This window comes from Specibacter sp. NPDC078692, assembly GCF_040686835.1.
In the GTDB taxonomy this organism is placed as follows: Bacteria; Actinomycetota; Actinomycetes; order Actinomycetales; family Micrococcaceae; genus Specibacter.
This window is the reverse complement of record NZ_JBFBLV010000009.1, coordinates 57,672-114,139: the sequence shown is the minus strand read 5'-3', so window position 1 is coordinate 114,139 and position 56,468 is coordinate 57,672. Positions and strand designations below refer to the sequence as shown.

Genomic DNA, 56,468 nt, shown 5'->3' with positions numbered 1-56,468 from the left:
GTCGATGATGATGCCGCTGACGGGCTCGTCGCCGTCACCAGCAGCGGACGGCGTGGCAGACGGGCCTCCGGCAGCCTCAGCCTTACGGGCGGCGTTCTTCTTGAGCATGGCAGCATCCATCTTGGCTTCCTGCTCTTCCCAATCCGGGTTGATCATGCCGCGGCCGTTGGCGGCGGTGATGTCGATGGTGTCCAGTGCGCGGGCCACCATCTCGGGGTCCTTGCCCAGGTACTCGTTGATGACGCCCACCTGGACGTTGATGATTTTGAAGGAGTGGTCCAGCTTCAGATCGCGCGCTTTTTGGGCCGAGCGGGAGCCGGAGTCCTGAGACACCAGGTGAGTGCCGCCGTCGGACGGGGCATTGGCACTGTTCTGCTGCGCCATCTGGGCCTGCGCGAGCGCCACTTGCCGGGCGCCAAATGCCGCGGCCTTGTGCACGCCCATGTAGACGGCGGTGGAGAGCACCAGCCAGCCGAACGCGATGACGGCGATAACCCAGCCCAGCACGGTCATGTTGTTGGCGGCCATCACCACGGCCACGAGGAATACGATCGCCAGCACAATGGTGCCAACACCCGTGAATTTGCTGGGTTTGGACATTTTGCCGGATACAGGAGAAGTCATGGTTCCATTCTCTCAAATCCCCGGCCGCTCCGGGACCGCCTTCCACCAGCGGCGAACGTGGGCTTTGCCTCTCATGAAGTACGACGCCGGCACGCACCCCTGCGCCCACGTCACCAACGCCGTGTCCCCCCTGTTTGCTCCTACGTTTGTCCCTGTGTCTGTCCCCAGTTTTGCCGCTGGCTGGGGCCTGTCACTTGAAGGGATTCCAGGGCGCGTCGGGTGCCAGGACGGAGAGCCCGCCGCGGAGCAGCAGGAACCCGACGATCCCCACGACCCACAGCAGCGTCTCCCCCGCGAATTTTCCGAGCTTGCCGCTGACCCGCTGCAGCAGCGGATCCAGCCGGCGCCCGAGCGCCAGCCGGAGCAGCACCAGCAGTAGTGCCGGAATCAGCATGACCAGGCAGTACACGGCCAGCACCGCGATTTCGCCGGGCAGCGGAAGCGTTGAGTTGGAAAGGAACCCGATCGCCACGAGGTACGGAAACATGGTGGGCAGCTCCAGCAGCCCCGCCAACAGGGCCAAGCCGACAATGCCGCCGGGGCTGCGCAGGGCTTTGGACAACCGCTGCTGCCATTTGACCTCCACGGCCGGGCTGTCCGTTGGCGGCAGCCCGGCAGGCGCCTCGGACGCAGGCAGCCCAGCGGCGGTGCTTGCCACCATTGCCCGCTTCTGGGCCGCAGCCTGTGTCTCCTTCTCGGCCTTTTTTGCCGGGTTCGGCGCCAAAGCAAAGGCCAACATGCCTCCACCGCCGAGCACCATGACCCACTGGATCACCGGGAGCTGCGTCAGGGAATCTTGGCCCAGGCCGCCGACGACCCAATCAACACCGCTGAGCATGGCGATCCCGACCAGCAGGTAAAAGAACTCCAGCACGCCCAGGTACAGCAGAATCCGCGGCACCATCCGGCGGGCATCGGCGCGCAGCAGCAGCCACAGCGGGATGAGCAGGGTGCCGATGCTGGTGCTGTCGATGAGTGCCAGAACGGCTAGTTGGGCATAAATTGCGATCGTCATGGCTCCAGACTGTCAACGAAGGCCCGGCGCAGCATCGGCTATGAGTGGCAGCTATGTGTCATACCTTCGTCGCACTTGTGTCGATTTGCCTTGCCTGCGCCGGTTCCGCCCAGCAATGATGGGCAGATGGAACTCTCCCCAGCCCCCAGCCAATCGGCACCGGTACCTCAGGGCGACCCTGCCTCCCTGTTTCGGCGTCTGGGTCAACGCTTCATGCAACTGAATGTGCGCGATCTTGCGAAGATCAAAGTCGAGGACATGGCCTTGGCTGGCGGCTACTTCCTGCTGTTTGGACTCATCGATTCCGTCAATCTCAATGGAGTCGGCAGCTTCCATCTGGACCCCTTCAAATCGGCGTGGCCGGCTATTGCGGTACTGGGCTGCATGGGCGTGTTGTTCCGCCGTTCCTCTCCCGCAGCCATGGCGTGGATGTCCGGGGCTGCGGTGGTGGGGTTGGTGCTGGCCGGCCATAGCGGGGCATTTGTTTTAGCTTTTGAACTCTTCTTCTCCTTGGTGCTGTTCGGCTCACCCCGGACTTCTCAGATTGCCTCAAAGGTCGCCTGGGTGCTGACTGTCCTGGCCGTGCTTGCTACCTTCGCAACAACCTACAACGGCGCCTTGACCGTCACGGTCGGCATTATTGCCGTTGTCACGCTGCTGACCCCTGTCGAGTGGGCCGGCAATCTGCGCAAGGCCCAAGAGCTGGTAAACAGCGAGCACACACGCGCCAACGCTGTCGAGGAGGCAAGTCAACAGCGACTATTGGCCGAACGTAGCGCCCACGATCTCACCCTTGAGCGCGAGCGCCAGCACATGGCCCGCGAACTCCACGATGTCCTCTCGGCCAGACTCTCCGCCATCGCACTGCAATCGGGTGCGGCGCTGCATGCTCCGTCCGGACCGTCGGCGCACTCCCCATCCATACTCAGAGACGTGTTGACCCAGATCCGCTCTGAGAGTGTGGCGGGCTTGGGCGAGCTCAACGACATGATTCGGCTCCTGCACACCGGCGCAGTCGCCGAGACCACCGGCCAGCTCTCCGACTTGGTGGCGTTGACGGACCGACACCGGAATGCCGGGATGGAACTTTCATACTCCAATGACCTGCACGACGCCGGGACCCTCCTGCCGCTGTCTGTTCAAACCGCGGTGTACCGAGTGGCTTCAGAAGCACTGGTCAATGCGGCCAAGCATGCTGCCTCGTCGCCCGTTCAGATGACCCTGTCCCAACAAGTTGGCACGGGAGAAGTTGGCACGGGAGATCAGCCAGCGCCTGTGCTCGTATTGACCGTCACCACTCCCCTGCCCGCCTTGACTGAGAGCAACACCGCACCGGCTCCGGCCGGGACGGGAACCGGCGTTCCGAGTATGCATTTTCGCGCCGCCCATGCTGGTGGAACCGTCACGGCGGGCCCGGCGGATGGCGTCTGGCGCGTGGAACTGACTCTGCCGTTGACCACGGACACAGACATAGTCAGTCCACGCCAAGGAACTACTCACGTTAATGAAAACGAAAAATGAATAGGATCACCTGCATGAGCACCGTTCCTTTGTCCCGTCCTATCAACGTGTTAGTAGCTGACGACCACGCCGCCATTCGGCTGGGTATGCGCATGGTGGTGGACACAGCCGCCGATATGGAAGTGGTAGGCGAGGCTGGTGACGGCGCACTCGCGGTGAGCATGGCAGGGACGTTGCGGCCCGACGTCGTACTCATGGACTTACGCATGCCGGTCATGGACGGGGTTGAGGCAACTCGGCAGATTTGCGCTGGTGGGTTTGCCAAGGTGCTGGTGCTGACCACTTTTGATCATGATTCGTATCTATTTGGTGCACTGCAGGCTGGGGCCGCTGGTTTTTTGCTCAAAACGGCCGAGCCGGGTGCCATTACAGATGCGATTCGACGTGTCCACAGCGGGGATCAAGTCATTGCTCCGGAGGTAACGGCGCGGATTGTGGCGGCGGCCCTTTCGGCTGGCGGGGCCGATGGTGCTGAAACGGCACTTGCCGAACCGGCCGGGCTGGAGGTGCTCACCGGGCGCGAACGCGAGGTTTTCGAGTGCTTGGGCGAGGGCCTGAGTAACTACACGATCGGGCGGCGCCTGGGCATCTCAGAAGCCACCGTGAAGACCCACGTTTCGCGGGTGTTGGCGAAGTTGGGTCTGCAATCGCGGGTTCAGGCGGCACTACTGCGACGTAGCTAAAACACGCCCCACCTGCCCGTCGAGTCAGACGGAGCGCCGCCGAATCAGACGGAGCGCTGCGTCTGACTCGACGGGCCTCCGTCTGACTCGACGACATGGGCCCTGCGCAGCACCTCCTTGTTCCCCATGTATATCAGGCGCATCATGGTGGAACGGGCTAAGAAGCACCAGCACGTGGCCGCCCAGAACGCTAGTGCGACCGTCGCTGCGAACCTGACCCCATCTTTTCACCCAGAAGCTGCTCCAATCAGGGAAAGAGGCAGGAACATGTCAAGAATCCACGAAGGAACCCACACGCCAACGCTGTGCAGCATCGCGCCACCAGATTTGCTGGCCAGATTAGCTGTTGAGGGAACACCGAAGCAACGCGAGGCCGCAGTCAGAGCTCTGGCCACGTCCGCGGCAATTCGTTCCCAACGTGCTGTCATGGGTCAGCTGGGCCGTCGGCTCAATGTGGATACGGGCGCGCTATTGGATGGTGGACGTGAAACGGGCGAACGCCTTAGTGTGTACGACAACCAGAAACAAGGCCGCCCCTTCCTTCCCGGCGTCTTGGTCCGGGGTTGGGGCAAACCGCCAGTGGAGGATAAAGCTGTCAATGAGGCCTACGACGGCAGCAACACCACGTATGAGTTTTACCGCGACCTCTTCGGCCGGAACTCACTCGACGGCGCGGGGCTGGAACTGGTCTCCACAGTCCACTACGGGGTGGCCTTCGACAACGCCTTCTGGGACGGATCCCAAATGGTCTATGGGGATGGCAGCGGTCGGATATTCCGAGTTGGCGGCCTGACTCAATCTCTGGATGTGATCGCACACGAGTTGACCCACGGCATCACCGAGTACACCGCTGGGCTGGCCTACAGCAAACAATCAGGAGCGCTCAACGAATCTTTTTCCGACGTTTTCGGTTCCTTAGTCAAGCAGTACAGCCTGAAACAATCTGCGGCGGACGCCAACTGGCTCATCGGCGAGGGGATTCTGGTGCCAGGGCTCGGCACGGCACTTCGTTCCATGCTCAATCCCGGCACCGCCTACTCCGGCGATCAGCAACCCGGCCACATGGATCAGTACAAGGATCTGCCTGACAACAACGATCCCCGGAACGACAACGGTGGCGTGCACATTAACTCCGGTATCCCCAACCGCGCCTTCGCCCTTGCCGCGCTTGCCCTGGGCGGCAACGCTTGGGAGAAAGCCGGACGAATCTGGTACCAGGCACTCACAACTCGGCTGCGCCCCACCACACAATTTGACGAAGCCGCACATGCGACAGTTGACGTTGCCGGGACGCTCTTCGGCGCAGCCGAACAGGAAGCGGTCCACGGCGCATGGAAAGACGTTGGAGTACTTTCATGAGGCTCATCATCTTTCGCGGTGGCGGCTTCGCGGGCTTGGTGGCCCGCACCGAACTCGATGCTAATTCCCTGCCACGCGACGACGCTAAAACCTTCGCCAGCGAGATTGCTCGCGCTAATTTGCGCGAGCAGCCCCCTCCCCCGCCGGAAAAATCATGGCCAGACGCGCAGCTCTACGAACTCTGCTTGGAGGAGTCCGGGCCCGCTCTCAGCGTCCGCTATAGCGAAGAAAGCCTCCCGGAAGATGTTCGATTGCTGGTGGCCTGGGTGGATGGGCGCCCCGAACGTGTTGAGTCGATAGAACGGTGATACCTGCCCACAGCAAAAAGGAGGACGACGGCGGAACTTGAGTTCCGCCGTCGTCCTCCCCACCCGCTCCCAACGCTCGCCAGCTCGCGTCGGGGCCCTCAGGCGCGTGGGCCCACCCGGGCCCATCGAAATGCTAGGGGCGCTCGGCGGCCTCAACCACGTTGGCGAGCAACATGGCGCGAGTCATGGGACCCACTCCGCCCGGGTTCGGTGAAATCCAGCTCGTCACAGATGCGGCTGCGGGCTCCACATCGCCGGTGACAACTGCCTTGCCGTTGCCGTCGTCCACGCGGCTGACGCCAACGTCCAGGACAATGGCGCCGGGCTTCAGGTCAGCGGCCTTGATCATGTGCGGCACACCAGCGGCAGCAACCACCACGTCGGCTTTGCGCAGCTCGGCAGCCAAATCGAGAGTTCCGGTGTGTGCCAGAACCACGGTGGCGTTGATGTCGCGGCGGGTCAGCAGCAGGCCCATGGGCCGGCCGATCGTGACGCCGCGGCCAACCACCACAACACGCTTGCCGTTCAATGAAATCCCGTGGCGTTCCAACAGCACGATGCAGCCCTTGGGCGTGCACGGCAGCGGGGAGGTCATGGGACGGTTCACGTTGGCTACCAAGCGCCCCAAGTTCATGGGGTGCAGGCCGTCGGCGTCCTTGGCCGGGTCAATGGCTTCAAGCACCACGTCCTGGTCAATGTGCTTGGGCAGGGGCAGCTGCACAATGTAGCCGGTGCAGCTGGGATCCTCGTTGAGCTGACGGACGGCGGCCAGGACTTCATCCTGGGTTGCGGTGTCCGGCAGGTCGATGCGGATGGACTTGATGCCAACTTCGGCGCAGTCCTTGTGCTTTCCTGCCACGTACCACTGGGAGCCCGGATCCGAGCCAACCAGAATAGTACCCAGGCCCGGGGTGACGCCGCGGGCTGCGAGGGCAGCCACACGCACGGTCAACTCGGTTTTGATGGCAGCGGCGGTAGCCTTGCCGTCAAGGATTTGAGCAGTCATGCTTTTTACCATTCTTCCTGACCGGGGTACAGCGGGAAGTCGGCCGCGAGGGCCTTGACTCGGGCACTCAGAGCGTCAACATCGGCACCACCCTTGAGGGCTTCGGCGATGATCTCGGCAACCTCGGTGAACTCCGGAGCACCGAAGCCACGCGTGGCCAGCGCCGGGGTACCGATGCGCAGACCGGAGGTGACCATCGGCGGGCGAGGATCGAAGGGAACGGCGTTGCGGTTCACGGTGATGCCAACGCTGTGCAGGAGGTCCTCGGCCTGCTGGCCGTCCAGAACAGAGTTACGCAGGTCAACGAGGACCAGGTGAACGTCGGTCCCACCGGTCAGCACGGACACGCCGGCCTCGGTCACGTCGGGAGCGGTCAGGCGCTCGGCGATGATCTTGGCACCTTCGAGCACGCGGGCCTGGCGTTCCTTGAATTCTTCACCGGCGGCAACCTTGAAGGCCACTGCCTTCGCGGCGACAACGTGCATGAGCGGGCCGCCCTGCTGTCCCGGGAACACGGAGGAGTTGATCTTCTTGGCCCATTCCTTCTTGGCCAAGATGACACCCGAACGCGGGCCGGAGAGGGTCTTGTGGACCGTGGAGGTGACGATGTCGGAGTACGGCACCGGGTTCGGGTGCAGCCCTGCGGCAACGAGACCGGCAAAGTGAGCCATATCGGTCCACAGTAGTGCGCCAACCTCGTCGGCGATGGCGCGGAACGCGGCAAAGTCCAGCTGGCGCGGGTAGGCGGACCAGCCGGCGATGATGACCTGAGGCTTCTCGGCGATGGCCTGCAAACGCAGCTTGTCCATGTCGATGCGGAAGGTATCGGGTTCAACTTCGTACGCGGCAACCTCATACAGCTTGCCGGAGAAGTTCAGCTTCATACCGTGGGTCAGGTGTCCACCATGAGCCAGGGACAGGCCCATGATCTTATCGCCGGGCTTGATCATGGCGGCGAGTGCTGCAGCGTTAGCCTGGGCACCGGAGTGCGGCTGAACGTTGGCGTACTCGGCGCCGAACAGGGCCTTGACGCGCTCGATGGCGAGGTTCTCGGCTACGTCAACGGCTTCGCAACCGCCGTAGTAACGACGACCCGGGTAGCCCTCGGCGTACTTGTTGGTCAGGACGGAGCCCTGAGCTTCAAGCACCGCGCGGGGAGCAAAGTTTTCAGAAGCGATCATTTCCAGCGTGTCGCGCTGGCGGGCAAGCTCGTCCTTGAGGACGGCTGCAATTTCCGGATCGAGCTCGGAGAGCGGGGCATTGGTCACGGACTGGGTGGGGGAAAAAGACACTACAGACTCCTGAGTGGACAGCACGAAAAAACTCTTCTAGGAAAGATTATCGCTAATGAGTTATTGGCCGTAGTTACGGATCCATATGGAGGAATGTTGCACAGCATTATTCCTGTGACACATTCTTAGCTACCGGATTCCTTGACTAACACGGCCAAGTAACTGCATTGGCAAACGTGTCCTCGCGTCCCAGGCGTACGATCGTGAGGTCTTAGCTCGTGCTGCTCCCCGGTGGTGTCCCACCTCATCGCCAGTCGCAACGATCTCAAGTGTAGTACAGGGAGGCTTTTGAACGGTAACGTTAAACAGGTGACTGACTTGAATTCCTCCGCCGTGACCACCCCGGCCGCCTCGCACGGATATGTGCTGACGCTTTCCTGCGCTGACCAGCCAGGCATTGTCCATGCCGTATCCGGCGCCCTCCTCGAAGCCAACTGCAACATCACCGACTCGCAGCAGTACGGCAATCCCGTCACGGGCACCTTCTTCATGCGCGTTGCCGTGGAAACCACGACGGCGTATGCCCAGTTGCGTGACCAGCTCGCCGTGATTGCCGAGCAGTTCTCGCTCACCTGGACCCTGAACGCGACCGGCGCCCCGGTTCGCACCTTGATCATGGCCTCCAAGGCCGCCCACTGCCTCAACGATCTGTTGTTCCTGCAGCGTTCGGGCACCTTGCCGGTGGAAATCCCGGCCATCGTCTCCAACCACATGGATCTGAAGCCGCTCGCCGATTTCTACGGCATCCCCTTCCATTACATCCCGGTCACTGCCGACACCAAAGCCGACGCCGAGGCTGCGTTACTGGCGCTGGTCGCCGAGCTCGACGTCGAACTTGTTGTTCTGGCCCGCTACATGCAGGTGCTCTCCGACGATCTCTGCACCGCCTTGGCGGGGCGTGCCATCAACATCCACCACTCGTTCTTGCCCTCGTTCAAGGGTGCCCGGCCGTATCACCAGGCACATGCGCGTGGCGTGAAGATCATTGGCGCCACGGCGCACTACGTCACCGCCGTGCTGGATGAGGGTCCGATCATCGAGCAGGAAGTCATTCGCGTTGATCACGGGCACTCGGCGGAGAAGTTCGTCTCGATGGGCCGCGCCGTTGAGGCTCGCACGCTCGCCCAGGCCGTGCAGTGGCACGCCGAACACCGCGTGCTGCTCGACGGACACCGCACGGTCGTCTTTGCCTAAAGCGGGACGCTCCCCCGCTATCCGTCCTTAAACGCCGAGGTAGCCGGTGACCGCCGAGAATCGTGTTCTCGGCGGTCACCGGCTACCTCGATCGAGACCGGACGCGCTTTCGCCCTTGAGCGAGCCTTATGAGCCGCCTAGGCGCGCTGTTCGGGGACAAAGACCTCATGCTCGATGGGCGCGGCGGACAGGGTCTCGTAGTCATGCTGAGACAGGGCAGCCACCCGCGAGTGCTTGCGACCGTAGCCGAAGTAGGCGCACAGACCCACGATCATCCAGAGCAGGAACACCACCCAGGTCACGCCGCCGAGGTTGACCATGAGGTACACGCACATCAGCGCACCGAGGATCGGCGTCACGGGGTAGAACGCTGCACGGTAGCTGCGCTTGAGTTCCGGGCGCTTGCGGCGCAGGTAGATGACGGAGACATTGACCAGCGCGAAGGCGAACAAGGTGCCAATGCTCGTTGCATCGGCCAGGGCGCCCAGCGGGACCAGCCCGGCCGTCAGCGCAACGGCGATACCCACGATCAAGGTACCTGCCACCGGGGTGCCGCGCTTGGCGGAAATCCGGCCAAAGACCTTGGGCACCAGCCCATCGCGTGACATGGAGACGAGAATTCGCGTCTGCCCGTAGAGCACAGCCAGCACAACACTAGTAATAGCGAGCACGGCACCGATGGCGAACACCGCGGCGATCCACGGCTGGTTGGTGATTTCCTGGAGGATCTGGACCAGGGCGGCTTGCGTGCCGTCGAACCACGTCCAGTCGCGGGCGCCCACGGCAGCAACGGCCACCAGGACATAAACTGAGGTCACAATCGCCATGGACAACAAGATGGCCCGGGGCAGGTCACGCTGAGGGTTCTTGGCTTCTTCACCCGCGGTGGAGGCCGCATCGAAGCCGATGTAGGAAAAGAACACGCGAGAGGCAGCGGCCGAAACACCGGCGGTACCCATGGGCAGCAGCGGCTCAAAGTTGCCGGCATCGAATGCGGTGAAGGCAACAGCGCAGAAGAACAGAAAGATCACGATCTTGATGAACACGATGGTGGTGTTGACCCATGCACTTTCCTTGGCGCCGCGCATCAGCAGCACCATGGACAACAGCACGATGACCATGGCCGGAATGTTCAGAACACCGCTGGCTCCTGGAGGCTGCGACATGAAATCGGGCAACGCCCACCCCACGCCGGCAACAGCTTCGTTGACATATTGCCCGGCGCCCACGGCCACAGCAGCCACGGACACCGCATATTCCAGCACCAGACACCAACCACAGATCCAGGCCATACCTTCACCCAACGTGGCGTAGGTGTAGGAATAACTGGAACCGGAGACCGGCACCATGCCGGCCATTTCCGCGTAGGAAATAGCCGAGAGCAGCGCCGCAACACCGGCGATCAGGAAGGAGATGAAAATGGCAGGGCCAGCCATCGGCACGGAGTCACCCAGGATCACAAAGATGCCCGTTCCCAAGGTTGCGCCGACGCTGATCATGGTCAACTGCAGAACGCCGAAGCTTCGCACAAGCTTGCGACCTTCGGTGCCGCTGCCAGCCTCGTGGACCATCTGCGCCAGGGGTTTGCGCCGGAGCAGCTGGCGACCCAGTCCCAAAGCAGCGCCGGAGCCGCCGCGTGAGCTCACCTTTCCGGTGTTCGGCTCATCAATAGGTGACATCCCAAAGTTTCCATTCTGTGTGGCGTGGCGGGCAGATATGACTGCCAGCCCTGCATTTTCCGGTTCTGTGCCGCAGCGTTTTCCTCGCCGTGGGCGATCAGGTCATGGGGCCAGTCGGGCAGTATAGGCTCGGCGTCCGGCGGTGAATCGCCTGCGGCAAGCGACATCCAAGTTTATCCTGCTACCCCGGCCAACCACCGGTCGTATTGGGGGTAGAGACAGTGGATTGTGTCACGGCCGCGTCAGACGACACGCCCGCAGCACCTCGCGCTAGGACCATTGGCTAGGCTGGGGTCATGCAAACACGTCTCTTGGGAAAAACACACCGCACCGTATCCGCCGTCGGGCTTGGTACCTGGCAGCTGGGCGCCGACTGGGGTGAGGTCAGTGAGGCCGACGCGCATCAGGTCCTGGCCGCTGCCGCGGATTCCGGCGTGACCTTCTTCGACACCGCCGACGTTTACGGTGATGGGCGTAGCGAGCAGGTGATTGGGCGTTTCCTCAAGGAGCGCGGCGCCGATCATGGAATCACAGTGGCCACGAAAATGGGTCGCCGCATGGATCAGTTGCCTGAAAATTACTCACTAGAGAATTTCCGGGCGTGGACCGATCGCTCCCGCAAGAACCTCGGCGTGGACACTCTGGATCTGGTGCAGCTGCATTGTCCGCCCACCGCCGTCGTGAATTCCGATGTGGTTTATGACGCGCTGGATACCCTCGTGGAGGAGGGCGCCATCGCCCATTACGGCCTGAGCGTTGAGACGAGCGAGCAGGCCCTCGCCGCGATTGCCCGCCCCAATGTGGCCACCATCCAGATCATTCTCAACGCCTTCCGCCTCAAGCCGCTCGACGCCGTTCTGCCCGCCGCCCGCGCCGCCAACGTGGGCATCATCGCCCGCGTCCCGCTCGCGAGTGGCTTGTTGACCGGCAAGTACACCGCCGAGACCACCTTCGCGGCGAATGATCACCGCACGTACAACCGCGACGGCAGCCACTTTGACGTGGGCGAGACGTTCTCTGGGGTCGATTATTCGGTGGGGCTCGAGGCCGCCGCCCGTTTTGCGGCTCTGGCTCAAACGGTCGACGGCGTGAGCCCGGAAACCACGACGGCTCAGTTCGCCCTGGCTTGGCTCGCCCAGCTCGACGGCGTCTCCTCCGTCATCCCGGGCGCCCGGTCCGCGGACCAGGCCCGGGCCAACACCGCAGCAGGCTCACTGCCAGCCTTGGGCGATGCCTTCAACGCCGGTGTGCAGGAAATTTACGAGTCCTTACTGCGGGCGGATATCCACCCCCGCTGGTAACCGCACCTTGCTTTATCCCCGCTTGACCCCATGAGAATTCGCCCTATGAGAAACGGAACCGCCATGCAGCAGTTGATCACCTTGGACGGCCACACGCCGACCGTTCATGAAAGTGCCTTCGTGGCGCACACGGCCGTCCTCATTGGTCAAGCCAGCCTCGGCGCCGATTCCAGCGCCTTCTACGGTGTCGTCATGCGCGGCGACACCAGCTCCATCACGGTCGGTAACGGCACTAATCTGCAGGACAATGTGGTGCTGCACGCGGATCCCGGATTCCCCACCACGGTGGGCAACGGGGTCAGCGTGGGCCACGGCGCCATTGTCCACGGCTGCACGGTGGAGGATGACTGTTTGATCGGCATGAGCGCCACCATCATGAATGGTGCCGTCATCGGCGACGGATCCCTCGTGGCCGGAGGCGCCGTCGTCCTGGAAGGAGCCATCATTCCGCCTGGTTCCCTCGTCGCCGGGGTGCCCGCCAAGGTGCGTCGGGAGCTTAGCGCCGAAGAGCTCGAGCACGTCCGCGATAACGCCAGCCACTACGTAGATTTGGCCCGCAAGCACAAGCAGGTTCAGCACTAGCAGTTCCCGGGCCGGCGGGCGTCATCTGCAGTTCATAGAGTGTATTTAGCAATTCATCTTGCGTTCACTTCTTGACGTCAATGTGATCTATAAGGCATTGTCTTTTGTATGCTCGATGACGAACAGCCCACCACCACGCCGGCCCACAGGCCTGCCCGCAATCCGGGCTCACAATCTGCTCTGCGCAGCCGCAATCAACAGCGCATCACGCAGCAGCTACTCAAGGGTGGACCGTCAACTCAAGCCGAGCTCGCCCGCAGTACGGGCCTGTCGACCGCCACCATCTCCAATATCGTCAAGAGCATGGCCGCCGCTGAGCTGGTTACACTCACTCCCGTCACGAGCTCCGGGCGCCGGGCCATGTCCGTTCGCTACAACGGAGACAGCGCCATTGCCGCCGGCATCGACTTTGGCCGGACCCATGTGCGCGTGGTTCTCGCCAACACCGGCTACCACGTTCTCGCGGAGGAAGAGGCTCCGCTCCCCCGCGGCCACGAAGCGGCAGAAGGCATCCAGACCGCCTCCCGCCTGCTGGATAAACTCCTGAGAAAAGCAGGCATTTCCCGCTCCCAACTCATCGGCGCCGGAGCCGGCATCCCCGGGCCTATCGATAGCCGCAGCGGCAAGGTCATCCGGGGCGCCATCCTGCCCGAATGGGTCGGTATCAACCTGCACAGTGAGCTTCAGAAGGCCCTGAAAATCCCTGTCATTGTCGACAATGACGCCAATCTTGGTGCCCTCGCACAGCTCACCTGGGGAGATATGGGCAATGCCTCGAATCTGATGTTTATCAAGATTGGAACTGGCATTGGATCGGGCCTGATTCTCGGTGGTCATCTCTTCCACGGCAGCTTTGGCGTCACCGGCGAAATTGGCCACGTGACCATCGATGAGCACGGCATGATTTGCCGCTGCGGAAACCGCGGCTGTCTGGAAACTGTTGCCTCGACGGCCACCATGGTGGAACTGCTCAGCAGGGGTAGCGAGCACCCCATTTCCACGGCAGATATCCTGCGCCAAGCTGACGCTGGAGACCCCGCTACCCTGCGCGTACTCGACGACGCTGGCATGGCCATTGGGCGTGCATTGGCCAATGTCGCCAACCTGATCAGCCCCGATGTCATTGTCATTGGTGGCCCGCTGACGGAACTCGGCGAGCTCTTCTTAGCCCCCATCCGACGTGGACTTCTGCGCCATGCCGTCCCGATTATTGGGGAAAGCATCGGGCTGAAAATGTCGCAGCTCACCTCCCGTGCGGAGGCTCTCGGAGCGGCCGCACTGGTGTTCCAAAACGAGCCCAGTTCCATCATTTCTTAAACCGTTACCATCCCGTAGCGTTAAAGACTTGACCGCAAGCGTGTGATCTAGTTTACTTTTCGAGTACCGGTTAGAACTGGTACTCCGCGTAACAATTGAATTCCGCGGGCAAAGAAGCCCAAATCGCCAGTGCGAATCTGGTAGGGCACAGACAAAGAAGTCAGTTGTGGAAGGCGTAAGCATTATGGTGTCCGCGAACCCCGTCATTCTCGAGATGCGATCCATCACCAAGGAATTCCCTGGTGTGAAGGCACTTTCGGAAGTATCTATCACCGTCCATGCCAGCGAGATCCACTCCATCTGTGGCGAAAATGGTGCAGGCAAATCAACCCTCATGAAGGTTCTCTCCGGTGTCTACCCCTTCGGTAGCTACCAGGGAGACATTGTCTTCCAGAACTCCGTCTGCGAGTTCAAAGACATCCGGGCCAGTGAAAACGCCGGAATTGTTATCATCCATCAGGAATTAGCCCTGATCCCCGAACTCTCCATCACCGAGAACATCTTCCTCGGTAATGAACCCACCCGCTTTGGTGTCATCAACTGGGCCGAGGCCCGGATGCGGACCATGGAGCTGATGGCCCGTGTTGGCCTCAACGAGGATCCCGACACTCCTGTCAAGGAAATCGGTGTTGGCAAGCAGCAGCTCGTGGAAATCGCGAAGGCCTTGAACAAGTCGGTCAAGCTTCTCATCCTCGATGAGCCCACGGCCGCCCTGAACGAGTCCGATTCCCAGCACCTCTTGGATTTGATCCGCGGACTCAAGTCCAAGGGCATCAGCTGCATCATGATCTCGCACAAGCTCAACGAGATCGAGCAGGTTTCCGACTCCATCACGATTATCCGTGACGGCAAGTCCATCGAGACCCTCGATGTGAAGGCCGACGGCGTCGATGAGGATCGGATCATCCGCGGCATGGTGGGACGCACCTTGGAATCACGCTTCCCGGATCACACACCCAAGATCGGCGAGATCTTCTTCGAGGTTAAGGACTGGACTGTGGGCCACCCGCAGATCTCGGACCGCCTTGTCTGCAAGGGGTCTAACTTCAACGTCCGCCGCGGCGAGATCGTCGGTATTGCCGGGCTCATGGGCGCCGGTCGTACCGAATTGGCTCGCTCCATCTTCGGCCGCTCTTACGGTAACTACATTTCCGGGCAGATCTTCAAGGACGGCAAGGAGATCACCATGCGCAACGTCCCTGCGGCCATCAAGCATGGACTGGGATACGTGACCGAAGACCGTAAGACGCTGGGTCTGAATCTGCTCGATGACATCAAGACCACCACGGTCTCGGCAAATCTCGGTGCCATCTCCAATAACACCGTCGTTGACCGCGACAAGGAGTACTCGGTGGCAGAAGGCTACCGCAAGCAACTTCGCACCAAGGCCCCCACGGTGGATGAGGGTGTTGGAAAACTCTCCGGCGGAAACCAGCAGAAGGTGGTGCTCGCCAAGTGGATGTTCACCGACCCCGATCTCCTCATTCTCGATGAACCCACGCGAGGCATCGATGTGGGCGCCAAGTACGAGATTTACGGAATCATTCAGGAGCTGGCGAACCAGGGCAAGGGCGTCATCGTCATTTCCTCGGAACTGCCGGAGCTCCTCGGCATCTCTGACCGCATTTACACCATTTTTGAGGGCGCCATCACCGGCGTACTCGATAAGAATCAGGCCAGCCAGGAATCGTTGATGAAACGCATGACCGCTGCCACTAAGTCTGCCTAGCTCTAGGGAAGAAAAAGGACACCCCATGAACATCATCAAACAACTCTTTGGCGGTAACTCACGCCAGTTCGGCATGATTTTTGCCCTCGTCGCCCTGATCGCTTTCTTCCAGGTCAAGACAGACGGTCTGATCCTCACCCCGGATAACGTCATCAACTTGATGAACGGTTACTCCTACATCTTGATCCTGGCCATCGGCATGGTGCTGGTCATCATCGCGGGCCACATTGACCTCTCGGTCGGTTCCGTTGCCGCGTTTGTGGGCATCGTCGTCGCCCTGTCCATGCGTGACTGGGGCCTACCCTGGTACCTAGGCATCGTCGTCGGCCTTCTCCTGGGAGCCGCGATCGGAGCGTGGCAAGGCTTCTTCGTGGCCTATGTGGGCATTCCCGCCTTCATCGTGACCTTGGCAGGCATGTTGCTGTTCCGTGGCGCCAACCAGCTCTTCGGTAAGTCCCTGACCATCCCGGTCCCCAAGGAATTCCAGTCCATCGGCGCCGGTTACCTTCCCGAGATCGGCCCGAACACCGGCTACAACAACCTCACCCTGCTCATCGGCTTCATCGGTGTCGCCGCTCTCGTTTGGGGCGAACTGCGTAGCCGCAAGCGCGCCGTAGCCCTCGGTTCGGACGTCAAGCCGTTCTGGGTCACTGTTGTGAAGGTCGTTGTCTTCGCCGCCGTCATCCTGTACGTCACCTACCTCTTCGCCACCGGCCGCCCCGGCACGTCCTTCCCCATCCCGGGCATCATCCTCGGTGTCCTGGTTCTGGTCTACGGCTTCATCTCCTCCCGCACCACTATTGGCCGCCATGTGTACGCAGTGGGTGGCAACCGCCACGCCGCCGCACTCTCCGGCGTCAAGAGCAAGCGCACCGACTTCCTGGTCATGCTGAACATGTCCATGCTCGCCGGTCTGGCCGGCATGATCTTCGTTGCCCGCGCCAACGCTTCCGGCCCGTCCGACGGCGTTGGCTGGGAACTGGACGCCATCGCCGCCGTCTTCATCGGTGGCGCCGCCGTCACCGGTGGTGTGGGAACCGTGATGGGCTCCATGATCGGTGGTTTGGTCATGGCCGTGCTCAATAATGGTCTGCAGTTGCTCGGCGTGGGTTCCGACTGGACCCAGATCATCAAGGGCCTGGTCCTGTTGGCCGCCGTCGTCTTCGATGTTTACAACAAGTCCCAAGGCAAGCCCTCCTTCATCGGCTTCATGATGAAAAAGCTTGGCGGTAACAACAGCAACCCGGATCTTGAAGTTGCTGAGCCGCTCAAGGGCACCATCAAGACCGACGCCTAAATTCTTCCTCTCCTTCAAATTACGAAAACCAATAGAAAGCGAAGCACCATGTTGAAACTCAACAAGACGGTCAAAACTCTGGCCGTCCTCCTGGCCGCATCATCGCTGGCACTGACCGGCTGTGGCCGGGCAGAAACCCCCGCAGCTTCCGACAGCGCCGCCGCTGCTGGCTTTGCTGCTGACTCCTTGATCGGTGTAGCTCTGCCCCAGAAGACCAGTGAAAACTGGGTTCTCGCAGAAAGCCTGTTCAATGACGGCCTGACCGGTGCCGGTTACAAGGCTGATGTTCAGTTCGCCAACGGTGGCGTATCCGAACAGCAGAACCAGATCAGCGCCATGGTCACCAAGGGTGCCAAGGTCATCATCGTCGGTGCTATTGACGGCGGCCAGCTCGGCACACAGCTCAAGCAGGCTAAGGATGCCGGCGCGACCGTCATTGCTTACGACCGTTTGCTGCTCAATACCTCTGACGTTGACTACTACGTTGCCTACGATAACTTCAAGGTTGGCCAGCTTCAGGGTCAGGCCCTGCTGGACGGTATGAAGGCTAAGAAGCCCGAAGGCCCGTATAACATCGAACTCTTCGCCGGATCCCCGGATGACGCCAACGCGAAGGTCTTCTTCGACGGCGCCATGGATGTCCTCCAGCCGAAGATCGATGACGGAACCGTCAAGGTTGTTTCCGGTCAGAAGTCCTTCGAGCAGGCAGTTACCCAGGGCTGGAAGGCAGAAAACGCTCAGAAGCGTATGGACTCCCTCCTCGTTGGAAGCTACAGCTCCGCAACGGTTGACGGCGTACTCTCCCCCAACGACACCCTGGCCCGCGCCATCTTGACCTCCGTCAAGGCTGCCGGCAAGGCCAACCCCACGGTGACCGGACAGGATGCTGAAGTTGAGTCCGTCAAGTCCATCATGGCTGGCGAGCAGTACTCCACCATCAACAAGGACACCACCGCCCTCGTTGAGCACTCCATCCAGATGGTCAAGGATCTGCAGGGCGGCAAGACTCCCGAGATCAACGACCCCAAGTCCTACGACAACGGTGTCAAGGTTGTTCCGGCCTTCTTGCTGACGCCCCAGATCGTGACGAAGGCTAACGCTGCAGAGCAGTTCGCCAACGACAAGATCCTTGGCCCGCTGACCAAGTAGTCACCAGCCAAGGCGAGTTAATCGCGTAAGGCCCTGGTTCGCCGTCGTTCTTGATTGACGACGGCGGACCAGGGCCTTTCGCATGCCCGGTACCATGGCGGGTGGTTGGCTAGGAGGTTTCCTTCCGGCGGACCAGCTCGGCGATCCAGAGGGGCGCGAAGGGCGAGGTGCAATTGGGCGGCGTGGGGTAATCCTTCAGGACCTCGAGCCGCTCGCCGATGTCGATGGCTCGAGCGCGCAGCTGAGCATTCTCGATCCCGATCTGGGCCAGGGTGTGGTTCATGGCCCACTGGAGGCGTTCCGGGGCGTCCTTCATCTGGGCCTCGATCGTGTCCAGCAAGGCCGGGAGCAGAAGGCCGTCGGGCGATTTCACGACGCGTTCACTCGTCAACGCCCACCCTGCGCTGGCCACCACGGGATCGGGATCCGTGAACCATCCCTGGCGCAGCTGTTCTACGTGCCGGCTCTTCTTCACCACATAGTTCACGAGCCAGTCCTGCACCTTCGGGACGCGGGACTCGCGCAGCATGGCGTCCAGCTCCTCGAGGCTAAAGTCCTTGGGACGGCACATGAGAAGCGCCAGGAGTCGGGCAGCCGTATTGCCGCTGCTCCACAGCCCCGGAACCAGCTCTTGTTGGGGCTTGAGGCGCTTGGCGAGGGCCCGCAACTTGCCCAGATTCACGCCGTGATCATCGCCGTGACGTTCATTGATGGCGCGGGCCTTTGGATCCTCGAGGGCGGCCAATTCCGCTAAAACCTCGGCCACCGAAGTGGTTGTTTGAGTCGGCGTCGTCATGTCATTCTCCAATTCCCGAGCAGGTGCTCTTCATCTTACTGGGCAGGTGAGACACCGCATTCGATGACATGTGTCGAAGCGCTTGTCATGTTCCCCCGCGGATGCTGTGATGCTGGCACAATATCCCAATGACCATTCCCCGTTTTGTCGGCCGACCCGACTGGTATACCACCTTCAATCCCGAAACTCTCGCCGCCACCGGCACTCCCCTGCGCTGGGGTGTCATCGCCACAGGAAATATTGCTACCACGGTCACCACCGACCTGGCCCTGCTGGAAGACGCCGTCTTGCAGGCTGTGAGCTCACGAAGCGAGACGAGCGCCGCCGCGTTCGCTGACAAGTTTGGTTTTACCACCCACTATTTCGACGGCGGACCCTCCGGTGCCGCTGCCGCCGGACACCTCCAGCTCCTCGCCGATCCCGAGGTGGACGTGGTGTATGTCGCCACCCCGCACGGCCAGCACTTTGATATTGTGCGAGCCGCCCTGGAGAACGGCAAGCATGTCCTGTGCGAAAAGGCCCTGACCATCACCTCGGCCGAGACCCGTGCCTTGATCGAGCTGGCCCGCGCCAAGGGTCTGTTCCTCATGGAAGCCGTCTGGGCCCGCTTTGTGCCGGGCTTCCAACGCGCTTTGGAGATCATCACATCCGGTGAGATCGGTGAGATCAAGTGGGTCCGCGGAGATCTGGGCTTTGTGGCCCCCAACGACCCGTCCCTGCGCATCTGGGCACCTAACGACGGCGGCGGAGCGCTCCTGGACCTCACGGTGTACCCCTTGCTGTGGGCGTGGGGAACACTGGGTCAGCCGGAGAAGGTTGCCGCGACCGGCTCCTTGACGTCCTTTGGCGTGGATGGGCTGAACACCATTACGCTCAGCTACGCCAACGGCAGCCAGGCCCAGCTCATCAGCGGGCTCGTCTCACAGGGCCCCGGCCGTGCCACGATCTCCGGCACGCTGGGTTACATCGAGACCGTGAATTCCTTGAACAACCCGAAGGAACTCTTCATCTCCGGGCCCGGCGGCGCGACCCGCACCGAAACCTTCGAGGAGCCCGGCAGCGGCTACACCTACCAGCTGCGCGAGGTCACCCGTTGCATTCAGGCCGGGCTCACCGAGAGCTCCACCATGCCGTTGGATGATTCCTTAGCCATCATGGAGCTGTTCGACGAGGTCCGCAGCCAGCTGGGCCTGAGCTACGCCAACGACACTCGCACGGACATCTAGCGGCGCTCCCCGTATATACATCGAGGACGCAGTTTATTGGACGGCGAACACCTGAAACGGGTGCTTTCCGTCCAACACCTGCGTCCTCGTTGGGGTTTAAGGGGTAGGAGTCAGCGAGGCTCACCGGGCAACGGCCAACGGCCGTGCTGGTGGTGGAACTCGATGGCTGCCATGAGGGGTGGCAGGTTGTACTGGGAAATACTCAGGTCGAGCTTTTCTCCCTTGGGTCCACGGAAAGTCAAGAACTTCTGAAGGCCTTGGTCACGGAAGGAGTAGCTCACGATCTCGTGATAGGCGAGCTGGTGTTCCTTACCGAGGGTTGTCCTGAATTCCATCTCGTTATCGCCCACGTCAACATACCAATTGCGGTAGATGAACAAGAGGTATGCGCCCGCCAGCGTCACAACACCAAAGGCGATCGGCATCGCAACGGCGTCTTCGGATGAGGCCGCGAATGAGGCTAGGAGTCCCAGCAGCCCCACGACGAGGACAGGCCAGGCGAGAAACGGAATTACTTTCGGCATGCGGATCCGCCGCTTGTTCCCTTTTGAACGGTTGGGATGCTTCTTGAACCACACCGCGAGCAGGGATACCAAGAATGCGATGACAGCGACCACGCCGAAAATGAGAATATAACGCAGCACGGGGTTATCCATCGCCAACGTCCTTCCATGCAGGTTTTGGTGGTGGGTGTTCGCCAGACGATCTGAGCTCCATCATCGACGGCCCACACATACTTTTCGCCTACTATTTAACAGCCTTTGAACCGAAAACCGGGGACGTGTGGATAAATGTTGCTGCGGCCCCCGCTTGGAGAGACGAGCAACGGGAGCTGTGGTGGATTAAATGACACTGGTCGGGCTTGTCAGAAACCTGACAAGCCCGACCAGTGTCATTTTGCTGTCTGGGCTAGCCCACGCCTAGGTAGGCCTCCTTGATGGCCGGATTAGCCAGCAGCTCCTTGCCCGTGCCGCTGTGGGTGATGGCGCCGGTTTCCAACACAAAGGCCCGGTGTGCACGCGCCAGGGCCTGGTTGGCGTTCTGCTCTACGAGCAGCACCGTGGTGCCCTGGCCGTTGATCTCCGTGATGATCTTGAAGATCTGCCGGATGAACTGCGGCGCCAAGCCCATGGATGGCTCGTCCAACAGCAGCAGCTTGGGCCGTGACATCAGTGCCCGGCCAATCGCCAGCATCTGCTGTTCGCCACCACTCATGGTGCCCCCAAACTGCTTCTCGCGCTCCTTCAACCGCGGAAACAGCGTGAATACGCGGTCCAGGTCTTCGGATACACCGGTGCGGTCCTTGCGACCAAAAGTGCCCATGTCCAGGTTTTCCAGCACCGTCATGGCCGGGAAAATTCCGCGACCTTCCGGTGCCTGCGAGATGCCTTGAACCACCCGGATGTGCGCCTTCATCTTGGTGATGTCTTCACCCATGAACTTAATGGAGCCACTAGACGGGTTGAGCAGACCGGAGATGGTCTTCATGGTGGTAGTTTTGCCGGCACCATTGGCACCGATAAGGGAGACGATCTCCCCCTCCTCCACTTTGAAGGTCATGCCGTGGATCGCCTGGATCCTCCCGTAATGGACAGAGATATCGTCCAGCTCAAGCAAAGTCATCTTCAGGCTCCCCTAGGTAGGCGGAAATCACGCGCGGATCTTCACGAATGTCGTGCGGCTTGCCATCGGCGATCTTCTTGCCGAATTCCAACACCACAATTCTGTCCGTGACGCCCATGACGAGTTTCATGTCGTGCTCAATCAGCAGCACCGTGTAGCCGTCGTCCCGGATCGTCCGGATGAGCTGCATGAGCTCCTCCTTCTCCGCCGGGTTGAAGCCGGCCGCCGGCTCATCCAGACACAGCACCTTTGGATCGGTGGCCAGTGCCCGCGCAATTTCAAGACGGCGCTGGCTGCCATAGGAGAGGTGCCTGGAAAGGGTCGCAGCATCGTCGGCAATGCCCACGAATTCCAACAACGCCATGCCTCGCTCAATGGCGCTTTTCTCCTCACGGATGTGCCGGGGCAGACGCAACAACGCTCCCACAACACTTGTCTTATGTCTGGCGTCCAAGCCAACAACAACGTTCTCTAGGGCTGTCATTTCCCCGAAGAGGCGGATGTTCTGGAACGTTCGGGCAAGTCCGGCACGGGTGATCTTGTGTTGCTTCATGCCGTTGAGCAGTCGCCCCTCCAGCAGCACTTGGCCACTGGTGGGTTTATACACGCCAGTCATGGCATTGAAACACGTGGTCTTCCCTGCACCGTTGGGACCGATCAATCCCAGAATTTCACCGCGCTTGATGTTGAAGCTGACGTCATCCATGGCCACGAGTCCACCGAACTTCATGGTCAGATTCTTCACTTCCACGAGGTTGTCACCAACCTCAACAGAGAATGAACGTTCAGGGGCCACAGTTTCGGCAACTCCAAGGTCAAGGCCGCCAGCTGCCAGCGCCTCAGTATTCACTGAGGCTTGGGGGTCAAGTGATTCACTCATCATGCCCCCTCAGCGCTGTGCTTGGGCGTTGGCAGTGTTGCTGTTGCCGTTGCCGCTGGTGAGCCGGGGTCGGATGGACCGCCGGGCTCCTTTGCAGACTTGGCAATCCTGCGCCGGACATCGGCGTAAGCCTTAGTGCCGTAGGCCAGCAACCTCTGCTTGGCCGGAACCAGGCCCTGGGCGCGGTAAATCATGATCAACACCAGGGCGATGCCGAAGATCAAGAACTTGTACTCCGCGATGGCCGTGAAGCGCAGCGGAATGTAAGCCACCAAAGCACCACCTAGGATGGCACCCACCTTGTTGCCTGAGCCGCCCAGAACAACTGCCGCGACAAACAAAATGGAAGTCACGACGTCGAACTTCTGGTTGTTGACGAAGCCAACCTGACCGCCCATGAGAGCTCCGGCCAGACCGCCAACACCGGCGCCGAGCGCGAACGCCCAGACCTTGTACTTGAACGTTGGCACGCCCATGGTCTCGGCGGCGTCCTCGTCCTCGCGGATGGCAATCCAGGCGCGGCCAACGCGGCTGCGCTCCATATTGCCCACCAGGAAGAGCATGACGATCAGGATGGACAGTGTCAGCCAATACCATGGGGTGCCGTTGGAGTTGGCGAAGATGGGGATTCCGTCGGCGCCCACGCCCGGCGGGTGACCCACGTTCTGGAAGCCGGGCTGGCCCTTCATGGCCGGGATGATGGTGGCGAGAATGCGGACAATTTCGCCGAAGCCCAGGGTCACGATGGCCAGGTAGTCACCGCGCAGGCGCAGCGTGGGCAGGCCCAGGAGCACGCCCACAAACATTGAGACGGCGATGGCGACAGGCAGGGTCCACAGGTACGGGATCTTGATGAATGCGGAGTCCGGGCTGGTCAGCATGGCCGCCGTGTAGGAGCCCACCGCGAAGAAGGCAATGTAGCCCAGGTCGAGGAGGCCAGCGTAACCAATTACGATGTTCAGGCCGACGGCGACGAGTGCGTAAATCGCCATGAGCTGGCAGGCGAGTGGCCAGTCGTTGCCGGGTTCGGTGGTGAGGAACGGGATGTTCAGGACCGGCAGGAAGAATGCGAGCACCACGATGGGGAAAAGGAACAGCCACTGTTTTTGGCGAGTCATTTCCCGCCAGCGGTCGCTCCAGCCGGCAAACACACTGTGCGGACGCGCAACGGCTGCACTGGCTCCGAGCGGTGTCCCGGTGGCGTCGGTTTTGGCTGTGACCTGATCGGATTTGGCGGTCTGCAGGGGTTTGGGTCCGTCTGACATGCTCATGCCTTGCTCCTTCCCAGCGAGGTGCCGAGGATTCCTTCGGGGCGGAACAGCAGTACCAGCACCAGCACCATGAAGGCCACTACGTCGGTCCACTGGGAGTTGCCCAGCAGAATCTGTCCATAGTTACCAATCAAGCCAAGCAGCAGGCCACCGAGGAGGGCGCCGCGGACGTTACCGATGCCGCCCAGGACGGCGGCCGCAAAGGCCTTGATGCCGAGGATGAAGCCGCCGTTGTAAACCACTCCGGAGGGGATTTTCATGGTGTAGAACAGGGCCGCCGCACCGGCGAGGATGCCGCCGATCACGAAGGTGGTGATGATGATCTTTTCCTTGTTCACACCCATCAAGGTGGCGGTGTCAGGATCCTGCGCCACGGCGCGAATGCCGCGGCCGGTGCGGGACTTGCTGATGAAGCGTTCGGTGATCACCATCATGATGACGGCGGCCGTGACGATCAGCAGCTGGTCGTTGTAGATGTAGGTGCCGAACAGTTCAAATACTGGTTTGGTTTGGAACATGGTCAGGGCCTGTTCTGGAACGGGGCCACGCCACAAGAAGATCAGGTACTGGATGGTGAAGGAGGCGCCGATAGCGGTGATCAAGAAGACCAGGCGCGGGGCGTTGCGTTTGCGCAGCGGTTTATAGGCCAGCCGTTCCAGCAAAAAGGCTGCCAACGCCGCGGCTATGATACCCACGATCAGTGCCAGCAGTAAGTTCAAAACGATCGCGCCGACGTCGAGGTTCGGGGCGGAGGGGCCAAATCCGAGGAAAGACAGGGTGAACCAGACGCCGAAACAGCCAATGATGAACACTTCGGAGTGGGCAAAGTTAATGAGGTTCAAAACACCGTAAACAAGGGTGTAGCCGAGGGCCACAAGTGCGTAGATGGAGCCGAAGGTCAGGCCGTCAAAGGTTGCCGACCAAAAGTTTTGTGCCAGCGCTACAAAGTCCAGCGTAATCCAGTCGCTGGTCGGTGCCGCCACAAGTATGGATGGGATCATGGGAAGTGTCCGTTTCCTTCCGGGGCGTCCGGCAGATTATGCCAGCGGCCCCGCAAAGTAGAGGGGTGGCTAAAGGTGCTTGCACGGCAATGCTGTGGGGCGGATAATCCACCCCACAGCATTGGCCGTCAGGTGGGAATTACTCCCCGATGGCACCAATGGGAACAATCTTGCCGTTCTCCACCTTGTAGCCGTAGACGGTCGGGGCCTGCAGCTCGCCCTTGTCATTCCACTTGTAGTGCTTGCTCAGCCCATCCTTGTCGTAGGTCTTGACCCATTCCAGGAGTGAAGCGCGGTCCTGGTTGCCGGCGTCAATGCCAGAGAGCAGCACGGTTGCGGCGTCGTAACCTTCAATGGAGTACGTTCCGGGATCGATGCCGGCCAGTGCCTTGTAGTCCTTGGCGAAGGTCGGGATCAACTCGCCCGGGATGCAGGGGCAGGTGAAGTAGGCGTTCTTGGAAGCATCGCCTGCCTGCTTGATGAACTGATCATCCTTGAGACCATCCGGGCCAATGAAGGTTCCGGTGTAGCCCTTGTTGACCAGCTGCTGATCAAACGGTGCACCTTCTGCGTAGTAGCCGGAGTAGAAGACGGCGTCAGCCTTGGAGTTCATGATCTTGGAGATCGTGGCCGAGAAGTCCTTCTGTCCCTGTGTGACCTTGTCGATGCCGGCCAGTGCGTCGCCGAGACCCTCCTCAGTGGTCTTGCCTAGGCCGATGCCGTATTCGGAGTCATCCTGAACAATGTAGACCTTCTTGGCCTTCAGCTGCTCGGTCATGAACTTGGCAGCTGCCGGGCCCTGAACTGCGTCGTTGCCTAGTCCGCGGAAGAACGTGGTCCAGCCGTTTTCGGTCAGACCCGGGTTGGTGGCGGCCGGGGTCACGTGGACCAGCTTAACCTGCTCGAAGATGTTGCCGGTGGCCTTGGACTCACCGGAGAACGGCAAACCGACCACACCGATGATGCCTTCTTCTTTGGTGGCCTGGGTGACCGGGCCGGTGGCCTTGTTCGGGTCACCTTCGGTATCAAACTTCTTGAACTGCACCTGGCAGTCCGGGTTCGCTGCGTTGTGCTCGTTGATGGCCAACTGCACACCGTTGAAAATATTGATACCGAGCTGCGCGTTAGCACCCGTCTGAGCGCCGACGTACGCCAGCGTGGTGGTGTCCGCACACTTGGCTTTCCCATCGCCGGCGGGCAGGACCGCGTCCTTGGGCGTATCAATGGAGGTCAGTGCCGGAATGTTGATAGCGCTACCGCTGCCGCCCGCTTCCGAACTGCTTCCACCCTCCGGGGCCGCCGTGTTTGCACAGCCACCGAGTAGCATCCCAAAAGTGGCGGCGGCCGCCAGTGTGGTCATAACTCTCTTGCGCATCATTAATTAGCCTTTCAAAGTAATCGCCACTGCCCTCGGAACGCCGTCGTCCCGGGTAACACTGGCTTCACATGCTCTCGACCCTACCCCCCGGTATGTGATACTCAGCACACTATTTGCGTAAAGATCTGGTAACAGATGCCCTACCGCGTATTTATCTTGCGCTCCAAGACGTACGACGGCGTGTCCCGCGCAAGATTCTTAGCCTCACCACTTATCGGCACTCACCTCGTGCGGGCCCGTTTACGGCGTTTCTGCTGCCGTTATTGACATAACCTCCCGGCGCTCGATCCTTGGATTCCAAATCGCAGATAATGCGACGATTCCGCCCAATTCTTCGCGTTAGCTGCTGTCTGGAATCCGCCGTTCGCGTTAGCTGCTGTCTGGAATCCACGGCGTCGCATCATCTGCTGTCTGGATTCCACCATGTCGCCTTCCGGGCAGCAAAAACCCGCCTCCGGATTCCAAATCGCAGATAATGCGACGATTCCGCCCAATTCTTTGCGTTAGCTGCTGTCTGGAATCCACGGCGTCGCATCATCTGCTGTCTGGAATCCGCCGTTCGCGTCATCCGCTGTTTGGATTCCGCAAGCGATTCCGGGCAGCGATTCCGGGCAGCAAAAAACCCGCCTCCACTAAGGAAACGGGTTTTTTCGCTGCGTACTGTACGGCTCAGCGGCTTAGGCAGACGCTATCCAGACGCTGCTAGGACTAAGCAGTCCAGCAAGACTAGGCAGTCAGTGCCGCAATGGTCTTGTTCAGCAGAGCCGACGGGCGCATGATGGCTGCGACCTTGGCTGCGTCGGGGTGGTAGTAGCCACCCAGATCGACGGGCGAACCCTGAACCTCGGCGAGTTCAGCGATGATCGCATCCTCGTTGCTGGTCAGCTCGGCTGCTACTGCTGCGAAAGCTGCGGCAAGTTCAGCGTCCACGGTCTGGGCTGCCAGTTCCTGGGCCCAGAACTTGGCCAGGTGGAAGTGGCTGCCGCGGTTGTCGATCTCGCCAACCTTGCGCTTCGGGGACTTGTTCTCGAGCAAGAAGGTTCCGGTTGCGCGGTCCAAGGTATCAGCCAGAATCTGCGCGCGGGCGTTACCTTCGGTCACGGCGAGGTGCTCGAAGCTGACGGCCAGTGCCAGGAATTCACCGAGTGAATCCCAACGCAAGTGGTTTTCCTTCAGAAGCTGCTGGACGTGCTTGGGAGCGGATCCACCGGCACCGGTCTCGAAGAGGCCACCGCCTGCAATCAGCGGAACTACGGAGAGCATCTTTGCGCTGGTACCCAGTTCCAGAATCGGGAACAGGTCCGTCAGGTAGTCACGGAGTACGTTACCGGTGACGGAGATGGTGTCTTCGCCGCGGCGGATGCGCTCAAGGGTGAAGGTAGTTGCCTTCTCCGGTGACAAGATCTGGATGTCCAGTCCGTCGGTGTCGTGGTCCTTGAGGTATTCGTTGACCTTGACGATGAGGTTGGCATCGTGGGCGCGAGTCTCATCGAGCCAGAATACGGCCGGGGTGGCTGAGGCACGGGCGCGGGTGACGGCCAGCTTGACCCAGTCCTGAACCGGGATGTCCTTGACCTGGCAGGCGCGCCAGATGTCTCCAGCTTCGACGTCGTGCTGGATCAACACGGTGCCAGCAGCGTTGACGATCTGCACGGCGCCGGCTTCGCTGAGCTCGAAGGTCTTGTCGTGGCTGCCGTATTCCTCGGCGGCCTGAGCCATGAGACCAACGTTGGGAACGGTGCCCATGGTGGTGGGGTCGAAGGCGCCGTGTGCACGGCAATCATCGATCGTGGCCTGGTAGACACCGGCGTAGCTGCTGTCGGGCAGAACTGCCAAGGTGTCATGTTCTTGACCGTCAGCACCCCACATGTGACCGGAGGTGCGGATCATGGCGGGCATGGAGGCGTCAACAATCACGTCAGAAGGGACATGGAGGTTGGTGATGCCCTTATCGGAATCGACCATGGCCAGAGCCGGGCCGTTCTCGTAACCGCTCTTGATGGCGGCTTCAACACCGGCACGCACGTCCTCGGGCAGTTCGCCCAATCCGTTGAGGATGGAAGCCAAGCCGTTGGCCGGGCTCAGGCCGGCAGCTGCCAACGCTTCGCCGTAGTTGGCAAACAGTTCCGGGAAGTAAGCCTTGACCACGTGGCCGAAGATGATGGGGTCAGAAACCTTCATCATGGTGGCCTTCAGGTGCGCCGAGAGCAAGATGCCCTCTTCCTTGGCGCGGGCCACCTGTGCTGCCAGGAACTCATCCAGCGCTGCGGCGCGCATGACGGTGCCGTCAACAATTTCGTTGGCCAAAACCGGGAAAGAATCCTTCAACACGGTGGTGGTGCCATCGGCGGCAACGAACTGAATCTTGATCTTGTCATCGGCTTCGATGACAACGGACTTCTCGTTGTGGCGGAAATCGCCGGAATCCATGGTTGCGACGTTGGTCTTGGAATCAGCGGACCAGGCACCCATGCTGTGCGGGTTGGCCTTGGCGTAGTTCTTCACAGACAACGGTGCGCGGCGATCCGAGTTACCTTCGCGCAGGACCGGGTTCACGGCGCTGCCCTTGATCTTGTCGTAGCGGGCGCGAACGTCTTTTTCCTCATCGGTGGAGGGATCGTCCGGGTAGTCCGGAAGCGCGAAGCCCTGGCCCTGCAGTTCGGCAATGGCTGCCTTCAGCTGCGGGATGGAGGCGCTGATGTTCGGCAACTTGATGATGTTGGCATCCGGGCTCTTGGCCAGGGCGCCCAATTCGGCCAGTGCGTCGCCAACGCGCTGCTCATCGTTGAGGTATTCGCCGAAAACGGAAATGATACGACCGGACAAGGAGATGTCACGGGTCTCTACGTCTACGCCAGCGGTGGAGGCGAAGGCCTCAACAATCGGCAGAAGTGAGTACGTGGCCAACATGGGCGCTTCGTCTGTCAGGGTGTAAATAATTTTGGCCATGGGTGAAGCCTCTTTCCTGCGAAAATTCAATGGATTACTTAAGAATCTGGTGATCTTCTTTCCCTCCTAACTTACCCGAGAGAGCGGTTTTGGCCGCTATCGGAGAGTTTGGTGACGCACAGAGCGACACTCGCTAGAAGTGAACTTAGCCTTGCTTACTGTGCGAAGTAGAGGATTTCGCCGTAGCTTAGAAGTTATGGAACTTAAAGGAAAACTCGCAGACGCCATCAACGACCAAATCACTCTCGAAATCCAGGCTTCGGTGGTTTACCGCCAGCTGGCTATCGAAATGGAAGTCCTGGACTTGCCCGGGATCTCCGGCTGGTTCTTGGCCCAGTCGGCCGAGGAACTGGTACATGCTCAGAAATTCACCAGCCATATGACGGACCGGAACGCCACTCCCAAGATCGGCACCATCACGGCCCCGAACGTCACCATTGACTCGGTACTCGAAGCATTCGAGGCCTCCTTGGCGCACGAGCAGAAGGTCTCCGAATCTATTCGTAACCTGTACCGTCTGGCCATGGCGGAGGGCGATATTGACTCGATCCCGCTGTTGAACTGGTTCGTTCAGGAGCAGTTGGAAGAGGAAGCATCCGTGGGTGAAATCATTGGCCGCGTAAAGCTGATCAGCGAGGACGGCAACGGCCTGTTGCGTTTGGATGCCGAGCTCGGCTCCCGCCAGGCCCCGCCCGTAGCCTAGCCCGCCCCGCTCCCCCACCTTTCGGGGTGTTTCCCGACGCCCCCGACGTTCGTTTTTAAGGACGACGGCGGGAGGTCACCTTTTCACAAAAGGTGACCTCCCGCCGTCGTCCTTCAGAGGAAAACTAGCGGCGACGCATCGCTACCACGATGCCCACCAGCAGGGCGAGGAACGCCAGCGTGGCCACACCGATGATCAGCGTGGCGAGCACGCCGGGTTGCCACAGCAGCCAATCCAGCATGTTAGTGGAAGAAGTGGCGCGCACCGGTGAAGTACATGGTGATGCCTGCTGCGTTGGCCGCGGCGATGACTTCCTCATCGCGCACGGAACCGCCCGGCTGGACCACGGCGCGGACACCGGCGTCGAGCAGGATCTGCAGGCCGTCGGCGAACGGGAAGAACGCGTCCGAGGAGGCCACGGCGCCCTTAGAGCGCTGCGCCGAGACACCGGTTGTACCTGAGGCACCGCCGGCTGCGTCAACATCGGATTCCACCGTGACCCCGAGCGTGTTGGCCCGCTCAACGGCCAGCTTGCAGGAGTCCACGCGGTTGACCTGGCCCATGCCGATGCCCACTGCGGCGCCGTTATTGGCGAGCAGAATGGCGTTGGACTTGGCTGCACGGACAGCGGTCCAGGCGAACTTCAGGTCCGCGAGGGTCGCCTCATCGGCGGGGGCGCCGGCTGCGAGGGTCCAGTTGGCGGTGTCGTCGCCGTCGGCGTCAACCTTGTCGGACATCTGGACCAGCATGCCGCCGGAAACCTGACGAACCTCGGCCGGGTAACGGCCGTAGCCCTCAGGCAGGGCGAGCAGGCGAATGTTCTTCTTCGCCGAGAGGATCTCCACGGCTTCGGGCTCGAAGTCCGGTGCGATGACAACCTCAGTGAAGATGCCGGCAACCGTGCGGGCCATGGCGGCCGTGACGGTGCGGTTAGCTGCGATGACGCCGCCGAATGCGGAGAGCGGATCGCAAGCGTGAGCCTTGGCGTGTGCGTCGGCGATGGGGTCTGCGGCATCCGGGGAGGCCACGGCCACGCCGCACGGGTTGGCGTGCTTGATGACGGCAACGGCCGGCTCATCGAAGTCGAAGGCTGCGCGGAGTGCGGCATCGGCGTCAACAAAGTTGTTGTAGCTCATGGCCTTGCCGTGGAGCTGATCTGCCTGAGCAATGCCCGACGGCGCACCCTTGTCCACGTACAGCGCTGCCTGCTGGTGGGGGTTTTCTCCGTAACGGAGCACCTCGGAGCGTTCCAGCGAGTAGCCGGCGTAGGCGGGCCAGTCGATGACACCGTCGCCGTCTTCATCGAGGAACTGAGCGGATGTCCAGGCTGCCACGGCGTTGTCGTAGGCGGCCGTGTGAGCGAAGGCTGCCGCCGCCAGACGCTGGCGGGCGCCGAGCGTGAAGCCGCCTTCATTAGCTGCGGCAATGACGGAGCCGTACTTGGCCGGGTCAACAACCACGGCAACGGAGGGGTGGTTCTTGGCTGCGGCGCGGACCATGGAGGGTCCGCCAATGTCGATCTGCTCAACAACAGCGTCCTGGCCAGCACCAGAGTTAACAGTGTCAACGAACGGGTACAGGTTGACCACGACGAGGTCGAAGGGCTCAATGTGCATCTCTTCGAGCTGGTGCACGTGGTCCGGCAGGCGGCGGTCGGCCAAGATGCCTGCGTGGATCAGCGGGTGCAGTGTCTTCACGCGGCCGTCGAGGCACTCCTGAAAACCAGTGACCTGGGAAACTTCGGTCACGGGAACGCCAGCGGCGGCGATTCGCGCGGCGGTGGAACCGGTGGAAACAATGGCAACACCGGCGGCGTGCAGGCCAGCGGCCAACTCCTCCAAACCGGTCTTGTCGTAGACCGAGATCAAAGCTCGGCGTAGGGGAACACGGTTAAGAGGAACACTGGTCACAGAAAATCTCCAAGGGTGGCTTGATGGTGGCGACACATAAAGTTTAGGCCACATCCGCGCCGGTAAGATCTCCCTTATGACTTCCAGTGATCTACACCACGCGCCGTTGCCAGTAAATGGCAGCTCCCCCGCCTTTGAAAGTGAGCTCCCGGCAGATCTCCCCCGTCTGATCAACTCGGTTATCCTTCCAGGATTTGTTGGCGCGACTGTGCCACAGTGGCTGGAAACGGCCCTCGGGAACGGGCTGGCCGGCGTCGTGTATTTCAGCCACAACATTGACCCTGACGCGCCGGAGCAGGTGTCAGCACTCTCGGCAGCCATCCGCGCCGCCAACCCCAGCGCCGTGATTGGGGTCGATGAAGAGGGCGGGAACGTCACCCGTTTGCAGGCCCGCGACGGCTCCACCATCCCCGGCGCCGCAGCTCTGGGAGCGCTGAACGAGCTGGCCACCACCGAGGCCGCCGGCCGCGCCATTGGCCGGCTGTGCCGCGAGGCGGGCATCAACTTGACCATCGCCCCGGTGGCCGACGTCAACACCAATCCGCTGAACCCGGTGATCGGCGTGCGTGCGTTTGGCGCCGACACCGCGCTGGTGAGCGTGCACACCGCCGCAGCAGTCACAGGCATCCAAACCCTGGGTGTGGCCGCCTGTGCCAAGCACTTCCCCGGGCACGGCGACACGGTGGCCGATTCGCATATGGACACCGCCCGCGTGGAGCTTTCCATGGCCCAAATGAGCGCGTTGCATCTCCCGCCGTTCCAGGCCGCGGTGGACGCCGGGGTGGCCGCCATGATGAGCGCGCACATCATCATCCCCGAGCTCGGCGAAGCCCCCGCAACCCTCAACCCGGCTGCGAGCGCGCTACTGCGAGACATGGGGTACGACGGCGTGCTCATCACCGATGCGCTGGACATGGCTGCCGTGCGCGCCACTGTTGGCCCGGGTGAGGGCGGCGTGCTGGCGCTGCTGGCCGGCAACGATCTGCTCTGCGTGGGCAACCCCCTGAACGCGTACACCACAGGCCGCGATGACGAGTCCTGCTACACCGAGGTTTACGACGCACTCTTCGCCGCCGCCATCTCCGGGCGCCTGCCTGTCGAGGTGTTGCGCCGCGCCGCCGCCCGGGTGCAGGCCTTGGCGCAGTGGTCCGCTGGGGAGGTCACCACTTCCTTGGCCGTCAAGGAAGCGGACGACGACGTCGATTGGGTTTCGGTAGCTGCCCGCGCCTGCCGCTTCGACTCACCAAGTGCAAAGCCCTCTCTCGCCGGAGCTGGCTCCGTCACCTTGGTGGATGCCCGCACCGGGCACAACATGGCAGCCGGACCCACCGAGAACTTCCTGGCCACCGCATTGAACGGCTACGGCGTCACCACCTTGGAAGCAGCCGAACTCTCCGGCGCCGAGGTGGAGGTGGCCCTCATGCAGGCCCAGGCCGACCCCGCTGGCAGCAGCACGGTGTTGGTGCTGATCGATTCCTTGGCTTCGGCCGATCAGCTGGAAATCTTGGAATTGGCTTTCGCCACGGCGCCGCAGGCAGTGTGCATCAATGCTGGTCTAGCGCCGGAATCCCCCACAGGATTTGCCGCCATCCACGCTCACGGTTTCAGCCGCGTCACCGCCCAGGCTGTGGTCCGCGTGCTGGAATCTGCTTAGGTCCTCCCACCAAGCCCACGTTCTTCCAGAAAGTAACCATGAGCTCCCCTGAAACCACCGAACCCACCGAAAACACCGAAACAACCGAAAACACCGTCGACTCCGTCCGCGCTGAGATCGGCACCCTCGTCACCGAGGCCGCCAACCCGAAGTACCCCGACCTCGGGGCCCTATCCACACAGGAACTTGTCGCCGGGATGAACAGCGAGGACGCCCTGGTCCCCGCCGCGATCGAAAAACAGCAGGAAACTATCGCCGCCATCATCGACGAGATCGCAGCCCGCATGTCCCGCGGTGGCCGCCTCATCTACGTGGGTGCAGGAACCCCCGGCCGAATGGGCATCTTGGACGCCAGCGAATGCCCTCCCACGTTCGGCACTGACCCGTCCTTGGTGGTCGGCGTGATCGCTGGCGGCCAAGCTGCCGTCAAGCAGGCCGTGGAAAACGCCGAGGACTCCGAGGAAGCAGGCGCCGCAGACATGGCCGCTCTCACCCTGACCGCGAACGATTCCGTGGTGGGCATGGCCGCCTCCGGCCGCACCCCCTACGTAATCGCCGCCGTCAAGGCCGCCCGCGCACAGGGCGCCTACACCGTGGGCTTCTCCTGCAATACGAACTCGCTCCTGGGCGCCGCGGCTGACACTGCGCTGGAGATCGAGGTGGGCCCCGAATTCCTCTCCGGCTCCACCCGTCTGAAGTCCGGCACCTGCCAAAAGCTGGTCCTGAACATGATCAGCACCATCACCATGGTCCGCCTCGGCAAGACCTACAAAAACGTCATGGTCGATCTCCGTGCCACCAACGCCAAACTCCACGCGCGCAGCGAACGTACCCTCATGCGCGTCACCGGCTGCGACGCCGCCACCGCCACCGTAGCTCTCAGCGCGGCCGGCGGACACGTCAAGGCCGCTATTCTGGCCATTATGACAGGCCTTCCCGCCGGGCAGGCCGCCACCCTGCTGGCCGAGAACGCAGGCTTCCTCCCGGCGGCCATTGACGCCGGCACCGAATAGTACTACGACGGAGATCACCTCATGAGCGCTCCTCACCTCTCACCCATGCAGGCTCCTGCTTTCTCCTCGCGGACGCAGTTACGCGGTGCTCTTCAGCGGCTGCTCAATGAGGCCGTAGCTGATGGCATTGCACCTGCCGTGAGCTGCGCCGTGGTGCTTGGCGGTAGTGAACTGCCCGTCCTCACAGCTGGCAAGGCCGGGCCGGATACCTTCTTTGACTTGGCCTCGATCACCAAGCTGTTCACCACTATCACGACGTTGGCGTTAGTAGACCGCGGGGTATTGGAACTGGATGCACCGATTGGGCGGCACTTGCGTGCCTACTCCCGCGGGAAGAAATCCACGGTGACGCTGCGGCACTTACTCACGCACACCTCTGGGCTGCCATCGGAGTGGAAAGGCTGGCATACCAGCTTGTCCGAAGGCCGCGGCTTCCACCGTACAGAATTGATCGCCGATCTGCTGACTCTGGATTTGGCCGCCGCGCCGGGGACTCGCTTTGAGTATTCTTGCGCGGGCTTCAACACGATCATGGCGCTGGCCGAGCAGGTCACGGGCACACCCTGGGCGGAATTGGTGGAGTACTGGGTGTTGGAACGGCTGGCCACCCACGACATCACGGGGACTCCGCGCCTTGAGCACTGCGCTCCCACCGAATATCAACCGGGACTGGGCCGTGGGATGGTGCGTGGGATTGTCCACGACGAGGCGGCGTGGTCGTTGGGCGGTCTGAGTGGAAATGCCGGAATGTTCGCCACGGCCGATGGGCTGCGTGTTTTCGGTACGTCCTTACTCGAGGGTTTGCCGGGCATTCTCTCCCCCACCTTGGCCGCAGACATGTGGCGACGGCAGTTGCCTGAGATGTTGGGGGCGCACTTCACCGCCGACGAACCGGGCTTTGGCCAGGGGCTTGGGCTGCGCATCAATCAGCAGCCGTGGATGGGCGACGGCGGCGCCCGGGCCCGCGGGCACGGCGGCTTTACGGGCACCTCACTCTTGGTGGACAAGAGCAAGGGCGTAGTGATTGCCTTACTGACTAACCGGGTGAACCCCAGCCGGGACGGGGATGACGCGACGGGCCTGCGCAAGTCTGTCTCCGACGTCGTCTATTCTTTTGCCTAGTGAAGCTGTGCTAGATGTGAAGCTGTGCCTGATGAGAAGCTGCGGCCAATCAGAAGGCCAATGAGAAGGAAGGCGCCATGAGTGCCCCACAAATCGCCCTGACCGGTGACCGTGTTGTCCAAGAGCTGCCCTGGAAGTGGCGTGTGCAGGGCAGCATTTTCCTCATTGGCGGGCTCGGTTTCATGTTCGACGCCTGGGATGTGACGCTCAATGGTTTCCTGATTCCGCTGCTGTCCAAGGAATGGGGGCTCTCACCCGGGCAGGCGGCGTGGATAGGCACCGCGAACCTGATCGGCATGGCCGTTGGCGCCTTTGCGTGGGGGTCTATTGCGGACATTATTGGGCGTAAAAAGGCGTTCACGCTGACGCTGCTGATCTTCTCGCTGTTCACTGTGCTCGGTGCTTTCTCAAACGAGATTGTGCTGTTTTGCGTGTTCCGCTTCATGGCCGGTTTTGGGCTGGGCGGCTGCATTCCGGTGGATTATGCGCTGGTGGGCGAGTTCACCCCGCGCAAGCACCGCGGCCGCGTGCTGACTGCCATGGATGCTTGGTGGCCCATCGGGGCGTCGCTGTGCGGTGTGGTCTCGGCGCTGCTGATGGCTTGGTTTGGTGACTGGCGTTTCCTGATGCTGGTCATGGTTTTGCCAGCGCTGCTGGTGTTTTGGGTCCGCGTGGGTGTTCCGGAATCGCCGCTATACCTGGTGCGGGCGGGGCGTCCGGCCGAGGCCAAGGCCGTGATTGACTCTTTGATCCAACGGACCGGCGCGGATGTTGGGGAATGGGTGCTGCCGGATCCCGCCACTGCTCCGAAGCTCTCGCTGGGCAAGGTCACCGACCAGTTGGCGGGACTGTGGCGCTTCAACTGGCGTATCACCGGCGTTGCCTGGTCGCTGTTCCTAACCATCTTGTTGGTCTACTACGGCGCACTGACCTGGATGCCGTCCATTCTGGTGTCCACTGGCTACGCCGAAAATAAGGCTTTTATGGCCACGGCGGCCATGACCGGGATCGGGCTGCTCGGCGTGATTGCCGCTGCCCTGCTGGTGGAGAGAGTCGGCCGGAAATGGATTCTAGCCATCACGGGTCCGTTGGCAGCCCTCTCCTTGGTGATCTTCGCGCTGGTGCTGGATGCTCCCCTAGCCTCACAAATCTGGCTGCTGGTGTTTGGCTTCGTCATCCAGGTGGCCATCCCGGTCCTCTACACCTATGTGTCTGAGCTGTACCCCACGCATCTGCGGGCCACCGGCTTTGGCTGGGCCTCCACCATCTCGCGGGTGGGCGCCGGCTTGGTGCCGCTGATCTTCGGCTCCATCCTGTGGCCGGTACTGGGCCTGCCGCTGACATTTGCGCTGACCGGCGGCCTAGTGCTGCTGGCCGTGATCTGGATGGCGTTCTCGGCCCCCGAAACCAAGGGCGCAGCACTGGACTAAGTGCCAGTGTGGATCGCAGCAACACCTCGCATTCATCCATCTTGAGCAGGTAGTCTATTGCCGACCATAAATCCCCTGTGTAAGGACTATCAATGAGTGCCCTGCTTCCCACTGCCTTCGCCACCGCCGGACTCCTCGGCGGATATCAGACCGCACGTGCCACCAAGAACCGTCAGTTGGGCGGCGCCGTGCTGGCTGCCGCGGGTGCCGCAGCGTTTATGGGCTGGAAGAAGAACTCCGGGACCGGGACCGCAGTTGCCCTGACCCTCGGCTACGTGGCAGCTTTTGGCGGTTCGCACCCACTCGCCAAGAAGATGGGCGCCTGGCCAGCCGTCTACACCGTCACCGCCGCAACCGCTGTTGCTTCGTTGGCGTTTGGCCGTGCCAAAAAGTAGCTCCTGAAGGATTGGGATGCGGGCACCCAGCGCGGCTGCCCGCATCCCGTCCACCAGAGGGGCCGTAGACTATGACTCTTAGCAATTCACGCACCATCGCTGCGAGAGAAAGGTAGCCATGGACCTCGCCGCCGATACCACCGGCTTCCTCTCGAGCTTCTGGATTTACCTGATGGGCGGGGGTTTTGTCATGGCCTCGGCCATCATCCCGCCCATTCCCAGCACCACAGTCTTCGTGGCCTTGGGTGCCATTGCCGGGCTCGACGGCGGACCCGCTGCGGTCCCGCTGGTGCTCGCCATGATGGCTGGTGCCATGGCCGGAGACCTGCTCACTTATTGGGGAACCAAGTTATTGGGCCACACACGTTGGGGCGCGAACCGTGGTCCCCGGCGTCAGCGAGCCGTTGATGCGGCCACCCGCAGACTGCGTCAGCGCCCGTTCATTTTCATGCTGACCTCGCGGTTCATTCCGCTGGGGCGCTTGTCTTCCAACATTGCCGCCACCATAGCTGGCTACCCACTGCAGGCCTTCACCGTGTTTTCGCTGGTGTCGGCAGCGATTTGGTCAGTGTATTCGGTGGGTATCGGCATTCTGACCCAGTTCTGGCCTGGGATCTCCATCCAAGTGGCCGTTGTCATTGCGATTGCTGTGTCGCTAGCCCTGGGCTGGCTCTTGGGAAAAGTCTCCGCCTGGTTCCTGGACAGAAAAAACCCACAGCAAGTACCCGCCGTCGTTCCTTAAGGGCATGGCGCAGAGCAAAGCATGGCGCAGAGCGAAGTCATGCCGCACAGCGAGAGAAGAGATCAGGCGCGGGCTAGATCGCCCAGAACCTTGATGAGCAGTTCGCGTTCGGCCACTTTGATGCGTTCGTGGAGTGAGTCCTCTGTGTCGTCGGGGAGGATGGCCACGGGTGTTTGGGCGATGATGGGTCCGGTGTCCACACCGGCGTCGGCGAAGTGCACGGTGCAGCCGGTGACTTTCACGCCGTAGGCCATGGCGTCGCGGACGCCGTGAGCGCCCGGGAAGGCCGGGAGTAGGGCCGGGTGCGTGTTGACGTAGCGGCCCTCGAAAGCGTTGATGAAGCTGGGGGCCACAATGCGCATGAATCCGCTGGAGACCACGTAGTCCGGCTTGTAAGAAGCTACCTTTTCCAGCAGCGCCGCGTCCCATTCGGTGCGGGTGGAGTAGTCCTTGAAGTTCACGACAAAAGTTTCCAGGCCGGCGTCGGCCGAGCGCTGAACACCAAAAGTGTCGGGCCGGTCAGCGCCCACCGCAACGATCTCCAGGGGCAGACTGCCGTCGGCGACGGCGTCGATCACGGCTTGAAGATTTGAACCAGTTCCGGAAACTAAAACAACTATGCGCATGCCCTCAATTTTAGGGGCAAGAGGTGGGCAAGCCCTATTCGGGGTGCTCTTCAGGGCGTCGGGGCAAAGCCATCGACGGGCGCTCTCCTTCTAGCCATGGTCCGGCTAGGGCACCGATCATGACACCGACAGCGACTTCAATTCCTAGCCACATCGCCGCGCTTAGCGGATCCGGGCCCACCTGGGTCAGCCGGCCAATGCCGACCGAGCCTTGCGATATCCAGAACAGGATCCCGCTAAGGAAAGCTGTCACAGCACCAATGACTGCGCCGAGGAAAAGCGTGGAGACCGGCAGGGAGATCCAACGCTGGCGCACCTTGAGGGAGAACCATTCGTCGAAATGGTTCTCGCCAGCACGAATAAACCACCATCCGGCGAGGACACCGGCGGCTACGGGAACGATCAGAGCGGCGAACCCCCAAGACAATTCACCAACTGGCAGCGCCGCCAACAGTGGAATGGGCGGCACGGGAGCCACGCTGGTGGCCAGCGGGGACACGGTGGAGCCAACGCCTAAAGCGAAGCCATCCCCGCCTGTCCATGCCAAGGTCCAGATGGCTAGGTTGGGCATGAACCCCAGTTGGGCCAAGGTCAGCGCGGCACCCCCCACGGCTCCGGGACGTAAGGCTTGGTAGACACCGACGATGTCGTTCCAGCGTGCCATGACGGTGATGGTCAGCAGCAGGGCTGAAAGGGCGAGTGCGGCCATGGTCGCCACGAAACTGGCCCGCACCGCAGAGACTGCATAGGATCCAGCCCAGCGTTGGTCCTGACTGGTTCGAGAGATCCAATCTGCGGCATTGACGCCAATGAGTCTGCCCCAGGAACCTGCCTCTAGACGGGAGCCGATGATCAGGCCGGCCCCGGCCGGGATGAGCGGGATCAACGTGCTGGCAATCAGTGGTGCACTAACCTCGGGTGAACTGCAGACAAAAGCAGTGGCGAGTCCGGCGCCGGCGTATACGGCCAGGGCACCGAACAAAGGCTGCCACAGCTGGTCCGTGTAGGAGGCGCGAGCCAGGCGGCGACCGGAGCGCCACGAGAGTAAGAAGGGAATCAGGACCAGTCCCAGTGGTAAAAGACTGAAGAAGCCTGTTTCCAGTGATGCAGAACTGGGCCCGCTGGTCTGAGTCAGTTCCAGTGGAACACCGTGGCCAAGCAGCCAGATATGGCCCGCCAAGCGGGCTGCTACCGATACGTCCTGCTGAGCAAAGCCTCCCGTAAACCAGGTGGCTGCCAACGGAATGGCCACAATGAGCGCCGAGATCACGAACATCTGGGTGGCTTCAAAGGCCCCTTGCAGCCACAGCGGCATAGGTATTCCGTTGCGCTGGGGCAGGTCCGCTTTGCTGTTCATCGTCTTCAATGGTGCCACATGGCAGGCCATGGGCTTGTCAACGGCGCTAGTTTAGTTGGCCACAGGGCTTCAGGGTGGGTCCGGGACCGGACTGCAGACCCCGCCATGTGGTGACGGGTTGGATTTGAAAACGTAGATGATGCGATGAAAATCGTGAATCTGTCGCGTCTTCTGCAGTCTCGAACAGGTCCAGCGCAGCATCTGCTGTTTCGAAGCAGAACCGGTAGCAGAGACTAAAACGGCGCCTAAAAGTAGAGGCTAATACGGGGATTACACGAGAGCTTAAACGTCGCTTTAAAACACATAAGGCCCGGGATATCCCGGACCTTATGTGTTCAAGCCGCTAGGCCTAAAGAATATGCGGTTGCCCGCAAGTTTTCTTTAGAATTAGATAGCCTGGATGTTGACTGCCTGAGGACCCTTGGGACCCTGCTCAACATCAAAGGAAACCTTCTGGTTTTCTTCGAGGGAGCGGTAGCCCGAGGAGTTGATCGCGGAGTAGTGCGCGAAAACGTCCTGTGACTGGTCATCGGGAGAGATGAAGCCGAAGCCCTTTTCAGCGTTGAACCACTTGACGGTACCTGTTGCCATTATTTCTATTTCCTTCTGAAGTTGGAGATTCCGCCCGACCTTCGGGCCTCCGTGTACGGTGTAAGTCCGCTTCTCCAGAAAAGCGACGTCTTCCCCGAAAGGATGGCGTCGCTTCAACTACAAAAAACGCAACACTACAACTGCCTCTAAGTATACATGTCTGTAGCGGTCGTGCCACTTATTACTGAGAGGTGCGTCACCCAAGGGCTCAACTGGTAGAAATGTCGCGGCCAGATCGTTGATTTTCCGCGGTTCTTGAATTGGGAATTGCGATATGTCACTCAGTGTTTCCCAAAAGTTTACCGGGCATGTCGCGTAATAGAGGGCGAAACATTGCAACGTGCCCGCGATTCAGTGCCCACCCAACCCTGATGGTGCCCACCCAACCCTGATGTAGAGCGGAGGTATGGCTGACGTATAGTTGTGCCCAATGTGCTGGATCCGCGAACGGGCACCACTATGACCAGGAACAGCTAGGAACAAGGGCGAGGGGACGATCATGCAACGCACTAGCATGTCACTGCGCCTCGTCACTCAGGCACTGGTTCTAGCTTTTATTGCCTTAGTACTGGTGGTGGCTGGCTGCACAGGAGCCCAGGCATCCTCGAAGCAACTGGCTGCAGCAACTCCGGTGTCTACTGTTCTTATAGAGACCACTCTTGTAGCGAGCACCGCAGTGGATCGGCCTCCGGTCTGTATACCGGGCCGCGACAAGACCCGGGTGGAGACCAACGCAGCCTCCCCGTCATCTGCTGCGCTGCACTACTGCCCCACGGGTATCTCGGTGCGAACCGCAGCCCACCTTGGCAATGACAGCCGGGCGTCGCAACTCTCAGGGCGAATCCCTGCAGCTTTGACGCATCTGGATCTTGGGATCGTACGGACGTAGACGTAGCTGCGCCGCACCCAACTTGGCGATTAGTGCCAAGGGTGAGTGTCCGGCGTCGAACGTGTCCTTATATACATGGAGCGCTGCCGAGCGTCCGCACTCTTGAGCGGTCGCGGTCCGGGTGCGCCCGCACATTCCAAGAGAGTTTCCCATGACCATGAAAAGCACCAGGAATTTGATCCTGGCATTGGTGATTGCTGCCGTCGTTGTTCTGAGCATTATTTTTGTAGGCGCCGCCGCGCAAGAGGACCGGCTAAAGGCTGCCACCCCAACCCTTACACCTACTACGACGGCGTCCGCCGCGGGGCAGCCGGCCCCAGAATTTACGCTGGAGCGGAGGGTCGACGGCGATCCGATGTCCTTGGGTGCCGTGGACGCTCCTGTGGTGATGATTGAGTATTCGGATTACCGGTGCCCGTTCTGCGGTGTTTATGCGCGGAAAACGCAGCCGGAAATCATCAAGAAGTATGTGGATACCGGGAAGTTGCGCATTGAGTGGCGTGATCTGCCCGTGTTGGGTGAGGCCTCGGCGACGGCGGCTGTGGCGGCTCGTGCGGCTGGCGAGCAGGGACTGTTTTGGGAATTCAACGAGGCCGTTTATGCCGCGGCACCTGAACGCAGCAAGGCTGAGCTTTCTGAGCCGGAGCTGCTGGCGTTTGCGAAAACGGTGGGCGTGCCGGACATGGCCAAGTTCGCCTCGGATTTGAAGAGCCCGGCGTTGATGGCCTTGGTGCAGGCAGATTTGCAGGAGGGTACCTCGTTGGGATTGAACAGCACGCCCACGTTTGTCATCAACAATCAGGCGATTCCGGGTGCCCAGCCCCTGGAGATCTTCACCCAAGTGATTGACGAAGCGCTGGCACAGGTTCCGTAGCCGTGGATATCGGATACACGGGGGCGTTGCTGGGCGGGATCCTGACGCTGCTCAGTCCGTGTTCGGTCATGTTGCTGCCGGCATTTTTTGCGTACGCCTTCGCTAGTCCCACTCAACTGCTGGGCCGCACGGCTTTGTTTTATGCTGGACTGCTTACAACGCTGGTGCCGTTGGGGCTGCTAGCGGGCTTACTTGGTTCGCTCGTCATGCAAAACCGGGGCGTGCTGGTCACTGTTGCGGCGGGGATTGTCATGGTAATTGGTGTCTTGCAGATCATCGGCGTGGAGTTTCCGGGCCTGAGCCGCCGCGCCGGAGGGACGTCCGCTGTCTCTGTCTTTGTGCTCGGTTCCGTGTACGGCGTGGCCGGCGTTTGTGCTGGGCCCATCCTCGGGTCGGTGCTGGCGGTGGCTGCTGCTGGCGGAAATCCTGTGTACGGCGGGATCATGCTGGCCATTTTTGCTTTGGGCATGGCGCTGCCGCTGAGTGTCCTCTCGCTGTTCTGGACCAAGCTGCGTCTAGGTCAGCGCGGTTGGCTGAAACCGCGCCGCATCCGGATCGGACCGTGGGAAAACTCCCTGTGGATGCTGGTATCAGGGGCACTCTCGGTGGCGATCGGCGTGCTGCTACTGACAACCCAAGGGACCTCATCGCTGGGCAGCATGCTCAGCATCGATGCCCAGTACGAGGCGGAATCGTGGGTGGTGGCGTTTTCCGCAGGGATCCCCAACGTGTGGTTCGGCGTGGCTGCGTTGGCCGTGCTGGCGGTGGCCGGCGGGCTGTATATGTGGCGGGCGCGGAGGGCTGAAAAGGCTGCTGCAGCACGTCAGGTAGAGGCATCATGATCGCCACCGTGGTGCAGAATCTGCGCTACTGGCCATTGCGGCGCTGGCTATCCGGCGCCGCGGCAGCCGTGCTCATTTACGTGGTGGTGGCCATCCCCACGGTGCTGATCCCCAACAATTTCTTCAGCCGCGAGATCCCGCCAACGTGGTGGTCCTACACGGCATTGGGCCTCAGCTCGCTGATCACCGGGCTGCTCGTGGCGACTTACGTCGCCTCCCCCATTGCCCGCACGGGGGCCACCAACAAGTCGGGCGTTTTCGCCTCATTGCTCACATTCTTCGCCGTGGGCTGCCCCGTGTGCAACAAGCTGGTGCTGCTGGCGCTGGGCACCACCGGCGCCATGAAGTTCTTCGAGCCGTTCCAGCCCATTCTGGCTGTGCTCTCCATCGGCCTGCTGGTGTGGGCCCTGCTGCGCCGGATTTCCCAGGAGAATGCTTGCCCGGTTCCTTCCTCTTTATAAGGGAAGTACGACGGCGTCACCCGCCTCCCTTCCCTGCCCCACCATCCCGCGCGGATGTGTGGGCAGACCGGCGTTCGCGAAGGTGGCGCCCACGCTGTCATGAAAGTCGGAGGCAAGTGAACGGTGGCTCCGCATCACTACGAAATCGACGAGATCACAGCCAAGTGGACCAGCCAGCAGATTGACTGGACATAGGGACGTGCGAGTCATCGCCTCAGCGGAACGCAGCGGCGAGCACTGGAGCATTGAGGTTCCTGAGCTGGACGGGGCGTTCACCTCGGCCAAGCGCCTTGGCCAGGTGCAGCCCGATTGGGGATGGGCGCTGCAATGAGTGGCGCTGTTGTGCGTGCAAAATAGATTAGTTCTGCTGGCCGTCTGACAGCTTCCCTTCAAGCCACGACGCAACCTGCGGCCACAGGCCGTCCCGCAATCCTCGGCGGAAGAATCCCATGTGGCCAATGGCCGGGACCCCGAAATCGGCAGGGGAATACGTGCGCCGCTCAACCTCGGCCACCACAAGGCGGTCCGTGATGGCTTCGATTTGCTGCGGCGTGGCCCATGGATCGTCGCTGAAGCCGATGGACAGCAGCGGGGCGGTGATCATTGCCGCCCGCTCGGCTGCACGCATGCTGGGATCGTCAAAGAAATAGCCGGGCAGCTTCGACCACCGGCTCCATTCGAGCATGGCCGCCGCCGGAAAATCCTCACCAAGGCCCAGCTTGCTACCCGGCATATAGCCGAGCACCCTGCTGGCCAGCGGTCCGGCCGCGCTGAGAATCAGCCACACCTTCGCCCGCTCCGCCAGCCCGCGAACTGTCGCCGTCACCCCGGCATGCGAGGCAATCCCCACAACACCGCTGAGCCCCTCAACACCTGATCCTAGGGCCAACGCATGGGCGCCCACACTGTGCCCGATCGCAAAGCGGGGCAGATCCGGGAACTTGTCGGCGGCCCACCCGGCAACGTCCGGAACATCCTGGTCCATCCAATCGCGTACGCGCACTTCCGGATGGGCTTGCGGAGCTCCGGAGCGGCCCGTGCCGCGGTAATCGTAGGTCACCACGGCGTATCCCAGCTCCGCGAGGTAGCCCGAGAATCCTGAATACAGCCGCTCGGGAACGGCGGTCGCCGGGTGGATGACCACTAGGGCACGCGGTTCCCGGCCGGTTGGCTCTCGCAACGTGCCGCGAAGCTGCCCGCCACCCCGCGAAGCAATGGACAGATCGGTGGATGCCACAAGATTGCTCACATTGTTACCCATGGGTAACATGATAGCCGCCCAGCACAGATTTGCCTGCTCGTTATGCCCGCGCCAAAATCCCTGTGAGATCGGATGACGGCGGGAGGTTGCCATAGTTGAAAGAGCGGTCAGGCCCCAGCCGGGATACAACAAACGCATCAGATACGGCCGGCGGGGCAGCCCGCAGCAGAAGCGAGGCCTGAAGCGCCAGCGCCATACGCTCCACCACAGTCCGTGCCTGGCCGGCAAAGTCCTGCGGGGACTGCCGTACGGGGGCCAGTTGTTCCATCAGCCGAGCGATGAAATCGTCGAAGATCCGGTGGTTTCCCGAGGCCAGGCGAACCTCAGCAAGGAAGGCCTCCACCGATTCAGGATCCGTGGCCATGGCTCGCAGGACATCCAGGGCGATGACGTTTCCGGTTCCTTCCCAGATCGCCATGACCGGTTGCTCCCGATACCGCATGGCGAGCGGGAAGTCCTCTATATATCCATTGCCACCCAGACATTCCATGGCCTCATAGGCGTGGTTGGGGCCACGCTTGCAGACCCAGTATTTGGTGACCGCAGTGGCAAGGCGCCGGAAGGCACGCTCGGAGGGACCGGCGTCGTCATCAAAAGCGCGGGACAGGCGCATGCTGACGGCTGTGGCGGCCTCGGATTCTAGGGCAAGGTCGGCGAGAACATTGCTCATAGCCGGTTGGTCAACGAGCCGGGCGCCGAACGCGCGCCGATACCGGGCATGCCAGGTGGCTTCAGCGACAGATTGGCGCATTCCGGCGGCGCTGCCCAAAATGCAGTCGAGGCGAGTTCGCCCCACCATGCCCATGATGGCGCGCACTCCGCGGCCGGGATCACCGATCCGCCACCCCACGGTGTTGGCAAATTCCACCTCGGAGGAAGCATTGGACCGGTTGCCGAGCTTGTCCTTGAGCCGTTGAATCAAGAACGGGTTCCGTTCGCCGCCAGACAAAACGCGCGGGACTAGGAAACAGCCCAGTCCGGAATCGTCTTGCGCCAGCACCAAGAACGCGTCCGACATCGGGGCGGAGCAGAACCACTTGTGCCCTGTCAAGAGAAAGTGGTCTGCGGCGGGCACGGCACGAGTGGTGTTGGCGCGGACATCTGAGCCGCCCTGTTTTTCCGTCATGGCCATGCCAAAAAGTGCGCCCGGTTTATCCGCCGACAACCCAGGTGAGTAGTTGCGCGAATACAGCCGCGGCAGCCACTCCCCCGCCAGCTCCGGAGCGAGACCAATGGATTCCACCGCAGCATGACTCATGGAAATCGGACAGGCATGTCCGGGCTCCACTTGCGCAAAGAGCATGAATTGGGCCGCACGCAGGGCGCTGGCACCCTTGCCCGGCTGCTCCCACGCGGAGGTGTGCGCGCCCGCCGCGATGGCCTGGCCAAGAACGCGGTGATACGAGGGATGATATTCCACCTCGTCAATCCGCTGCCCATACTTGCTGTGGGTGTGCAGGATGGGCGGATTCTTGTGGGCTAGGCGCGCGTCATCTTGGACCTTCGCTGAACCTACGACGGCGCCCGTTGCCTCGAGCGCGGCGGTGGCACCGGCGCTGACCCCACCAAAGTTCATGAGGTGCTCTTGGAGCGGAATGTTCAGCAAGTACTCGTTAATATCCACACGAGGTGGCGGCTGATTGCTGACGTAGTGCGTGGGGTAGTTAGCTGAGTGGGGGTCTGCCGTGATGCCGGCGTCGTTGGCGGTCATGGGTACAGGCTACGCCGCGAGTCAAGACTGCACGTGGGGTGAACCAGAACTAGCTACTTCGACGGCTTGGATGTCTTGAACCCTGATGCGTCGCCCTCAAAATAGTCAGACACGTGGAGCAGGTGACCACTTTGGGCGTAGCTATCAGCCGCTGCGCCGAGAGTTTCAAACAGGAAGTTACTTCCACGTCGTGGCACGCTCCACCCAGTGGCGGTCACGGCATGGTTTCCGTAGGGGTCGATTCCGGCGGTGACGCGAACATCGACCGTCAGTTCCCAGCGCTGGAGCTTTTTGGGGAGCAAAAAACCGGGGAAATACTCACTGTCAGCAAGCATGTCCTTCCACAGCGTCCCGTACCGGAGTTTGACGGGACTTTGGCCAGGCTCTGAAACAACCCGGAACTTTTCCTTGATGAGTGCCTGCACAAAGGGAAGGACGGGGTGGGCAACCGAAGAATCGACGATGTAGGTGCGGGCAGGAAAGAGCAATTTCCCCCGGGACTTCGGCTCTGTCATGCCTCAAGGGTAGCCGGCAGCATGACTGCCTGAGGAATTCAGGACTGCGAGCGCCAGCGGGCCAAGATGCTTTCGGTTTTCGGGTCCAGATCGCCTGAGTAGAACTGGTCCAGTATTTCGCCGAACAGCGGTTCTTCAGGCACAGTTGCTTGGAAGAGCGTCATGGACGACTGGAACTTTCTGGCATCAACTGCACCAAAGATCTCTTCAGCGTTGCGATCGTGAGTGCCTAGTGTCAGCCCGGCACACTCTCGAAGCCGGGCGCCTAAAACGGGATGAGCGGCATAGGCCGCAGCTTCTGCCTCCGATTCTATGGCATACAGCTTTGCCCAGGGGCTGGATCCAAGTCCGCTAACTTGAGGAAATACAAACCACATCCAGTGGCTGGCTTTGAGCCCGGAGGCCAGCTCCCTAGTGACGTCGTCATAGATAGGGTCCTGCGCTTCAACGAAACGATCGAGCTGATGGCTCATTCAGTTTCCTCCTGTGGGTTGGCGGTCAGCATGTCACGGCAGGCCCTGTCAAGAAATTCGGCCACCTCGCGCGGACGGGACAACAACGGGGCGTGGCTAGATGAAAGCTCCGTGATGACTGCTCCCATGCGCGCAGCCATCTCGCGCTGCAACTCCGGGGGCACGCACCGATCGGCGGTTGCCACCAGGTAGACAGTGGGTAGGTCCAACCAGGCTGGCGGGCCGACTTTCACGCGGTCGAGCCCAATCCGCACCATGCGTTGAGTCGCTGCAGCGACGGCAACATCCTCGGCGGGCGCGTCGGCCGCAAGTAGCTCGCCAAACGTTGACCGGTTGATGTAGGTGTAATCGCCAGCCACAACAACATGGTTCGGGATCTCGTTCCCCGAGTATTTACGCGAGAGCCCACTGACGGACTCCCCCTCGGCCGGCGCAAAGGCAGCAATGTATGCCAGCGCGGTCACGGCCGCAACTCCTCGGGCAGCCTCACCGATCACCGCTCCCCCATAGGACCAGCCCACCAACAGCACAGGCCCCGAAACTGTCGCGATGGTGCGGCGAACTGAGGCAACGTCGTCGTCAAATGATTCGAGGGAAAGCTGGGCGGCGACGGGCTCATGACCTAGGGCACGCAGCTCTGTGATGGCCTTGGCCCAGCTCGAGCCTTCGGACCACAAACCATGCACCAAAACAATCGTCGCCATGCGAGCTCCCCCGTCGTTTTGCCTCAACGTACCAAATATTGTCCGCATTGCACCAGGCCACAAGACCAACACGCCGACCACACAAATCGTTGCCAAGTATGGTTCACAAGAGCCCTCCCCCAGATTTGCACTTACTGCACTTAGGTGCAATTATTAACATATCTGAAAGGAGTCGCAATGGCGACCATACGTGCCGCGCGTGAACTGAACACCATCGACCTCACGCCCACCGAAATTCAAGAAGCCAAGACGGTGATCCTGAGATTTAAAGACGTCCGACCGCAGGACCTCCGCATCAAGATCGAGACCAGCGACGGGCTTGAAGTGGGGCTGCCTGCTGGCTTGGTTCGGCTGCTCCACATGGTCCTCAATCTGGCGTCGTCGGGTCAACCTCTATCGTTGAGCCAGCCACCGGCGGTGTTGACGAGCGTCGAAGCCGCAAAAGCCTTGGGTATGTCTCGACCAACGCTGCTCAAGCTGGCGGATGAGGGAAAAATCGCCTCAACAAAAGTTGGAACACACACTCGCTTTGCCCACGAAGACATCCGCAAGTTTGCTGATCAAGTCCAGAATCAGCGCAGGGCCTCATTCGACGAGTTCCGCGACTTTGAGGACACGCTCGGCATTGTGGACTGAGTTGCGGAAATTCAGGCCTCTGGCTGCATAGCATCACGTATGCAGCCAGGGGCCACAAGAGTTTTTCTCGATGCCAACATCCTCTATTCGCGAACTCTTCGTGATTGGTTTTGCCTCCTATCACAAGAAAGCGGCCTCGATGGTATCGCCCTATTTTGGAGCGAAGACGTCTGGGCAGAGGTGATCTATCACCTGCGGAAAGCGAATCCACATCATTCCGATGCACAAGTTGGCGGCTGGAGGCGGCGACTACTCGAGGGATTTCCGGATGCCATGGTCACCAACTACGTCATCGATCCACAGTTCTTGGCTGGTGACCCCTGCGATGCCCATGTCATTGCCGCCGCTCAAAAGGGCGCAGTGGACTACATGGTCACCAGCAACATCAAGGACTTCGCAACCCACGCAGACATCTTGGATTTCGAAATTTACGACCCTGACTCGTTCCTTTGTCTTATCGCCGAACGTCGTCCTGCCGCGACATATGCAACAACGAAGCGGCAACTTAAATACTGGAAAATGAAGGCTGGCGCCAAGGAGCTGCCAAAAGCCCTGAGCGATGCCCGAGCTCCACAGTTTGCGGGCAAGGTCAAGACGATTCTCCAACAAATAGCATTGAGAGCCGACTACTAATCCACGCCAGGCCCCCCTACCTCGCCGGCGCAGCCCGGACATGCATCCGTTCACCCTGCGGGCCAAAGAGCGTCAGAAATTCAACGCTCTCCGTAGTGGCGCGGCCAAACCAATGCGGAGTGCGGGTGTCGAACTCGGCGGCTTCACCCTGTTTCAGCACAAAGTCCCGCTCCCCCAAGACAACGTGCAACTTACCCCGCAGAACATACAGCCACTCATACCCTTCATGGACTTGCGGGGTGGGCTGGGGCAAGGAGGCACCGCCCGGCAGCACCAACTTGAACGCTTGGACTCCGCCGGTCCCGCTACTCAACGGCAGGTACGTCTGCCCGTTGCGTTTGAACGGGCGCAGGTGAATCCGAGGATCCCCCGTTGCTGGCGCGCCGACTAACTCATCCAATGGCACCGCATGCGCCCGCGCCAGCGGCAACAACAATTCAAGATTTGGTCGACGCTGACCGGACTCCAGACGCGACAGCGTACTGACAGATATCCCAGTTGTTTCAGCCAGGTCCGCCAAGGTCAGGCTCCTTTGCAGACGTAGCGCCTTCAACCGCGGCCCAACACCTGATAGCACTTCTTCGGTCTCGTTAGTCATAGCCCCAGTTTGCCATTCCAGCAACAAACATTGCCAGTACTACACCCCTAGGCGCACGCTTGAAAGACCAAACAAACTGAACAAAAGGTGGACCTCATGCAAGACGTAATCATCATTGGCGGCGGCGCAGCCGGACTCAGCGCCGCTCTGCAACTGGGCCGTTCACGCCGCACCGTTACCGTGATCGACGCCGGCCATCCCCGCAACGAAACCGCAGCGGGCGTGCACGGATTTCTCACGCGCGACGGCGTTTCTCCCCTTGAGCTGATCCGGCTGGGCCGCGCGGATCTAGAGCCCTACGACGTCCGTCTTGTGGAGGGAACTGTGGTCGGCGCCGTAAAAGAGGATGACGGCTTCCAGATCACACTCGAAGACGGCAGCACCTTGGCCGCCAAACGAATCCTCGTCACCACCGGCGTAGTGGATATACTCCCAGAGATCCCCGGACTGGCAGAACGCTGGGGCAAGGATTTGGCCCACTGCCCCTACTGCCACGGCTGGGAAATCCAGGATCAAGCGATCGGCGTCATCGGCAGCGGAACACTAGCCGTGCACCAAGCACTCCTCTTCCGCCAATGGTCACCCAACATCACACTGTTCCTGCACAGCGCACCTGAACCCACCGCCGTCGAACGCCAACAGCTTGCCGCGCGCGGAATTCGCCTCGTTGCGGGCACCGTGGCCCGGATTCACAGCGAGGACGACGCCGTCACATCAGTGGAGTTGGCAGACGGCACCATTCATCCGGTCCAGGCCCTGACGGCGCAATCGCGGGTTGTTGCGCAGGCTCCGTTCCTCACCATGCTGGGCTTGGTCCCTGTGCCCAGCGAATTTAGTGAGCTGGTTGAGTCTGATGAAAACGGCGCCACCGCGGTGCCCGGCGTGTGGGTGGCTGGCAATGTCACAGATATGCGCATCACGGTTCCGGCGGCAGCACTTGCCGGATCGTTTGCCGGGATGACCATCAACATGGACATGATGGCGGAGGAACTCTCAGAGGTAGTCGCTGCCCACGAAGCAGCTGATAGCAACACTGAACTCGAAATCGACCCGGAACTCGAGCCCGAACCGGCCAGCTCAGCAGCATCTAGCTAGGTGCACAGGAACACCCCTGCGCGGTAACCGTATTCGCTCTCCAGCTTCTCGATCCCCAAACCGTCGTGGCCGGTGAGTGCTTCCTGAATGGCTTCTGGTGGCGCCGGGAACTCGGCGTTGAGATGCTTCAGCGCCCAACCGTTGCTGGTGAACGCCCACTCAAACACGAGTAGCGCTCCGATGACCGCGGCCCACGTCAGCATGTGTGCCGCGGTCCACGGAATTTCTTGGTGCAAGGGCGCCATGACCAGGCTGTGGGTGGTGAGCATGGCAAAACCGGCAGCGAAGAAGCCCGCAAAAACGGCCGTCTCCGTTGCCCCGAAGGTTACTCCCGAGCGGAGGAACCAGCGGCTGCGCACCATGAACTGCCAATAGACTGCGGCATTGATCAGGGTCAACAGCGTGTAGAACCACAGCGCAGCCATGGTCCACCACGGAACATCCTCCACCATGACCGGCACCAGCATGGTCCCGGCTAGAGCCGCCACGGCAATAAGAGTCGGCGGGATACCGATCAGGATGCGCGTTCGGCGGGCACCCTTCGGCGTGGACGGCCCTTGGGGATCGGCCTCGTCGACCATCCACTGCGGCAGGAGCTGGACGCTTGGCGAAGTTCCGCCACCCAGATCCTCTCCAGCAGAGTCACCCCCGCCCAAAAAACCCCCGTCCAAGACACCGTGGTCCGCATCCCAGTCATCCGCGTTGCTGCTGTGATCCCCGGACACCGGAACATCTTCGAACTTGGCGAACTTCTGTCCAACGTAGCGGCGTTCCAGCACGATTCGGTCTTCGATAAAAGGCCGTTCAGGATCGGTCCAGACATCGAATTCATTGCCCAGAGCTGGCGCCCACACTGGGTAATCGAAGAACTGAATCCGCGTGGTTTCCAACCGTCCTCCAGTCTCGTATTCCAGATCCACGTGAAACATGGCCCGGTTATCCACGGTGAACGCCTCGTTCGTCACGGCCACCACGGTCCCCACCGAATGATGGCCGCTGGCCACAATGTCGCGATGAATACGCTGCTCGGTCTTTGTTTGCTGCCACACGGTCCTGGCCAGTCTCCCCACCTTGAGTGCGGGAAGCAACAGCACCAGAGCAAGTGCGGCCAACACCAAGAACCCCAACCAATGCCCGGTCGATACACGGATCACGGCCGCGATGAGGCAGCCGGCAAAGAGACCGGCAAGCACGGCGGCATACACAATCCGCCGCCCGCGCACCGAAACCACCGTGCGTCCTTTGGAGTCGGAGGTGCGCTTGATGGTTCCGTAACCCTGCACGTATTTGAAGTCGTTGCCGATCCCCTTGCCCAGTGCCAACGCACCTACCAGTGCGGCCACAAACAGCAGTCCCGGGACAAAGTGGACAACGTCGTCGAGCAAGTGGGTGATACCTAAGGGAAAGAAGAAGCCCAGCATCGTGATGGCCATGGCCCAGAGAAACGCGAGCAGCAGGCACGAGCAATACGTTCGGCGCGCATAGCCGGCCCACACCACCGGCGATGTTGGCAGGGGCACTGAATGCGCCTCCGGCATGGCCCGCGACAGCGGATACGCCATGACCGCTCCTCCCTTTTAGCTGAGCTTTCATTCTGCCCATGGCGTGCGGCGATGTCGAGGCCCGCCACGCCGTTCCCGCGTGCATCACACGCGCATCACACAGATATGAGCCGGTACGTCCCGTCCTCGCCCTTCTCACAAACACCCAGCCGCTGGCAGCGGTACAGCGACTTCTTGACCGCGGCCTGCACATCGGCCCCGCTGCGCGCCCAGCCGAACACGGTTTTGACGGCGGCCAGCACCTGCTCCTCCGTGGCACCCATGGAATCGCGCAGCACCAGCCGCACGGCTTCGTCGAACTCCTCGGGCGGAATAGCCGAGGCCTTGCGCCCCTGCCCACTATCGCCGCCATGGCGCACCGTGACTACTCCTGGCGGGCCGAGCCGAATGAATCCGTCGTTATCCAGACGCGCCGCGACCCCATCAACGCGTGAACGTCCGACGGCGGCCACCAAGTTTTCCTTGATCCGCGGCCCCACCCTGCCAATCGCCCAGGTATCGCGTAGCCGCCCCTGCAGCGTGTCGAGGTGCAGCGGTGCTTCCTGGGCGATCACCTTGGTGCAGAACTCAATGAGTTCCGGCATCGCTTCCGGCGAGCCGGGCTCCACCAGATGGCTGGCCCGTGAACGTGAATAGCGCGTCTGCGTGTATTCCACGGTCCAATCGGGTGCCGCGTTGAGGTCCACAGCCACATAGTCCAGGCCCGGTTCCTCTAGCTCCGAAGAGGCAACAGAAGCGTGGAGCGCCGCAATCGGGGCGCCGTTCGCAGCTTCCTCGAGGGCACGCTGCAGCCTGGCGATCTGACCAGCAGGATCCCGATACCAGCTCAGGCTCCATACCCGGAACATCCGCCAACCCAAGTTGGCTAGGACGGACCCACGCAGCCGGTCCCGGTCGCGTGCCGTTTTCGCGGAACTGTAGGCCACGCCGTCGCACTCCACACCGAGCATGAAGGTACCGGGCTTGCTCGGGTGTTTGACGCCGATGTCCACGCGGTAGCCAGCAGATCCCACCTGCGTCACGGTCTCGTAGCCCAGTGATTCAATGGCGTTGCGGACCTCATCCTCTAAGAGGAAGTCGCCGTCACTGGATCCGGCCGGGATCCTGTGCGCCAAGGCCGCTTGCCCGCGCGCGGCGAAGTCCAGGTAATTGCGCAGGTGCTGATTACCTTCGGAGCTTCCCGCCCGCATTTGGGAAGCATAGAAGGAGCTGACAATTTCCACCCGGCGGCGGGCTCGGGTGATGGCCACATTGAGTCGGCGCTGTCCGCCCTTGCGCGTCAGGGGACCGAAATTCATGGCGAGGTTTCCGGATTCGTCGGGTCCGTAGCCCACGCTGAAGATGATGATGTCGCGCTCATCGCCTTGCACCGATTCAAGGTTCTTGACGAAGAACCCGCGCAGCCGGTCACGGTCCTCGAGCAGCCCAGAGAGTACCGGCTCGTGGACAGCGCGCCGGTCAATGGCGTCAAAGATGGCGTCGGCCTGAGCGGTGGAGAAGGTCACGACCCCCAAGGACAAGGTGGGGTTGTGGGTGCGGTGCGCCATGATCCGGTCCACAACGCGCTCGGCCTCGATGGGGTTCTTGGCCCCGGTGCCGCGCTGGTAGATGCCGTTCACGAACTCGTGATGCACGCCCAGATCCGGTGAATGCTGCACGGCGCCGGGGAAGGTATTGAGCTGTCCGTTGTAGAAACCGTAGTTGGAATACGTGATCAGATCTTCGTGCAGGCTGCGATAGTGCCAGGTCAGCGGCAGTGAAGTGATGGCGCCGGAGGCCTTGCAGAGATCCAGCACGGAATCGAAGTTATCGGGAGCATCCGGTTCGTCGCTGTCATCCGCCACGGTGGTGAAGAACGCGGTGGGCGGAAGCTGCTTTTGGTCGCCGGCAACAATGAGCTGACTGCCGCGATAAATGCAGTTCACGGCGTCGGCCGGCATCACCTGGGACGCCTCATCGAAGATGACCACGTCAAAGCGCATATTCCCGGGCAGATATTGCGAGACCGAGAGTGGGCTCATCATGAAGCAGGGCTTGAGTGCCTGCGCCACGGTGCCGGCTTCTTCCAGCAGCGTGCGGATCGGTTTGTGCCGGGACTTTTTCTCGGCCTCGCGCACAATGATGCGGGCGTCGCCAAAGATCGATCGCGGGCGCCGGGCGGTGCAGGCCGCAACCACCGAGCTGTAGGCAAACTTGATCAGCTTTTCATCGAGTCGTCGGAACTCCGCCACCATGGCTTGGCGATTATCGGAGCGGTACTGCTCCAATCGAGGATCGGTGGTGATGATGTTTTCAACCCACGGCTCCAGCGCCGCGCGTTCGAAGGCGGCCGGCAGTTGCGCGGCCGCAGCTCCAGCACGTTCTAGTCCGGCAACGGTCGCGCCCATCCCGTGTTGCGTGGCCCATACCCGAATCCGCTGGTACTCAAACCAGAGGTCAATGTCCGTGGTTGCCGTGGCTTGCATCGAGCCAGCCAGCTCAACAGTCCCGGCTAGATCCTTGCCCAACTCGGCCCGGATCCCCGGCATCCGCTCTGCATCAAAATAATCGGCAAGAGTTTCCACAGCGGCATCCCACTGCGAGAGCAAACTGCCCAGACCAAGCCCGGAACTAGTGAACTCCTTCAGATACTTCATGGCCTCAGCATCGAGCGGAGCATTCAGGTTTTGCCGCACCTCCTTGCACCACGCCAGATCCGCGTCCAGTGCGCTAAACGAGGTGTTCAGCCCGGCGAAGTGGCGGCCCAGAAGGGCTGAGTCGGCGGCAGCTTCGGCGTCGTTCTTGGCATCGAGGTCAACCAGGCGCCCAATCAGGGCCAAGCCATCGGCGCAAGCGGCGAGCGTCAGCGGCCCGGCATCCATGGCGGTGAGCCGGGCCAGGGCCACATCGGCGGTGGCAAGATTCGCGGCGAAGACCTCGGTATAGTCCAACACCTCGCTGAGCGGGGCGTCGGCAGCCCACGCTTGGAAGTCGGAGGTGAGCGTCTCCGCCATGAGCGCAGTGAGCTTGGTAGTGCGCGCGGTGATGGCGTTAGCGATGGGCATGAGCAGGCGGTCGGGCTCGGTGTTGGTGGACAGCTGGGCGGCGAGTCCGTGCAGGCTCACATCGTTCCCGGCCAGCTCGGTGGCCCGCCTGGCCAGGTCGATGGCTTGGTGCACGCGCCCAAAATCGGTCTGCATGCCCTGGTAGTAGCTCTTCAGCCGCGGCCCGTACGCGCGCTCGGTGGCGTATAGCTGCTGCTGGGCCTGCTGCCATGCGATGGCCCCGGGCAGCGCGGCGATCACACTCTTGTTGACCACGCCAGTGACGGTGACCGACCGCAGTGTCTTGCGGTCCGCGCGCGATTGTTTCGACCACCGTTTGAAGCCCGTGTGCTCGTGTTCAAAGCGCCGATGCAGTTCGCTCAGATCCAGTTGCAGCGCGGACTCGGCAAAGATTCCCTGCAGCTCTTGCTGCTTCTGGCGCACACTCTGTATTGCGCCGGACAGGAC

53 protein-coding genes (2 of these 53 cut by a window edge) are annotated in these 56,468 nt (G+C 61.3%); 27 read left to right on the top strand and 26 right to left on the bottom strand.

Features of this window, described 5'->3' with window-relative positions:
- Both AB0O97_RS08865 and AB0O97_RS08860 read right to left on the bottom strand, forming a co-directional pair.
- Positions 1-624: the 5' portion of a hypothetical protein gene (locus tag AB0O97_RS08865; RefSeq protein WP_363837086.1), read on the bottom strand. Its footprint begins 3 nt before the window's first position; only the first 624 of its 627 coding nucleotides appear in the window; the start codon lies at positions 622-624; its stop codon lies beyond the left edge, outside the window.
- 190 nt (positions 625-814) lie between these two features.
- Positions 815-1,639, bottom strand: coding sequence for a GAP family protein (locus AB0O97_RS08860; protein ID WP_363881824.1), 825 nt, complete (start codon positions 1,637-1,639; stop codon positions 815-817).
- Between the two features lie 126 nt (positions 1,640-1,765).
- On the opposite strand from AB0O97_RS08860, the gene AB0O97_RS08855 reads away from it, so the two are divergent.
- The 4 genes from AB0O97_RS08855 to AB0O97_RS08840 all read left to right on the top strand — a co-directional run bounded on the left by AB0O97_RS08855 (position 1,766) and on the right by AB0O97_RS08840 (position 5,510).
- Positions 1,766-3,160: a histidine kinase gene (locus AB0O97_RS08855; protein ID WP_363881822.1), complete on the top strand. Its 1,395-nt coding sequence runs from the start codon at positions 1,766-1,768 to the stop codon at positions 3,158-3,160.
- Between the two features lie 14 nt (positions 3,161-3,174).
- Positions 3,175-3,843, top strand: a complete 669-nt coding sequence (locus AB0O97_RS08850) for a response regulator transcription factor (protein ID WP_363881820.1) — start codon at positions 3,175-3,177, stop codon at positions 3,841-3,843.
- A 267-nt stretch (positions 3,844-4,110) separates the two neighbouring features.
- Positions 4,111-5,202 (top strand): M4 family metallopeptidase, encoded by a 1,092-nt coding sequence (locus AB0O97_RS08845; RefSeq protein ID WP_363881818.1) that lies wholly within the window; start codon positions 4,111-4,113, stop codon positions 5,200-5,202.
- A complete protein-coding gene (locus AB0O97_RS08840) occupies positions 5,199-5,510 on the top strand; it encodes a protealysin inhibitor emfourin (RefSeq protein ID WP_363881816.1) in 312 nt (103 codons plus the stop codon). Before AB0O97_RS08845 ends, AB0O97_RS08840 begins: the two co-directional genes overlap by 4 nt.
- Positions 5,511-5,643: 133 nt before the next feature.
- On the opposite strand, the gene AB0O97_RS08835 is transcribed toward AB0O97_RS08840, so the two are convergent.
- Both AB0O97_RS08835 and glyA read right to left on the bottom strand, forming a co-directional pair.
- On the bottom strand, positions 5,644-6,528 hold the full coding sequence (locus tag AB0O97_RS08835) for a bifunctional methylenetetrahydrofolate dehydrogenase/methenyltetrahydrofolate cyclohydrolase (protein ID WP_363881814.1): 885 nt from the start codon (positions 6,526-6,528) through the stop codon (positions 5,644-5,646).
- Positions 6,522-7,808, bottom strand: coding sequence for a serine hydroxymethyltransferase (glyA, locus tag AB0O97_RS08830; RefSeq protein WP_363881812.1), 1,287 nt, complete (start codon positions 7,806-7,808; stop codon positions 6,522-6,524). The genes AB0O97_RS08835 and glyA overlap by 7 nt, the downstream gene beginning before the upstream one ends.
- Positions 7,809-8,117: 309 nt before the next feature.
- Here glyA and purU point away from each other — a divergent pair, with 309 nt between their 5' ends.
- Positions 8,118-9,002 carry a formyltetrahydrofolate deformylase gene (gene purU / locus AB0O97_RS08825; RefSeq protein WP_363881811.1) on the top strand — a complete coding sequence of 295 codons (885 nt, stop codon included), beginning with the start codon at positions 8,118-8,120 and terminating at the stop codon, positions 9,000-9,002.
- A gap of 137 nt (positions 9,003-9,139) precedes the next feature.
- Here the strand turns inward: purU and AB0O97_RS08820 are convergent, their stop codons facing one another.
- Positions 9,140-10,573, bottom strand: a complete 1,434-nt coding sequence (locus tag AB0O97_RS08820; RefSeq protein ID WP_363881841.1) for an amino acid permease — start codon at positions 10,571-10,573, stop codon at positions 9,140-9,142.
- Between the two features lie 404 nt (positions 10,574-10,977).
- Here AB0O97_RS08820 and AB0O97_RS08815 point away from each other — a divergent pair, with 404 nt between their 5' ends.
- The 6 genes from AB0O97_RS08815 to AB0O97_RS08790 all read left to right on the top strand — a co-directional run bounded on the left by AB0O97_RS08815 (position 10,978) and on the right by AB0O97_RS08790 (position 18,056).
- Positions 10,978-11,982 (top strand): aldo/keto reductase, encoded by a 1,005-nt coding sequence (locus tag AB0O97_RS08815; protein ID WP_363881809.1) that lies wholly within the window; start codon positions 10,978-10,980, stop codon positions 11,980-11,982.
- Positions 11,983-12,027: 45 nt separating this feature from the next.
- Positions 12,028-12,564, top strand: a complete 537-nt coding sequence (locus AB0O97_RS08810; RefSeq protein ID WP_363881807.1) for a gamma carbonic anhydrase family protein — start codon at positions 12,028-12,030, stop codon at positions 12,562-12,564.
- 108 nt (positions 12,565-12,672) lie between these two features.
- Positions 12,673-13,881: an ROK family transcriptional regulator gene (locus AB0O97_RS08805; RefSeq protein WP_363837115.1), complete on the top strand. Its 1,209-nt coding sequence runs from the start codon at positions 12,673-12,675 to the stop codon at positions 13,879-13,881.
- A 184-nt stretch (positions 13,882-14,065) separates the two neighbouring features.
- Complete coding sequence (mmsA, locus tag AB0O97_RS08800; RefSeq protein ID WP_110484882.1) at positions 14,066-15,610, top strand: multiple monosaccharide ABC transporter ATP-binding protein; 1,545 nt, start codon at positions 14,066-14,068, stop codon at positions 15,608-15,610.
- Between the two features lie 25 nt (positions 15,611-15,635).
- Positions 15,636-16,907 carry a multiple monosaccharide ABC transporter permease gene (gene mmsB, locus AB0O97_RS08795; RefSeq protein WP_110484883.1) on the top strand — a complete coding sequence of 424 codons (1,272 nt, stop codon included), beginning with the start codon at positions 15,636-15,638 and terminating at the stop codon, positions 16,905-16,907.
- Positions 16,908-16,955: 48 nt separating this feature from the next.
- Positions 16,956-18,056, top strand: a complete 1,101-nt coding sequence (locus AB0O97_RS08790) for a sugar-binding protein (RefSeq protein ID WP_363837119.1) — start codon at positions 16,956-16,958, stop codon at positions 18,054-18,056.
- A gap of 109 nt (positions 18,057-18,165) precedes the next feature.
- Here AB0O97_RS08790 and AB0O97_RS08785 read toward each other — a convergent pair whose 3' ends face one another.
- Complete coding sequence (locus AB0O97_RS08785; protein ID WP_363881805.1) at positions 18,166-18,852, bottom strand: DNA alkylation repair protein; 687 nt, start codon at positions 18,850-18,852, stop codon at positions 18,166-18,168.
- A gap of 128 nt (positions 18,853-18,980) precedes the next feature.
- Here AB0O97_RS08785 and AB0O97_RS08780 point away from each other — a divergent pair, with 128 nt between their 5' ends.
- Positions 18,981-20,078, top strand: a complete 1,098-nt coding sequence (locus tag AB0O97_RS08780) for a Gfo/Idh/MocA family oxidoreductase (protein ID WP_363881804.1) — start codon at positions 18,981-18,983, stop codon at positions 20,076-20,078.
- A 110-nt stretch (positions 20,079-20,188) separates the two neighbouring features.
- Here the strand turns inward: AB0O97_RS08780 and AB0O97_RS08775 are convergent, their stop codons facing one another.
- From AB0O97_RS08775 to AB0O97_RS08745, 7 genes are all read right to left on the bottom strand, one after another.
- On the bottom strand, positions 20,189-20,734 hold the full coding sequence (locus tag AB0O97_RS08775) for a hypothetical protein (protein WP_363881802.1): 546 nt from the start codon (positions 20,732-20,734) through the stop codon (positions 20,189-20,191).
- Positions 20,735-20,987: 253 nt separating this feature from the next.
- Positions 20,988-21,695, bottom strand: a complete 708-nt coding sequence (locus tag AB0O97_RS08770) for an ABC transporter ATP-binding protein (protein WP_363881839.1) — start codon at positions 21,693-21,695, stop codon at positions 20,988-20,990.
- Positions 21,688-22,584 carry an ABC transporter ATP-binding protein gene (locus AB0O97_RS08765; RefSeq protein ID WP_363881800.1) on the bottom strand — a complete coding sequence of 299 codons (897 nt, stop codon included), beginning with the start codon at positions 22,582-22,584 and terminating at the stop codon, positions 21,688-21,690. Before AB0O97_RS08765 ends, AB0O97_RS08770 begins: the two co-directional genes overlap by 8 nt.
- Positions 22,581-23,852 (bottom strand): branched-chain amino acid ABC transporter permease, encoded by a 1,272-nt coding sequence (locus AB0O97_RS08760; RefSeq protein ID WP_363881798.1) that lies wholly within the window; start codon positions 23,850-23,852, stop codon positions 22,581-22,583. Before AB0O97_RS08760 ends, AB0O97_RS08765 begins: the two co-directional genes overlap by 4 nt.
- Positions 23,849-24,853 (bottom strand): branched-chain amino acid ABC transporter permease, encoded by a 1,005-nt coding sequence (locus AB0O97_RS08755; protein WP_363837134.1) that lies wholly within the window; start codon positions 24,851-24,853, stop codon positions 23,849-23,851. Before AB0O97_RS08755 ends, AB0O97_RS08760 begins: the two co-directional genes overlap by 4 nt.
- 139 nt (positions 24,854-24,992) lie before the next feature.
- Positions 24,993-26,231 carry a branched-chain amino acid ABC transporter substrate-binding protein gene (locus AB0O97_RS08750; protein WP_363881796.1) on the bottom strand — a complete coding sequence of 413 codons (1,239 nt, stop codon included), beginning with the start codon at positions 26,229-26,231 and terminating at the stop codon, positions 24,993-24,995.
- Positions 26,232-26,957: 726 nt separating this feature from the next.
- A complete protein-coding gene (locus AB0O97_RS08745) occupies positions 26,958-29,180 on the bottom strand; it encodes an NADP-dependent isocitrate dehydrogenase (protein WP_363881794.1) in 2,223 nt (740 codons plus the stop codon).
- Positions 29,181-29,376: 196 nt separating this feature from the next.
- Here AB0O97_RS08745 and AB0O97_RS08740 point away from each other — a divergent pair, with 196 nt between their 5' ends.
- Positions 29,377-29,883, top strand: a complete 507-nt coding sequence (locus AB0O97_RS08740) for a ferritin (RefSeq protein ID WP_363881792.1) — start codon at positions 29,377-29,379, stop codon at positions 29,881-29,883.
- Positions 29,884-30,007: 124 nt separating this feature from the next.
- On the opposite strand, the gene AB0O97_RS08735 is transcribed toward AB0O97_RS08740, so the two are convergent.
- Together AB0O97_RS08735 and purH are read right to left on the bottom strand one after the other, a co-directional pair.
- A complete protein-coding gene (locus AB0O97_RS08735) occupies positions 30,008-30,148 on the bottom strand; it encodes a hypothetical protein (RefSeq protein ID WP_363881790.1) in 141 nt (46 codons plus the stop codon).
- Complete coding sequence (gene purH / locus AB0O97_RS08730) at positions 30,126-31,793, bottom strand: bifunctional phosphoribosylaminoimidazolecarboxamide formyltransferase/IMP cyclohydrolase (protein ID WP_363881788.1); 1,668 nt, start codon at positions 31,791-31,793, stop codon at positions 30,126-30,128. Before purH ends, AB0O97_RS08735 begins: the two co-directional genes overlap by 23 nt.
- 76 nt (positions 31,794-31,869) lie before the next feature.
- Between purH and AB0O97_RS08725 the strand changes: the two genes are divergently transcribed.
- From AB0O97_RS08725 to AB0O97_RS08700, 6 genes are all read left to right on the top strand, one after another.
- A complete protein-coding gene (locus AB0O97_RS08725) occupies positions 31,870-33,447 on the top strand; it encodes a glycoside hydrolase family 3 N-terminal domain-containing protein (RefSeq protein WP_363881786.1) in 1,578 nt (525 codons plus the stop codon).
- Positions 33,448-33,485: 38 nt separating this feature from the next.
- Positions 33,486-34,460: an N-acetylmuramic acid 6-phosphate etherase gene (gene murQ / locus AB0O97_RS08720; RefSeq protein WP_363881784.1), complete on the top strand. Its 975-nt coding sequence runs from the start codon at positions 33,486-33,488 to the stop codon at positions 34,458-34,460.
- A gap of 21 nt (positions 34,461-34,481) precedes the next feature.
- Positions 34,482-35,582, top strand: coding sequence for a serine hydrolase domain-containing protein (locus AB0O97_RS08715; RefSeq protein ID WP_363881782.1), 1,101 nt, complete (start codon positions 34,482-34,484; stop codon positions 35,580-35,582).
- A 77-nt stretch (positions 35,583-35,659) separates the two neighbouring features.
- Positions 35,660-37,012, top strand: a complete 1,353-nt coding sequence (locus AB0O97_RS08710; RefSeq protein ID WP_363881780.1) for an MFS transporter — start codon at positions 35,660-35,662, stop codon at positions 37,010-37,012.
- 92 nt (positions 37,013-37,104) lie between these two features.
- Positions 37,105-37,407 carry a hypothetical protein gene (locus AB0O97_RS08705; RefSeq protein ID WP_363881778.1) on the top strand — a complete coding sequence of 101 codons (303 nt, stop codon included), beginning with the start codon at positions 37,105-37,107 and terminating at the stop codon, positions 37,405-37,407.
- Positions 37,408-37,525: 118 nt separating this feature from the next.
- Positions 37,526-38,149, top strand: a complete 624-nt coding sequence (locus tag AB0O97_RS08700; RefSeq protein WP_363881776.1) for a VTT domain-containing protein — start codon at positions 37,526-37,528, stop codon at positions 38,147-38,149.
- A gap of 62 nt (positions 38,150-38,211) precedes the next feature.
- Here the strand turns inward: AB0O97_RS08700 and purN are convergent, their stop codons facing one another.
- The 3 genes from purN to AB0O97_RS08685 all read right to left on the bottom strand — a co-directional run bounded on the left by purN (position 38,212) and on the right by AB0O97_RS08685 (position 40,723).
- Complete coding sequence (purN, locus tag AB0O97_RS08695) at positions 38,212-38,775, bottom strand: phosphoribosylglycinamide formyltransferase (RefSeq protein ID WP_363837169.1); 564 nt, start codon at positions 38,773-38,775, stop codon at positions 38,212-38,214.
- 34 nt (positions 38,776-38,809) lie between these two features.
- Complete coding sequence (locus AB0O97_RS08690; RefSeq protein WP_363837171.1) at positions 38,810-40,132, bottom strand: DUF6350 family protein; 1,323 nt, start codon at positions 40,130-40,132, stop codon at positions 38,810-38,812.
- Between the two features lie 387 nt (positions 40,133-40,519).
- Positions 40,520-40,723, bottom strand: coding sequence for a cold-shock protein (locus AB0O97_RS08685; RefSeq protein ID WP_038467205.1), 204 nt, complete (start codon positions 40,721-40,723; stop codon positions 40,520-40,522).
- A gap of 499 nt (positions 40,724-41,222) precedes the next feature.
- Here AB0O97_RS08685 and AB0O97_RS08680 point away from each other — a divergent pair, with 499 nt between their 5' ends.
- The 5 genes from AB0O97_RS08680 to AB0O97_RS08660 all read left to right on the top strand — a co-directional run bounded on the left by AB0O97_RS08680 (position 41,223) and on the right by AB0O97_RS08660 (position 44,120).
- Positions 41,223-41,612, top strand: a complete 390-nt coding sequence (locus AB0O97_RS08680; RefSeq protein ID WP_363837176.1) for a hypothetical protein — start codon at positions 41,223-41,225, stop codon at positions 41,610-41,612.
- Positions 41,613-41,763: 151 nt separating this feature from the next.
- Entirely contained in the window at positions 41,764-42,486 is a 723-nt protein-coding gene (locus AB0O97_RS08675; RefSeq protein WP_363881774.1) for a DsbA family protein, read from the top strand.
- A 2-nt stretch (positions 42,487-42,488) separates the two neighbouring features.
- Positions 42,489-43,328 carry a cytochrome c biogenesis CcdA family protein gene (locus AB0O97_RS08670; RefSeq protein WP_363881773.1) on the top strand — a complete coding sequence of 280 codons (840 nt, stop codon included), beginning with the start codon at positions 42,489-42,491 and terminating at the stop codon, positions 43,326-43,328.
- Entirely contained in the window at positions 43,325-43,789 is a 465-nt protein-coding gene (locus AB0O97_RS08665; protein WP_363837181.1) for a hypothetical protein, read from the top strand. Before AB0O97_RS08670 ends, AB0O97_RS08665 begins: the two co-directional genes overlap by 4 nt.
- A gap of 181 nt (positions 43,790-43,970) precedes the next feature.
- Complete coding sequence (locus tag AB0O97_RS08660) at positions 43,971-44,120, top strand: hypothetical protein (protein WP_363837185.1); 150 nt, start codon at positions 43,971-43,973, stop codon at positions 44,118-44,120.
- Between the two features lie 27 nt (positions 44,121-44,147).
- Here the strand turns inward: AB0O97_RS08660 and AB0O97_RS08655 are convergent, their stop codons facing one another.
- The 5 genes from AB0O97_RS08655 to AB0O97_RS08635 are packed head-to-tail and all read right to left on the bottom strand — an operon-like array spanning position 44,148 to position 48,453.
- Positions 44,148-45,050: an alpha/beta fold hydrolase gene (locus AB0O97_RS08655; protein WP_363837187.1), complete on the bottom strand. Its 903-nt coding sequence runs from the start codon at positions 45,048-45,050 to the stop codon at positions 44,148-44,150.
- A 40-nt stretch (positions 45,051-45,090) separates the two neighbouring features.
- Positions 45,091-46,761: an acyl-CoA dehydrogenase family protein gene (locus AB0O97_RS08650; protein ID WP_363881771.1), complete on the bottom strand. Its 1,671-nt coding sequence runs from the start codon at positions 46,759-46,761 to the stop codon at positions 45,091-45,093.
- Positions 46,762-46,814: 53 nt separating this feature from the next.
- On the bottom strand, positions 46,815-47,276 hold the full coding sequence (locus tag AB0O97_RS08645) for a hypothetical protein (RefSeq protein WP_363881769.1): 462 nt from the start codon (positions 47,274-47,276) through the stop codon (positions 46,815-46,817).
- Between the two features lie 38 nt (positions 47,277-47,314).
- On the bottom strand, positions 47,315-47,749 hold the full coding sequence (locus AB0O97_RS08640; protein ID WP_363881767.1) for a DUF1810 family protein: 435 nt from the start codon (positions 47,747-47,749) through the stop codon (positions 47,315-47,317).
- On the bottom strand, positions 47,746-48,453 hold the full coding sequence (locus AB0O97_RS08635; protein WP_363881765.1) for an alpha/beta hydrolase: 708 nt from the start codon (positions 48,451-48,453) through the stop codon (positions 47,746-47,748). Before AB0O97_RS08635 ends, AB0O97_RS08640 begins: the two co-directional genes overlap by 4 nt.
- A 177-nt stretch (positions 48,454-48,630) precedes the next feature.
- Here AB0O97_RS08635 and AB0O97_RS08630 point away from each other — a divergent pair, with 177 nt between their 5' ends.
- Complete coding sequence (locus tag AB0O97_RS08630) at positions 48,631-49,089, top strand: helix-turn-helix domain-containing protein (protein WP_363881763.1); 459 nt, start codon at positions 48,631-48,633, stop codon at positions 49,087-49,089.
- A 39-nt stretch (positions 49,090-49,128) separates the two neighbouring features.
- On the top strand, positions 49,129-49,722 hold the full coding sequence (locus tag AB0O97_RS08625) for a PIN domain-containing protein (protein WP_363881761.1): 594 nt from the start codon (positions 49,129-49,131) through the stop codon (positions 49,720-49,722).
- Positions 49,723-49,738: 16 nt separating this feature from the next.
- On the opposite strand, the gene AB0O97_RS08620 is transcribed toward AB0O97_RS08625, so the two are convergent.
- Complete coding sequence (locus AB0O97_RS08620) at positions 49,739-50,320, bottom strand: XRE family transcriptional regulator (protein ID WP_363881760.1); 582 nt, start codon at positions 50,318-50,320, stop codon at positions 49,739-49,741.
- Positions 50,321-50,416: 96 nt separating this feature from the next.
- Here AB0O97_RS08620 and AB0O97_RS08615 point away from each other — a divergent pair, with 96 nt between their 5' ends.
- The gene (locus tag AB0O97_RS08615; protein WP_363881758.1) at positions 50,417-51,415 is read left to right on the top strand and encodes an NAD(P)/FAD-dependent oxidoreductase; all 999 of its coding nucleotides are present in this window, start codon (positions 50,417-50,419) and stop codon (positions 51,413-51,415) included.
- Here the strand turns inward: AB0O97_RS08615 and AB0O97_RS08610 are convergent.
- Together AB0O97_RS08610 and AB0O97_RS08605 are read right to left on the bottom strand one after the other, a co-directional pair.
- Positions 51,412-52,977: a hypothetical protein gene (locus tag AB0O97_RS08610; RefSeq protein WP_363881756.1), complete on the bottom strand. Its 1,566-nt coding sequence runs from the start codon at positions 52,975-52,977 to the stop codon at positions 51,412-51,414. The genes AB0O97_RS08615 and AB0O97_RS08610 overlap by 4 nt on opposite strands.
- Before the next feature lie 95 nt (positions 52,978-53,072).
- Positions 53,073-56,468, bottom strand: the 3' portion of a protein-coding gene (locus AB0O97_RS08605; protein ID WP_363881754.1) for a DUF3320 domain-containing protein. 2,112 nt of this gene lie beyond the right edge of the window; only the last 3,396 of its 5,508 coding nucleotides appear in the window; its start codon lies beyond the right edge, outside the window; it ends in the stop codon at positions 53,073-53,075.

What these genes read in the sequence shown, in the direction of transcription:
- AB0O97_RS08655 (WP_363837187.1), bottom strand. Translation starts at nt 45,050, where the DNA reads ATGGGTAACAATGTGAGCAATCTTGTGGCATCCACCGATCTGTCCATT.
- AB0O97_RS08855 (WP_363881822.1), top strand. Translation starts at nt 1,766, where the DNA reads ATGGAACTCTCCCCAGCCCCCAGCCAATCGGCACCGGTACCTCAGGGC.
- AB0O97_RS08760 (WP_363881798.1), bottom strand. Translation starts at nt 23,852, where the DNA reads ATGAGCATGTCAGACGGACCCAAACCCCTGCAGACCGCCAAATCCGAT.
- AB0O97_RS08745 (WP_363881794.1), bottom strand. Translation starts at nt 29,180, where the DNA reads ATGGCCAAAATTATTTACACCCTGACAGACGAAGCGCCCATGTTGGCC.
- purN (WP_363837169.1), bottom strand. Translation starts at nt 38,775, where the DNA reads ATGCGCATAGTTGTTTTAGTTTCCGGAACTGGTTCAAATCTTCAAGCC.
- AB0O97_RS08625 (WP_363881761.1), top strand. Translation starts at nt 49,129, where the DNA reads ATGCAGCCAGGGGCCACAAGAGTTTTTCTCGATGCCAACATCCTCTAT.
- AB0O97_RS08850 (WP_363881820.1), top strand. Translation starts at nt 3,175, where the DNA reads ATGAGCACCGTTCCTTTGTCCCGTCCTATCAACGTGTTAGTAGCTGAC.
- AB0O97_RS08805 (WP_363837115.1), top strand. Translation starts at nt 12,673, where the DNA reads ATGCTCGATGACGAACAGCCCACCACCACGCCGGCCCACAGGCCTGCC.
- AB0O97_RS08620 (WP_363881760.1), bottom strand. Translation starts at nt 50,320, where the DNA reads ATGACTAACGAGACCGAAGAAGTGCTATCAGGTGTTGGGCCGCGGTTG.
- AB0O97_RS08810 (WP_363881807.1), top strand. Translation starts at nt 12,028, where the DNA reads ATGAGAAACGGAACCGCCATGCAGCAGTTGATCACCTTGGACGGCCAC.
- AB0O97_RS08615 (WP_363881758.1), top strand. Translation starts at nt 50,417, where the DNA reads ATGCAAGACGTAATCATCATTGGCGGCGGCGCAGCCGGACTCAGCGCC.
- AB0O97_RS08635 (WP_363881765.1), bottom strand. Translation starts at nt 48,453, where the DNA reads ATGGCGACGATTGTTTTGGTGCATGGTTTGTGGTCCGAAGGCTCGAGC.
- AB0O97_RS08755 (WP_363837134.1), bottom strand. Translation starts at nt 24,853, where the DNA reads ATGATCCCATCCATACTTGTGGCGGCACCGACCAGCGACTGGATTACG.
- AB0O97_RS08650 (WP_363881771.1), bottom strand. Translation starts at nt 46,761, where the DNA reads ATGACCGCCAACGACGCCGGCATCACGGCAGACCCCCACTCAGCTAAC.
- AB0O97_RS08845 (WP_363881818.1), top strand. Translation starts at nt 4,111, where the DNA reads ATGTCAAGAATCCACGAAGGAACCCACACGCCAACGCTGTGCAGCATC.
- AB0O97_RS08705 (WP_363881778.1), top strand. Translation starts at nt 37,105, where the DNA reads ATGAGTGCCCTGCTTCCCACTGCCTTCGCCACCGCCGGACTCCTCGGC.
- AB0O97_RS08815 (WP_363881809.1), top strand. Translation starts at nt 10,978, where the DNA reads ATGCAAACACGTCTCTTGGGAAAAACACACCGCACCGTATCCGCCGTC.
- AB0O97_RS08640 (WP_363881767.1), bottom strand. Translation starts at nt 47,749, where the DNA reads ATGAGCCATCAGCTCGATCGTTTCGTTGAAGCGCAGGACCCTATCTAT.
- murQ (WP_363881784.1), top strand. Translation starts at nt 33,486, where the DNA reads ATGAGCTCCCCTGAAACCACCGAACCCACCGAAAACACCGAAACAACC.
- AB0O97_RS08645 (WP_363881769.1), bottom strand. Translation starts at nt 47,276, where the DNA reads ATGACAGAGCCGAAGTCCCGGGGGAAATTGCTCTTTCCTGCCCGCACC.
- AB0O97_RS08710 (WP_363881780.1), top strand. Translation starts at nt 35,660, where the DNA reads ATGAGTGCCCCACAAATCGCCCTGACCGGTGACCGTGTTGTCCAAGAG.
- AB0O97_RS08680 (WP_363837176.1), top strand. Translation starts at nt 41,223, where the DNA reads ATGCAACGCACTAGCATGTCACTGCGCCTCGTCACTCAGGCACTGGTT.
- AB0O97_RS08835 (WP_363881814.1), bottom strand. Translation starts at nt 6,528, where the DNA reads ATGGTAAAAAGCATGACTGCTCAAATCCTTGACGGCAAGGCTACCGCC.
- mmsB (WP_110484883.1), top strand. Translation starts at nt 15,636, where the DNA reads ATGAACATCATCAAACAACTCTTTGGCGGTAACTCACGCCAGTTCGGC.
- AB0O97_RS08690 (WP_363837171.1), bottom strand. Translation starts at nt 40,132, where the DNA reads ATGAACAGCAAAGCGGACCTGCCCCAGCGCAACGGAATACCTATGCCG.
- AB0O97_RS08790 (WP_363837119.1), top strand. Translation starts at nt 16,956, where the DNA reads ATGTTGAAACTCAACAAGACGGTCAAAACTCTGGCCGTCCTCCTGGCC.
- AB0O97_RS08630 (WP_363881763.1), top strand. Translation starts at nt 48,631, where the DNA reads ATGGCGACCATACGTGCCGCGCGTGAACTGAACACCATCGACCTCACG.
- AB0O97_RS08675 (WP_363881774.1), top strand. Translation starts at nt 41,764, where the DNA reads ATGACCATGAAAAGCACCAGGAATTTGATCCTGGCATTGGTGATTGCT.
- AB0O97_RS08610 (WP_363881756.1), bottom strand. Translation starts at nt 52,977, where the DNA reads ATGGCGTATCCGCTGTCGCGGGCCATGCCGGAGGCGCATTCAGTGCCC.
- AB0O97_RS08700 (WP_363881776.1), top strand. Translation starts at nt 37,526, where the DNA reads ATGGACCTCGCCGCCGATACCACCGGCTTCCTCTCGAGCTTCTGGATT.
- AB0O97_RS08765 (WP_363881800.1), bottom strand. Translation starts at nt 22,584, where the DNA reads ATGATGAGTGAATCACTTGACCCCCAAGCCTCAGTGAATACTGAGGCG.
- AB0O97_RS08840 (WP_363881816.1), top strand. Translation starts at nt 5,199, where the DNA reads ATGAGGCTCATCATCTTTCGCGGTGGCGGCTTCGCGGGCTTGGTGGCC.
- AB0O97_RS08725 (WP_363881786.1), top strand. Translation starts at nt 31,870, where the DNA reads ATGACTTCCAGTGATCTACACCACGCGCCGTTGCCAGTAAATGGCAGC.
- AB0O97_RS08685 (WP_038467205.1), bottom strand. Translation starts at nt 40,723, where the DNA reads ATGGCAACAGGTACCGTCAAGTGGTTCAACGCTGAAAAGGGCTTCGGC.
- AB0O97_RS08715 (WP_363881782.1), top strand. Translation starts at nt 34,482, where the DNA reads ATGAGCGCTCCTCACCTCTCACCCATGCAGGCTCCTGCTTTCTCCTCG.
- AB0O97_RS08785 (WP_363881805.1), bottom strand. Translation starts at nt 18,852, where the DNA reads ATGACGACGCCGACTCAAACAACCACTTCGGTGGCCGAGGTTTTAGCG.
- AB0O97_RS08820 (WP_363881841.1), bottom strand. Translation starts at nt 10,573, where the DNA reads ATGGTCCACGAGGCTGGCAGCGGCACCGAAGGTCGCAAGCTTGTGCGA.
- mmsA (WP_110484882.1), top strand. Translation starts at nt 14,066, where the DNA reads ATGGTGTCCGCGAACCCCGTCATTCTCGAGATGCGATCCATCACCAAG.
- AB0O97_RS08775 (WP_363881802.1), bottom strand. Translation starts at nt 20,734, where the DNA reads ATGGATAACCCCGTGCTGCGTTATATTCTCATTTTCGGCGTGGTCGCT.
- AB0O97_RS08780 (WP_363881804.1), top strand. Translation starts at nt 18,981, where the DNA reads ATGACCATTCCCCGTTTTGTCGGCCGACCCGACTGGTATACCACCTTC.
- AB0O97_RS08665 (WP_363837181.1), top strand. Translation starts at nt 43,325, where the DNA reads ATGATCGCCACCGTGGTGCAGAATCTGCGCTACTGGCCATTGCGGCGC.
- AB0O97_RS08860 (WP_363881824.1), bottom strand. Translation starts at nt 1,639, where the DNA reads ATGACGATCGCAATTTATGCCCAACTAGCCGTTCTGGCACTCATCGAC.
- AB0O97_RS08750 (WP_363881796.1), bottom strand. Translation starts at nt 26,231, where the DNA reads ATGATGCGCAAGAGAGTTATGACCACACTGGCGGCCGCCGCCACTTTT.
- AB0O97_RS08740 (WP_363881792.1), top strand. Translation starts at nt 29,377, where the DNA reads ATGGAACTTAAAGGAAAACTCGCAGACGCCATCAACGACCAAATCACT.